This window comes from Tibeticola sediminis, assembly GCF_003843835.1.
In the GTDB taxonomy this organism is placed as follows: domain Bacteria; phylum Pseudomonadota; class Gammaproteobacteria; order Burkholderiales; family Burkholderiaceae_C; genus Tibeticola; species Tibeticola sediminis.
The window spans coordinates 1-55685 of the sequence record NZ_RKQL01000003.1 but is presented as its reverse complement, the minus strand read 5'-3'; the positions used below and the strand labels follow the sequence as shown (position 1 = coordinate 55685).

At 65.8% G+C, this 55685-nt stretch carries 57 protein-coding genes (1 of these 57 running past the window's edge); 46 read left to right on the top strand and 11 right to left on the bottom strand.

What is annotated here, in order from left to right; translation table 11 throughout:
- Positions 1-541: the 3' portion of an archaetidylserine decarboxylase gene (gene asd, locus EDC62_RS07180; protein ID WP_124222151.1), read on the top strand. It extends 314 nt beyond the left edge of the window; the window shows 541 of its 855 coding nt (coding positions 315-855); its start codon lies beyond the left edge, outside the window; the stop codon is at positions 539-541.
- A gap of 231 nt (positions 542-772) precedes the next feature.
- Here asd and EDC62_RS07175 read toward each other — a convergent pair whose 3' ends face one another.
- The 5 genes from EDC62_RS07175 to EDC62_RS07155 form a co-directional block, all read right to left on the bottom strand.
- Positions 773-1981 carry an ABC transporter permease gene (locus EDC62_RS07175; protein ID WP_124222149.1) on the bottom strand — a complete coding sequence of 403 codons (1209 nt, stop codon included), beginning with the start codon at positions 1979-1981 and terminating at the stop codon, positions 773-775.
- Entirely contained in the window at positions 1981-2736 is a 756-nt protein-coding gene (locus EDC62_RS07170; RefSeq protein ID WP_124222147.1) for an ABC transporter ATP-binding protein, read from the bottom strand. Before EDC62_RS07170 ends, EDC62_RS07175 begins: the two co-directional genes overlap by 1 nt.
- The gene (locus tag EDC62_RS07165; protein ID WP_124222145.1) at positions 2733-4064 is read right to left on the bottom strand and encodes an efflux RND transporter periplasmic adaptor subunit; all 1332 of its coding nucleotides are present in this window, start codon (positions 4062-4064) and stop codon (positions 2733-2735) included. The genes EDC62_RS07170 and EDC62_RS07165 overlap by 4 nt, the downstream gene beginning before the upstream one ends.
- Complete coding sequence (locus EDC62_RS07160) at positions 4061-5596, bottom strand: efflux transporter outer membrane subunit (RefSeq protein ID WP_124222143.1); 1536 nt, start codon at positions 5594-5596, stop codon at positions 4061-4063. Before EDC62_RS07160 ends, EDC62_RS07165 begins: the two co-directional genes overlap by 4 nt.
- Positions 5597-5680: 84 nt before the next feature.
- A complete protein-coding gene (locus EDC62_RS07155; RefSeq protein ID WP_484421896.1) occupies positions 5681-7183 on the bottom strand; it encodes an AMP nucleosidase in 1503 nt (500 codons plus the stop codon).
- Between the two features lie 80 nt (positions 7184-7263).
- Between EDC62_RS07155 and EDC62_RS07150 the strand changes: the two genes are divergently transcribed.
- Complete coding sequence (locus tag EDC62_RS07150; RefSeq protein WP_124222139.1) at positions 7264-8565, top strand: DUF4010 domain-containing protein; 1302 nt, start codon at positions 7264-7266, stop codon at positions 8563-8565.
- Positions 8566-8850: 285 nt separating this feature from the next.
- Here the strand turns inward: EDC62_RS07150 and lysA are convergent, their stop codons facing one another.
- Entirely contained in the window at positions 8851-10134 is a 1284-nt protein-coding gene (lysA, locus tag EDC62_RS07145; RefSeq protein WP_124222137.1) for a diaminopimelate decarboxylase, read from the bottom strand.
- Positions 10131-10268, bottom strand: coding sequence for an LPS translocon maturation chaperone LptM (lptM, locus tag EDC62_RS13295; protein ID WP_211330948.1), 138 nt, complete (start codon positions 10266-10268; stop codon positions 10131-10133). The genes lysA and lptM overlap by 4 nt, the downstream gene beginning before the upstream one ends.
- A 12-nt stretch (positions 10269-10280) precedes the next feature.
- Between lptM and cyaY the strand changes: the two genes are divergently transcribed.
- Positions 10281-10613, top strand: coding sequence for an iron donor protein CyaY (gene cyaY / locus EDC62_RS07135; protein WP_124222135.1), 333 nt, complete (start codon positions 10281-10283; stop codon positions 10611-10613).
- Positions 10614-10649: 36 nt separating this feature from the next.
- Here cyaY and EDC62_RS07130 read toward each other — a convergent pair whose 3' ends face one another.
- Positions 10650-13061, bottom strand: a complete 2412-nt coding sequence (locus EDC62_RS07130; protein WP_124222133.1) for a penicillin-binding protein 1A — start codon at positions 13059-13061, stop codon at positions 10650-10652.
- Positions 13062-13585: 524 nt separating this feature from the next.
- On the opposite strand from EDC62_RS07130, the gene EDC62_RS07125 reads away from it, so the two are divergent.
- The 11 genes from EDC62_RS07125 to EDC62_RS07075 all read left to right on the top strand — a co-directional run bounded on the left by EDC62_RS07125 (position 13586) and on the right by EDC62_RS07075 (position 24450).
- The gene (locus tag EDC62_RS07125) at positions 13586-14671 is read left to right on the top strand and encodes a pilus assembly protein PilM (protein WP_425469993.1); all 1086 of its coding nucleotides are present in this window, start codon (positions 13586-13588) and stop codon (positions 14669-14671) included.
- Complete coding sequence (locus tag EDC62_RS07120) at positions 14668-15270, top strand: PilN domain-containing protein (RefSeq protein ID WP_124222131.1); 603 nt, start codon at positions 14668-14670, stop codon at positions 15268-15270. The genes EDC62_RS07125 and EDC62_RS07120 overlap by 4 nt, the downstream gene beginning before the upstream one ends.
- 15 nt (positions 15271-15285) lie before the next feature.
- The gene (locus tag EDC62_RS07115; RefSeq protein ID WP_124222129.1) at positions 15286-15960 is read left to right on the top strand and encodes a type IV pilus inner membrane component PilO; all 675 of its coding nucleotides are present in this window, start codon (positions 15286-15288) and stop codon (positions 15958-15960) included.
- On the top strand, positions 15960-16517 hold the full coding sequence (locus EDC62_RS07110) for a pilus assembly protein PilP (RefSeq protein WP_124222648.1): 558 nt from the start codon (positions 15960-15962) through the stop codon (positions 16515-16517). Before EDC62_RS07115 ends, EDC62_RS07110 begins: the two co-directional genes overlap by 1 nt.
- A 173-nt stretch (positions 16518-16690) precedes the next feature.
- The gene (locus tag EDC62_RS07105) at positions 16691-18817 is read left to right on the top strand and encodes a type IV pilus secretin PilQ (RefSeq protein ID WP_425469992.1); all 2127 of its coding nucleotides are present in this window, start codon (positions 16691-16693) and stop codon (positions 18815-18817) included.
- Between the two features lie 35 nt (positions 18818-18852).
- Entirely contained in the window at positions 18853-19950 is a 1098-nt protein-coding gene (locus EDC62_RS07100) for a hypothetical protein (RefSeq protein ID WP_124222125.1), read from the top strand.
- Positions 19947-20510, top strand: a complete 564-nt coding sequence (locus EDC62_RS07095; RefSeq protein ID WP_281273843.1) for a shikimate kinase — start codon at positions 19947-19949, stop codon at positions 20508-20510. Before EDC62_RS07100 ends, EDC62_RS07095 begins: the two co-directional genes overlap by 4 nt.
- Before the next feature lie 9 nt (positions 20511-20519).
- Entirely contained in the window at positions 20520-21644 is a 1125-nt protein-coding gene (aroB, locus tag EDC62_RS07090) for a 3-dehydroquinate synthase (RefSeq protein ID WP_124222123.1), read from the top strand.
- 85 nt (positions 21645-21729) lie between these two features.
- On the top strand, positions 21730-22917 hold the full coding sequence (locus EDC62_RS07085; RefSeq protein WP_124222121.1) for a deoxyguanosinetriphosphate triphosphohydrolase: 1188 nt from the start codon (positions 21730-21732) through the stop codon (positions 22915-22917).
- A 25-nt stretch (positions 22918-22942) separates the two neighbouring features.
- The gene (locus EDC62_RS07080; RefSeq protein ID WP_124222119.1) at positions 22943-23560 is read left to right on the top strand and encodes a DUF1415 domain-containing protein; all 618 of its coding nucleotides are present in this window, start codon (positions 22943-22945) and stop codon (positions 23558-23560) included.
- Positions 23557-24450, top strand: a complete 894-nt coding sequence (locus EDC62_RS07075; RefSeq protein ID WP_124222117.1) for a class I SAM-dependent methyltransferase — start codon at positions 23557-23559, stop codon at positions 24448-24450. The genes EDC62_RS07080 and EDC62_RS07075 overlap by 4 nt, the downstream gene beginning before the upstream one ends.
- Here the strand turns inward: EDC62_RS07075 and EDC62_RS07070 are convergent.
- Positions 24444-24830 (bottom strand): BON domain-containing protein, encoded by a 387-nt coding sequence (locus EDC62_RS07070; protein WP_124222115.1) that lies wholly within the window; start codon positions 24828-24830, stop codon positions 24444-24446. The two genes, EDC62_RS07075 and EDC62_RS07070, sit on opposite strands and share 7 nt — an antisense overlap.
- 89 nt (positions 24831-24919) lie before the next feature.
- Here EDC62_RS07070 and EDC62_RS07065 point away from each other — a divergent pair, with 89 nt between their 5' ends.
- The 27 genes from EDC62_RS07065 to tatC all read left to right on the top strand — a co-directional run bounded on the left by EDC62_RS07065 (position 24920) and on the right by tatC (position 48951).
- Positions 24920-25633: a transposase gene (locus EDC62_RS07065; RefSeq protein ID WP_124222113.1), complete on the top strand. Its 714-nt coding sequence runs from the start codon at positions 24920-24922 to the stop codon at positions 25631-25633.
- Positions 25634-25808: 175 nt separating this feature from the next.
- Positions 25809-30566: a glutamate synthase-related protein gene (locus EDC62_RS07060; protein WP_124222111.1), complete on the top strand. Its 4758-nt coding sequence runs from the start codon at positions 25809-25811 to the stop codon at positions 30564-30566.
- A 32-nt stretch (positions 30567-30598) separates the two neighbouring features.
- On the top strand, positions 30599-32065 hold the full coding sequence (locus EDC62_RS07055; protein ID WP_124222108.1) for a glutamate synthase subunit beta: 1467 nt from the start codon (positions 30599-30601) through the stop codon (positions 32063-32065).
- Between the two features lie 94 nt (positions 32066-32159).
- Positions 32160-32996 carry an ABC transporter ATP-binding protein gene (locus EDC62_RS07050; RefSeq protein WP_124222106.1) on the top strand — a complete coding sequence of 279 codons (837 nt, stop codon included), beginning with the start codon at positions 32160-32162 and terminating at the stop codon, positions 32994-32996.
- Positions 32993-33775 (top strand): lipid asymmetry maintenance ABC transporter permease subunit MlaE, encoded by a 783-nt coding sequence (gene mlaE / locus EDC62_RS07045; protein WP_124222104.1) that lies wholly within the window; start codon positions 32993-32995, stop codon positions 33773-33775. The genes EDC62_RS07050 and mlaE overlap by 4 nt, the downstream gene beginning before the upstream one ends.
- Positions 33776-33784: 9 nt before the next feature.
- Positions 33785-34273, top strand: a complete 489-nt coding sequence (gene mlaD / locus EDC62_RS07040) for an outer membrane lipid asymmetry maintenance protein MlaD (protein WP_124222102.1) — start codon at positions 33785-33787, stop codon at positions 34271-34273.
- Positions 34270-35019, top strand: coding sequence for an MlaA family lipoprotein (locus EDC62_RS07035; protein WP_124222099.1), 750 nt, complete (start codon positions 34270-34272; stop codon positions 35017-35019). The genes mlaD and EDC62_RS07035 overlap by 4 nt, the downstream gene beginning before the upstream one ends.
- 62 nt (positions 35020-35081) lie before the next feature.
- Positions 35082-35735 carry an MlaC/ttg2D family ABC transporter substrate-binding protein gene (locus tag EDC62_RS07030; RefSeq protein ID WP_124222644.1) on the top strand — a complete coding sequence of 218 codons (654 nt, stop codon included), beginning with the start codon at positions 35082-35084 and terminating at the stop codon, positions 35733-35735.
- A complete protein-coding gene (locus EDC62_RS07025; protein ID WP_245968796.1) occupies positions 35716-36024 on the top strand; it encodes an STAS domain-containing protein in 309 nt (102 codons plus the stop codon). Before EDC62_RS07030 ends, EDC62_RS07025 begins: the two co-directional genes overlap by 20 nt.
- A 79-nt stretch (positions 36025-36103) precedes the next feature.
- Positions 36104-37039 (top strand): ABC transporter ATP-binding protein, encoded by a 936-nt coding sequence (locus tag EDC62_RS07020; RefSeq protein WP_124222095.1) that lies wholly within the window; start codon positions 36104-36106, stop codon positions 37037-37039.
- A gap of 2 nt (positions 37040-37041) precedes the next feature.
- Entirely contained in the window at positions 37042-37797 is a 756-nt protein-coding gene (locus tag EDC62_RS07015) for an ABC transporter permease (RefSeq protein ID WP_124222642.1), read from the top strand.
- A gap of 1 nt (position 37798) precedes the next feature.
- Positions 37799-38044: a BolA family protein gene (locus tag EDC62_RS07010; RefSeq protein WP_124222092.1), complete on the top strand. Its 246-nt coding sequence runs from the start codon at positions 37799-37801 to the stop codon at positions 38042-38044.
- A 2-nt stretch (positions 38045-38046) separates the two neighbouring features.
- Complete coding sequence (gene murA, locus EDC62_RS07005) at positions 38047-39312, top strand: UDP-N-acetylglucosamine 1-carboxyvinyltransferase (RefSeq protein ID WP_124222090.1); 1266 nt, start codon at positions 38047-38049, stop codon at positions 39310-39312.
- Positions 39309-39986 carry an ATP phosphoribosyltransferase gene (gene hisG / locus EDC62_RS07000; RefSeq protein ID WP_124222088.1) on the top strand — a complete coding sequence of 226 codons (678 nt, stop codon included), beginning with the start codon at positions 39309-39311 and terminating at the stop codon, positions 39984-39986. Before murA ends, hisG begins: the two co-directional genes overlap by 4 nt.
- Positions 39983-41344, top strand: coding sequence for a histidinol dehydrogenase (gene hisD, locus EDC62_RS06995; RefSeq protein ID WP_245968795.1), 1362 nt, complete (start codon positions 39983-39985; stop codon positions 41342-41344). The genes hisG and hisD overlap by 4 nt, the downstream gene beginning before the upstream one ends.
- Positions 41344-42507 (top strand): histidinol-phosphate transaminase, encoded by a 1164-nt coding sequence (hisC, locus tag EDC62_RS06990; RefSeq protein WP_124222086.1) that lies wholly within the window; start codon positions 41344-41346, stop codon positions 42505-42507. Before hisD ends, hisC begins: the two co-directional genes overlap by 1 nt.
- Positions 42508-42552: 45 nt before the next feature.
- The gene (gene hisB, locus EDC62_RS06985) at positions 42553-43143 is read left to right on the top strand and encodes an imidazoleglycerol-phosphate dehydratase HisB (RefSeq protein WP_124222084.1); all 591 of its coding nucleotides are present in this window, start codon (positions 42553-42555) and stop codon (positions 43141-43143) included.
- Between the two features lie 54 nt (positions 43144-43197).
- Complete coding sequence (gene hisH / locus EDC62_RS06980; RefSeq protein ID WP_124222082.1) at positions 43198-43869, top strand: imidazole glycerol phosphate synthase subunit HisH; 672 nt, start codon at positions 43198-43200, stop codon at positions 43867-43869.
- A 57-nt stretch (positions 43870-43926) separates the two neighbouring features.
- Positions 43927-44673 (top strand): 1-(5-phosphoribosyl)-5-[(5-phosphoribosylamino)methylideneamino]imidazole-4-carboxamide isomerase, encoded by a 747-nt coding sequence (gene hisA, locus EDC62_RS06975; RefSeq protein ID WP_124222080.1) that lies wholly within the window; start codon positions 43927-43929, stop codon positions 44671-44673.
- Positions 44674-44712: 39 nt separating this feature from the next.
- Positions 44713-45492: an imidazole glycerol phosphate synthase subunit HisF gene (hisF, locus tag EDC62_RS06970; protein WP_124222078.1), complete on the top strand. Its 780-nt coding sequence runs from the start codon at positions 44713-44715 to the stop codon at positions 45490-45492.
- A 269-nt stretch (positions 45493-45761) separates the two neighbouring features.
- Positions 45762-46151 carry a phosphoribosyl-AMP cyclohydrolase gene (hisI, locus tag EDC62_RS06965; RefSeq protein ID WP_124222076.1) on the top strand — a complete coding sequence of 130 codons (390 nt, stop codon included), beginning with the start codon at positions 45762-45764 and terminating at the stop codon, positions 46149-46151.
- Complete coding sequence (locus tag EDC62_RS06960; protein WP_124222074.1) at positions 46148-46528, top strand: phosphoribosyl-ATP diphosphatase; 381 nt, start codon at positions 46148-46150, stop codon at positions 46526-46528. Before hisI ends, EDC62_RS06960 begins: the two co-directional genes overlap by 4 nt.
- Complete coding sequence (locus EDC62_RS06955; protein ID WP_124222071.1) at positions 46525-46899, top strand: DUF4870 family protein; 375 nt, start codon at positions 46525-46527, stop codon at positions 46897-46899. The genes EDC62_RS06960 and EDC62_RS06955 overlap by 4 nt, the downstream gene beginning before the upstream one ends.
- A gap of 20 nt (positions 46900-46919) precedes the next feature.
- Positions 46920-47282, top strand: coding sequence for a histidine triad nucleotide-binding protein (locus tag EDC62_RS06950; protein WP_124222637.1), 363 nt, complete (start codon positions 46920-46922; stop codon positions 47280-47282).
- Between the two features lie 70 nt (positions 47283-47352).
- On the top strand, positions 47353-47592 hold the full coding sequence (gene tatA, locus EDC62_RS06945; RefSeq protein ID WP_124222069.1) for a Sec-independent protein translocase subunit TatA: 240 nt from the start codon (positions 47353-47355) through the stop codon (positions 47590-47592).
- 24 nt (positions 47593-47616) lie between these two features.
- Positions 47617-48105 carry a Sec-independent protein translocase protein TatB gene (gene tatB / locus EDC62_RS06940; protein WP_124222067.1) on the top strand — a complete coding sequence of 163 codons (489 nt, stop codon included), beginning with the start codon at positions 47617-47619 and terminating at the stop codon, positions 48103-48105.
- A gap of 66 nt (positions 48106-48171) precedes the next feature.
- Complete coding sequence (tatC, locus tag EDC62_RS06935) at positions 48172-48951, top strand: twin-arginine translocase subunit TatC (RefSeq protein WP_124222065.1); 780 nt, start codon at positions 48172-48174, stop codon at positions 48949-48951.
- A 1-nt stretch (position 48952) separates the two neighbouring features.
- On the opposite strand, the gene EDC62_RS06930 is transcribed toward tatC, so the two are convergent.
- Positions 48953-50092 carry a trypsin-like peptidase domain-containing protein gene (locus EDC62_RS06930; protein WP_124222062.1) on the bottom strand — a complete coding sequence of 380 codons (1140 nt, stop codon included), beginning with the start codon at positions 50090-50092 and terminating at the stop codon, positions 48953-48955.
- 113 nt (positions 50093-50205) lie between these two features.
- Here EDC62_RS06930 and EDC62_RS06925 point away from each other — a divergent pair, with 113 nt between their 5' ends.
- Entirely contained in the window at positions 50206-51009 is an 804-nt protein-coding gene (locus EDC62_RS06925) for a Nif3-like dinuclear metal center hexameric protein (RefSeq protein WP_124222059.1), read from the top strand.
- Between the two features lie 12 nt (positions 51010-51021).
- A complete protein-coding gene (pdxA, locus tag EDC62_RS06920; RefSeq protein WP_124222057.1) occupies positions 51022-52059 on the top strand; it encodes a 4-hydroxythreonine-4-phosphate dehydrogenase PdxA in 1038 nt (345 codons plus the stop codon).
- 31 nt (positions 52060-52090) lie between these two features.
- Here pdxA and mscL read toward each other — a convergent pair whose 3' ends face one another.
- Positions 52091-52522, bottom strand: coding sequence for a large conductance mechanosensitive channel protein MscL (mscL, locus tag EDC62_RS06915; RefSeq protein ID WP_124222055.1), 432 nt, complete (start codon positions 52520-52522; stop codon positions 52091-52093).
- 150 nt (positions 52523-52672) lie between these two features.
- Between mscL and petA the strand changes: the two genes are divergently transcribed.
- The 3 genes from petA to EDC62_RS06900 are packed head-to-tail and all read left to right on the top strand — an operon-like array spanning position 52673 to position 55476.
- The gene (gene petA / locus EDC62_RS06910; protein ID WP_124222053.1) at positions 52673-53263 is read left to right on the top strand and encodes a ubiquinol-cytochrome c reductase iron-sulfur subunit; all 591 of its coding nucleotides are present in this window, start codon (positions 52673-52675) and stop codon (positions 53261-53263) included.
- A gap of 11 nt (positions 53264-53274) precedes the next feature.
- On the top strand, positions 53275-54690 hold the full coding sequence (locus tag EDC62_RS06905) for a cytochrome b (protein WP_124222051.1): 1416 nt from the start codon (positions 53275-53277) through the stop codon (positions 54688-54690).
- An 18-nt stretch (positions 54691-54708) separates the two neighbouring features.
- On the top strand, positions 54709-55476 hold the full coding sequence (locus tag EDC62_RS06900) for a cytochrome c1 (RefSeq protein WP_124222049.1): 768 nt from the start codon (positions 54709-54711) through the stop codon (positions 55474-55476).
- Positions 55477-55685: the final 209 nt, after the last annotated feature.

Sequence of the window (55685 nt, the reverse complement as noted above, 5' to 3'; positions counted from 1 at the left end):
CAAAGGCCACCACTACCGCACGACGGCGCTGCTCGGCGGCGATGCGGCGCTGGCGGCGACCTTTGCCGACGGAAGTTTTGCCACGCTCTACCTCAGTCCACGCGACTATCACCGCATCCACATGCCGTGCGCGGGTCGGCTGCTGCGCATGATCCATGTGCCCGGGGCGCTGTTTTCCGTGAACCCGACCACCGCCCGCGGCGTGCCAGGGCTGTTTGCGCGTAATGAGCGCGTGGTTTGCCTGTTCGAGACCGACGACGGGCCGCTCGCGCTGGTGCTGGTGGGTGCCACCATCGTCGGCAGCATCGCCACCGCCTGGCACGGCGTGGTGACGCCGCCGCGCAGCGGGCAACTGCGCGAATGGCGCTACGAGGGGCAGGACATCCGGCTCGCGCAGGGCGAGGAGATGGGGCGCTTTCTGCTGGGCTCGACGGTGATCGTGCTTTGGCCTCGGGCCACCGCCGCACTCACCCCCGACTGGCGCCCGGGCCGACCCGTGCGGCTCGGGGACGTGATGGCGACCCGCTGCGTTTCCCGCTGAAAGCCGGCGATTGCCGGCGTCAAACGGTCGTTCTTTGCTCTTAGGGCAACGCTGAACAAGTCCCTCGCGCGCCGCGCATCCCGGCTGCGGGCGGTCTGCGTCGTTGCAAATCCTCGCCATAGCTGCGGCTATGGCTGCGGTTTGCGCCTCGCGTCCCATCCCGCGGCCGGGCGCGCGCCATCGCGGGAACTTATTCAGCGTTGCCTTAAAAACGAAGCTTCTGGCCGTGGCTTACTCGTGGCGCAGCGCGTCGATCGGGTCGAGCCGTGCGGCGCGCCGCGCGGGAAAATAGCCAAACAACACGCCGATTGCCGCCGAGAAGGCGAAGGCCAGCAGGTTGACGCCCGGGTTGAACAGATACGGGATGTCCATCGCCGAGGCAATCGCCAGCGACGCCACGGTCGCAAGCACGATGCCGACCACGCCGCCGAGCGAGGACAGCACCACGGCCTCGATCAGGAACTGCAGCAGGACCTCGCGCTCGAGCGCGCCGATGGCCAGCCGCAGGCCAATCTCCCGCGTGCGCTCGGTCACGCTCACCAGCATGATGTTCATGATGCCGATGCCGCCCACCAGCAGGCTCACCGCCGCCACCGCTCCCAGCAGCAGCGTCATGATGCGGGTGGTGCCCGACATGGTGTCGGCGAGCTGCTTGGTGTCGAGGATGTTGAAGTTGTTTTCCTCGCCCTCGGCGAGCTTGCGCCGCTCGCGCAGCAGCTGGGTCAGGGCCTGCTTGACGCGTTCGGCGTCGGCGTCGTCGCGCATCGAGACGAGCAGCGTATTGACCCGCGTGTTGCCGGTCACGCGGCGCTGCAGCGCGCGGATCGGCAGCACCACCACGTCGTCCTGGTCGTTGCCGAAGGCGCCTTGGCCTTTGCTGCCGAGCACGCCGACGATTTCGCACGACATACGGCGGATGCGCAGTTGCTGTCCGAGCACGTCGCCGCCCCCGAAAAGCTCACGGCGGATGGTCTCACCGATCCAGCACACCGCAGCACCCGCGCGGGTCTCGCTGTCGGAAAACGGCCGGCCCGCCGAGAGCTTCCAGTTGCCCACGTCGAGCCAAGCATCGGTGGTGCCGATGATGCTCGTGGTCCAGTTGCGGCCGTTGGCGACCACCGTCGCGCCGGTGCGCGCTTCGGGGGCGACGGCCGCCACGCCGCTGATTTGGGTGGCAATGGCATCGGCATCTTCCTCTTTGAACGCCGGCGCACCGCTGAAGCCCGAGCCGGGCCCGAGCCGCTGCCCCGGCCGGATCTGCAGCAAATTGGTGCCCAGGCTCGCGATCTGGCTTTGAACCGCGAGGGTTGCGCCGTTACCCAGCGTGACCATGGTGATGACGGCGCTCACGCCGATCACGATGCCCAGCACCGTCAGGAACGAACGCAGCAGGTTGCGCCGGATCGAGCGCAAGGCCAGCAGCAACGTGCTGAGCCACATCAGCCGGCCTCCGTCGCGAGGGCGGGCATCTCGGGCGCGCGGGTCGGGTGCGGGTTGACCTCGTCGCTTTGGATACGCCCGTCGCGGAAATGCACCACGCGCTGCGCCCAGGCCGCCATGTCCGGCTCGTGCGTGACCATCAGGATGGTGATGCCGCGCTCGAGGTTGAGCCGGGCGAGCAGCGCCATGATCTCCACGCTGCGCGCGGTGTCGAGGTTGCCGGTCGGCTCGTCGGCCAGCAGCACCGCAGGCTGGGTGACGATGGCGCGCGCAATGGCCACGCGCTGCTGCTGCCCGCCCGAGAGTTCGCCCGGCGTGTGGTGCTCCCAGCCCGCCAGCCCCACGTCGGCCAGCGCCGCCGCAGCAGCCGCATGGCGCTCGCGCGCGGGCATGCCGCGGTAGATCAGCGGCAGCTCCACGTTTTCCAGGGCCGAGGTGCGCGCAAGCAGGTTGAAGCCCTGGAACACGAAGCCCAGGAAATGCCGCCGCAGCAGCGCGCGCTGATCGCGGTCGAGCCGTTCGACATGCACGCCCCGGAAGCGATACGCGCCGCTGCTCGGGCGGTCCAGACAGCCCAGCACGTTGAGCGCGGTCGACTTACCCGATCCGCTCGGCCCCATGATGGCGACGAACTCCCCGGCGCGCACCCGTAGATCGACGCCCTTGAGCGCGGCAAAGGCGGTCGATCCGCTGCCGTAGACCTTGGTGACCTGCTGCAGTTCGATCAGCGGTTCGATGGGGGGCGCGTCGCTCATTTCGACGCCCCGCTGCGCTGGTCGACGATCACGGCCATGCCTTCTTTGAGCTCTGGCGCACTCACCTCGGTCAGGCGGCCGTCGCTGATGCCGACCGTGACCGTGATCGGCACCGGCTGGCCTTGGTCCAGCACCCAGATGCGCCGCTCGGCATTGGGGCCGCGGCGGTTTTCCGTGCCGGGTTTCTTCGGCCCGGTCGAGGGCATGCGGGGCATCAGCATGGACGTGAGGCCGCCGCTGCTGCCCGCTTTGGCATTGGCCGCAGCGCTCTCGGGATTGAAGCGCAGCGCCGTGTTGGGAACCACCAGCACGCCGTCGTGCTCGTTGGCCACGATGGTCGCCGCGGCGGTCATGCCGGGGCGCAGGCTCAGGTCATCGTTACGCACCTCGAGGTAAGTCGTATAGGTGATGACGTTGTCGGTTTTGGTGGAGCCAAAGGCCACCCGCGTGACGCTCGCCGGGTATCGGCGTGTGGGGTAGGACGAAACGGTGAAAGACGCCTTTTGGCCCGGCCGGACGTTGCCCACATCGGCTTCGTCGACCGCAAGTTCCACCCGGACCTGCGCGAGGTCTTCGGCCAGCGACAGCAGCGTCACCGCCTGCAGCGAGGCCGCCACCGCATTGCCGGGCTCCACCGTGCGCGAGAGCACCACGCCATCGATCGGGGAGACGATGGAGGCCTTGGACAGGTTGGTCCGGTCGGTCGAGAGCTGCGCCTCGGCCTGCGCCACGGCAGCGGCGGCACTCTCGAGCGCAGCGGCTGCGCGGGTGACATTCGCGCGCGCAGTGTCGAGTTCAGCCGCCGAGGGCACCTGACCGCTCGAGAGCCGCGCCACTTCCTCGAGCCGCGCCAGGTTGGCTTGCGCCTCGGCCAGCGTGGCTTTGGCTTGCTCGCGCGCGGCCCGCGCCGAGAGCAGCGCCGCTTCCGAGCGCTTCACCTGGTCGCTGAGCTTCGCGGTGTCGAGCATCACCAACACCTGTCCCTTCTTGACCCGGTCGTTGACGTCCACGTACACCTGTTTGACCGTGCCCGACAGTTCGCTGCCGATGTTCACCGTGCGCGTGGGCACCACCGTACCGTTGGCAGCAACCGTCTGCGTGATCTTGCCGCGCTTGAGCGGCTCGGTGATGTAGCGCGGCGCGGCTTGCGCCGCCGTGCGCTGGCTCCACCAATAGGCCGCGCCGCCGAGGGCGATGACGGCCACCACGGCGATCCACACGCCCGGGCGTTGCCACCAGCGGCGACGCGCCGCGGGGTCGAGCAAGGCCTGCAGATCGAGCGCGCCGCGGTCGTTCGCAGCGGAGGGGGCGGAGGGCGTGGAGCTCATGGTGTGGACGGGACAAGGGGGGCGATGACGGCCGAGGAAACAGGGGATGCTTGGGGCGGATCGGCAAGGACGCCACCACCGAGCGCTTGCGCCAGCCGCACGCCATCCGCCGCGAGCGTGGCCTGCTGCACCTGCACCGCGTCTTCGGTCCGCAGGCGGGCACGCTGGGCGTCGAGCACGGTGCGGAAGTCCACCAGGCCGCTGCGGTAGCGCTGCTGCGCGATGAGCTCGGCATCGCGCGCGGCCGTCGCGGCGGCTTGCAGATGCTGCAGCCGCTCGCCATCTTGGCGCAGTGCAAGCAGGGCGTTTTCGACGTCCTTGAGGGCAGCGAGCACCGTGCCCAGCCATTGCGCGCGGGCCTGCTCCAGCGCAGCCGCCTGGGCGCGCTGCTGCGCCGCGAGCGCACCGCCGTCGAACAAGGGCACGCTCAGGCTCGCGAGCAAGGTGTTGGCGACCGAGCCGTCGAGCAGCCCGCCCAGCGTGAGGGCGCGCAGCCCCAGCGTGGCGCTGAGCGAGAAGCTGGGCCAGCGCGCCGCAGCGGCCTGGTCCAGCCGCGCGAGCGCCGCCTGCACCCGCGACTCGGCCGCGCGCACGTCGGGCCGCTGGCGCAGCACCTCGGCCGGTAGCGCAAGGGTTTGCGCCGTCGGCCACTGCGGCAGCGGCGCGGCCACGCCCAGGCGCTCGCGCAGCGCCGCGGGTGGCTCACCGCAGAGCACGGCCAGCGCATGCAGATCCTGGCCGATCGCCGTGCCCAGGCTGGCGACCGTTGCGGCCGTCTGCGCCACGTTTTGCGTCGCTTGCGCGAGGTCGAGCGACGAGGCCAGACCCGCCTGCACCCGCCATGCGGTGATGCGCTGGGTGTCTTGTTGGGCTTGCAGGTTGCGTTCGGCAATTGCCAGCCGCGCCTGCTGGCTGCGCAGGTCGAGGTAGTTGAGCGCGACGCTCGTGCTGATGGCCAGCCGCGTGCCGGCCAGACTGGCCCAGGCCGCCTGCGCGTCGGCCGCCGCCGCGCGCGCCGCGGCCGCGTTGCCGCCGAACAGGTCGGGGTTGAAGCCGCCGTTCAAGCTCACGCCGTAGCTGTTGGCTGCGCTCGCGCTGCCGTTTTTGCTGCGCTGCGCCGAGCCGGAAAGCGACAGGTTCGGCCCCAATGCGGCCTCACGTGCGTCGGCGAGCGCTTCGGCCTGCGCGAGCGCGGCGCGGGCGGCGGCCAGATCGGTGTTGCGCGCAAGCGCTTGCGTCATCAGCGCATCGAGCCTTGCATCGGCGAGCGTCTGCCACCAGCCGGGCGATAGGCTCGCCGCCGCTTGCGTACGTACACCGGGCGCGCCTTGCGCCCAGCTCGCCGGCACTTCGGCCGAGAGCGGCGCAGCCGGCGCTTGCACGACCGCGGCACAGCCCCCCAGAGCCAGGGTGATGAAGCCCACGAGGCCCAGCGGCACGGCGTGGTCCGAAGCCAGCGTGCAGCCGGGTGCGACGGAGAAGCTGCGGCGTCGCTTCAGCGGTGCGCGGGAAAGCAGGGCGGTCAACGGCATGGGGCGCAAGGATACGACCGATGTATGAAGCGCACGTAAACGCAGCGCAGATGCCCGAGGGTATGTGGGGCCACACCTTGTGGGCTATTGAAACGCCACCTCGTTGAAGCTGCGCAGCTTGCGGCTGTGCAGCCGCTCGGGGCCGGCGGCGCGCAAGCGCTCGACGGCGGCGAGGCCGATGCGCAGATGCTGGCCCACGCGCTCGCGGTAGAAGGCGTTGGCCATGCCCGGCAGCTTGATTTCGCCGTGCAGCGGCTTGTCGGAGACGCACAGCAGCGTGCCGTAGGGCACCCGGAAGCGAAAACCGTTGGCTGCCAGCGTCGCGCTTTCCATGTCGAGCGCGATCGCCCGGCTCTGGCTGAAGCGCCGCTCGGGCGTGGTGAGCGCATCGCGTGAGGGCAACAACTCCCAGTTGCGGTTGTCGGTGCTGGCCACGGTGCCGGTGCGCAGCACGCGCTTGAGCTCGGCGCCTTCGAGTCCGGTGACGGCTTCGACTGCGGTCTCGAGCGCGACCTGCACCTCGGCCAGCGCCGGAATCGGCACCCACAGCGGCAGTTCCTCGTCGAGCACATGGTCCTCGCGCACATAGGCGTGGGCCAGCACATAGTCACCCAGCCGCTGGCTGTTGCGCAGCCCCGCGCAGTGGCCCAGCATGATCCACGCATGCGGGCGCAGCACGGCGATGTGGTCGGTGATGGTTTTGGCGTTGGATGGGCCGACGCCGATGTTGACCATGCTGATGCCGCTGCGGTCGGCGCGCAGCAGGTGCCAGGCGGGCATTTGCGGCAGCCGGGCCGGCGCCACCCCTTGCGGTGCCGCGAGCCAGGCCGCGCGCTCGGCCTCCGGCAGGCCGCGTCGCCAGGTGACGACGTTGCCGGGTGCGACGAAGGCGAGATAGTCGCTGTCGGGCCGATCCATTTCGGCTTCGGCAAGTGCGACGAACTCGTCGATGTAGAACTGGTAATTGGTGAACAACACGAAGTTCTGGAACCACTCCGGCGCCGTGCCGGTGTAGTGGCGCAGGCGGTGCAGCGAGTAGTCCACACGCGGCGCGGTAAAGAGCGCGAGCGGCTGCGCTTCGCCCGGCTGCAGGATGGCCGTGCCGTTGGCGATGCCGTCGTCCATCGCGCTGAGGTCGGGCAGGTCGAAGACTTCGCGCAGGCGCTGGCGGCGCGCTTCGGGCAGGTCGGCTTCGACCGAGTCTTCGGCGACGCCCGCGAAAGGCAAGGGGATGGGCTGGTGGCTCGTGCCCACTTCGATCGCCACGCCGTGGTTGGCGCGCAGCGCGGTGAATTGGGCCAGCAGATAGGGGCCAAAGAGGTCGGGCCGCGTCACCGTCGTCTCGAAGCGGCCGGGACCGGCGACGAAACCCCAGGCCAGGCCGGGATCGACCGGCGTGCGCTCGCTCACCTCGATGCGCACGAACGGGTAGTGCGCGCGTACGCGTGGCCAGGGGGCGTCGGCGTCCAGGCCGGCATAGGCCTCTCCAGCGGCATAGCGGCGCAGGTGGTCGCGCAGGTGCGCCAGCGCGTCGGCGTAGATGCGTTGCACCTGGGCCAGCGCGGCTTGCGGGTCGTCGAAGCGCATGGGCGCGATGAAGGGCGGGAGGGCGATGGGTGTGGCGTTGTTCATGGGGATCGATTGTCCGCGCAGGGTAGCATCGCTGCATGAACGGCATCGGCTCCCCGGATTTCCTCCACGCGGTGGCGCTGCTGGCGGCCGCGCTCGGTTGCGGGCTGCTCGTTGGCGTCGAGCGGGAGCGGCGCAAAGGCGATGGCGCGAGCCGGCGACCCGCGGGTCTGCGCACGTTTGCGATCACCTCGGTCATGGGCGCGGCGGGCATGCTTGCCGGTGGCGTTTTCCTGGCGTTGGTCGGGGCGCTGTTGGTCGCGGCCTTGGTGGTCGTCGCGTATGGGCGCGACCGCGGCCAGGACCCGGGCATCACGACCGAACTCGCCTTGATGCTGACCTATTTCATCGGCGTGCTGTGCACGGTGGACCCGGCTTTGGCCTCGGCGCTGGCGGTGGCGCTGACGGCGCTGCTGGCTGCCCGCGAGCCGCTGCATCGCTTTGCGCGCCAGTGGCTCACCGAGGGCGAGGTGCGCGACGGCATCATCCTCGCCGCGCTGTTGCTGGTCGCGCTGCCGGTCGTGCCCGATCGGCCGCTCTGGGGGCCGGTGCTCAATCCGCATGTGCTGCTCAAGCTTCTGGCTTTGATGCTGGCTGTGCAGGCGCTCGGCCACCTGGCGCGGCGCTTGTTGCGTGCGCGCCAAGCGCTGGTGCTCTCGGCCGTTTCCGCCGGTTTCGTCAGCAGCACGGCCACCATCGCCCAGGCCGGTCTGGTCGCTCGCGCTCAGGCGCAGGAGCCCGCCGTCGTTCGAACGCAAGCCGCCGTCGGCGTTCTCAGTTGTGTGGCGACCATGGTGCAGCTGCTGCTGGTTGCGGGCACGGTGCAACCCTCCTGGGTGCGGCTGTTGGCCCTGCCGGCACTGGCGGGCGCCGGCTTCGCGGCGTTTTGGGGCATGTGGCTGCTGCGTGGCACGCACACGCAGGATCTGTCGGGCGTCGAGTCGGGGCCGCTGCCTCCCAGTGAGCGCATGTTCAGCCTGCCGCAGGCCGCGGGCGTGGCGGTCGCGCTCACAGGCGTCACGGCCCTGACCCAGGCGGCGCGCGCAGGGCTGGGCGATGCGGGCCTTTGGGCGACGACCCTGCTGGCGGCGCTGTTCGAACTGCACTCGGCCGTGGCGGCCGTGCTGGCCCAGGGTCCTGCGCCCGTCAGCGCTCAGGATGCCCATTTCCCCTTGCTGTGGGCGGTGCTGGGGGCACTGACCGTGCACGGCTTGGCGAAGTCGGTCGTCGCGGCCGTCAGCGGCGGCTGGGTGTATGCGCGCGCCGCACTCGGCGGGCTGCTCGGTCATACCGCCGTGTTCGTGGGCTTGCTGGCTTGGCTGGGCGGCGTGTTTGGCTGAGAGGCTGAGAGGGAATTGGTCATGCCCGCTTTGACGCCCCAAAACACGCCCGAGGGCGTTGCAAATGCGCGCCGTAGCCCGAGCTACGGCTGTGCTTTGCGCCTACTCGGGCGCGTTTTGGGGCGCCCCTTCGGGCACGCCCAATTCCCTCTCAGCCTCTGAGGCTACGCTGAACCCGTCCTTGGTATTGCGCCGGTCCGGCGCTCGGGGGCCAAAAGCGGGGGTTCGGGCTTTGTCTTGAGGCTTTTGGGCCGGATGCCGGCGTGAAACGGCGCTCAGGTGCTCTCAATCCAGGAGCATTTCGTGTTTCCACAAATCCGGCAAGCGCTCACGCTGCCGGATGAGATGCACGGCGGCGCCGTCCACCAGCACCTCGGCCGCGCGGGGGCGGGTGTTGTAGTTGCTCGCCATGCTCATGCAGTAGGCCCCGGCCGAGAGCACGGCGAGTCGGTCACCCACCGCCGGATCGAGGGCGCGGTCACGCCCGAGCCAGTCGCCACTTTCACAGACCGGGCCGACGACATCCCACAGCGGCGCATCCGACCGCGCTGCACCAGGCCGCAGCGGCACGATCTCGTGGTAAGCCTCGTACATCGCGGGCCGCGGCAGATCGTTCATGGCGGCGTCGACGATGCAGAAGTTTTTCTCGTCGCCGGGCTTGAGGTACAGCACCTCGGTCAGGCACACGCCGGCGTTGCCCACGAGCGAACGCCCGGGCTCGACCAGCAGACGTCGATTTCCATAGCCGCGTGCATCGAGCCGCTCGAGCAGCAAGCGCCACAGGGCGTCGGCTGCGGGGGGCGTTTCGCCGTGGTAGTCGATGCCCAGGCCACCGCCGAAATCGAGGTGCTCGAGCCGCAGGCCCTCGGCCTCGATCGCGTCGACCAGGTCCAGCACGCGTTCGAGCGCGTCGAGATACGGGGTGCTGTCGGTGATTTGCGAGCCGATGTGGCAGTCGATGCCGATCACCCGCAGCCCGGGTAGGCCAGCGGCATGCCGATAGACCCGCACCGCGCGCTCGTGCGCGATGCCGAATTTGTTGCTTTTGAGGCCGGTGGAAATATAGGGATGCGTCTTGGCATCGACGTTTGGGTTCACGCGCAGGCTCACGGGCGCGCGCTGGCCGCGGGCGAGCGCCACGGCCGAGAGCACTTCGAGTTCGGCTTCGCTTTCGACGTTGAAGCAGCCGATGCCCGCGTCGAGGGCGGCGTTCATTTCGGCGCGGGTCTTGCCCACCCCTGAGAAAATGATTTTTGCGGGGTCTGCGCCCGCTGCCAGCGCTCGTTGGAGCTCGCCGCCCGAGACGATGTCAAAGCCACAGCCCGCACGCGCGAACAGCTGCAGCACGGCGAGCGTGGAGTTGGCTTTCATCGCATAGCAGATGAGGCCATCACGGCCTTCGAGCCCGCGTTGGTACGCCGAGAGCGCCTCGAGCATGGCCGCCTTCGAATAGACGAACAAGGGCGTCCCAAAGCGTTCGGCGAGCGTGTCGAGCGCGACCGCCTCGAGCCAGAGCCGTCCATCGCGGTAGGCCAGATGCGGATGGCCGGGCAGTCGGGGTGCCGTCATCGCGCGGCTCCCGGCGCCGACGCGGGCACTGCAGCGGGGGGCAGCACGAGCGGGCCTTTTTGTCCACAGCCGGAGGTGGCCGCAACGGCAACGAGGGCAATGCCGCCCCCTAGAATCAAGCGCTTCAGGAACATCCGCGGATTGTAATGACCGACCTCGAATACCTCGAACACGCCGAAACCCTGCTGCGGCAGGTCGAACAAGCGTGTGACCGCATCAACGAAGAGAGCGACGCCGACATCGACAACCAGCGCGTCGGCGGCATGGTGACTTTGATCTTTCCGGACCGCAGTCAGATCGTCATCAACCTGCAAAAGCCCTTGCACGAAGTCTGGATGGCCAGCCGTTTTGGCGGCTACCACTACCGCTTCGACGGCACACACTGGCGCGACACCAAAGATCAGAGCGAGTTCTTCGACCGGCTGAGCCGAGACGCCAGCGCCCAAGCAGGCCGAAGCCTCGACTTCTCACCGCGGTAAGCGCGCGCGAGGCCGCTGCGTCACGCACGCGGCGCCTCAATCCTTGAAGAGGTCGAGGATGCGTCGCCGTTCCTCGGACGGCGCGGGCGGCGCAGCCGGCGCCGCTGGGCGGGGTGCATCGCCCGACTCCGGCATGCTGGGCATGCGATCCTCGAGGCCCAGGTTGCTCACCCCCGAGCCCGGCGCATATTCGGCGTAATACCACTCCCCCCCCACGTTCACGACGCCCTCGGGTGGTTCGAGTTCGGTGACCGGGACGCCATTGAGCGCCGTTTGCATATAGCGGATCCAGACGGGCAAGCTCAGCCCGCCGCCGGTTTCGCGGTCGCCCAGAGAGCGGGGCTGGTCGTAACCCATCCAGATGACCGCGGCAAGAGTTGGCTGGTAGCCGGCAAACCAGGTGTCGATCGAGTCGTTGGTGGTGCCGGTTTTCCCGGCGATGTCCGGGCGCTTGAGCGTGGCATACGCCTTGGCCGCCGTGCCCGATCGCGCCACTTCCTGCAGCAGCCGGTTCATGATGAAGGCGTTGCGCGGCTCGATCGCCTGCGGGGTCGCATCCGGCGCGGGCGGCTGCGTCTGCAGCAACACCTTGCCACGTTGATCCGTGATGCGGGTCACCAGCCACGGGCTCACGCGCCGGCCGCCGTTGGCAAACACCGAATACGCCGTGACCATCTGCATCGGCGTCACCGATCCGGCGCCGAGCGCCATCGTCAGATACGGCGGGTGCTTGTCCGGGTCGAAGCCAAAGCGGGTAATCCACTCCTGGGCATAGCGCGGCCCGATGGCTTGCAGCACGCGGATCGAGACCATGTTTTTCGATTTCGCCAGTGCCGTGTGCAACGGCATGGGCCCTTCGAACTTGCCGTCGTAATTCTTCGGCTCCCAGGGCTGCCCGCCGGTGACGCCGGCATCGAAAAACAGGGGTGCGTCGTTGACGACGGTCGTCGGCGTGAAGCCTTTTTCGAGCGCGGCCGAGTAGATGAAGGGCTTGAAGCTCGACCCCGGCTGCCTCCAGGCTTGCGTGACGTGGTTGAACTTGTTCTTGTTGAAGTCAAAACCCCCGACGAGCGCGCGGATGGCGCCGCTGCGCGGATCCATCGAGACGAAAGCCGCTTCGACTTCGGGCAGTTGCGTGATTTCCCAGCGGTTTTGAGCGGTGCGCATGACGCGGATGACCGCGCCGGGGCGAATGCGAATCTTCGGAGTGGCCTTGTCCGATAGCCCCGATTGCGCCGGCCGCAAGCCTTCGCCCGTGATCTCGATGCGTTCACCATTGGCGCGCACGGCCACGACCTTCTTCGGCTGGGCTTCGAGCACCACGGCCGCGAGCACGTCGCCGTTGTCGGGATGCTCGGCGAGCGCGTCGTCGATCGCGTCATCCCATGCACGCGGGTCGCTCGGCAGCTCGATGAAGGTTTCCGGACCGCGATACACCTGGCGCCGCTCGTAGTCCATGATGCCCTGGCGGACGGCCTCGTACGCCGCCCGTTGGTCGCGCGATGAGACGGTCGTGTACACGTTGAAGCCCCGCGTGTAGGTCTCTTCACCGTATTGGGCAAAAATCAGTTGTCGCGCCGTTTCCGCCACGTACTCGGCATGCAGACGGCTGCTATCGCTGGGCGTGCGGATGTGCAGCGGCTCTTTCTTCGCGGCTTCGGCTTGCTCGCGGGTGATGAAGCCGTTTTCGAGCATGCGGTCGATGATGTAGAGCTGACGCGCCCGGGCCCGTGCGGGGTTGGCAATCGGGTTGTAGGCCGAAGGCGCCTTGGGCAGTCCCGCGAGCATGGCCGCCTCGGCGATCGTGATGTCCTTGAGCGGCTTGCCGAAATAGGTCTCTGCCGCAGCGGCGAATCCGTAGGCCCGGTTGCCCAGATAGATCTGGTTCATGTAGATCTCGAGGATCTGGTCTTTCGTCAGCAGATGCTCCAGCTTGAAGGTCAGCAGGATTTCGTAAATCTTGCGCGTGTACGTCTTCTCGGCCGACAGGTAGACGTTGCGTGCGACCTGCATCGTGATGGTCGACGCGCCCTGGCTCTTGAGTTTTCCGAGGTTGGCCAAGCCCGCGCGGATCACACCGAGATAGTCGACACCACCGTGCTGATAAAAGCGGGCGTCTTCGACGGCGAGCACCGCGTCCTTCATGACCTTCGGAATTTCCGAGATCGGCGTCAGCTGTCGCCGCTCTTCGCCGAACTCACCCATCAGCACGCCGTCTTCCGTGTACACCCGCAGCGGCAGCTTGGGCCGGTAGTCGGTCAGGTTCGAGACGTCCGGCAGATTCGGATAGGCTACGGCCAGCGCCACCCCCACGAGGAGGGCCACGGTGACGGCACCCGCGGCGAATAGGCCGAGGCTCCACAACAAGAGCCGCAGCCACCAAGGCCGCTGTGCCGCGCGGGGCTGCGGCGATGCACCGGGCGTTCCGGTCGGTTCGGACGAGGGCATGGAGTTCCGAGGGATGGATCGGTTGAGATGGGCGGGCGGCTGGGCGAAGTTGGGTTCGCCCGTGCAGGCAAGGTTCGGCGGTGGATTATCTTAGCTCCAGCGGTCTGGCTTTCCGGAGGGTGGCACCCTTCTCCTCTCCTGCGGCGGGTCTGAAGCGGCCACGGTGGGTTTCGCTCCGAAATTCAGGGGCGAAACGGGCTGCGAAGGAGAAGGCCGGGTTGCCGAAGCGTCGGCTTTTGGCAACGCTTGCCAGGAGTCCGGTGCGATTTTCCCCCGTGCAGCAAGAGGCTTACTGCTAGGATTGAAGTGAAATGCAAGGCAACGCTGAATCAGTTCCCGTGATGGCGCGCGCCCGGCCGCGGGATGGGGTGCGAGGCGCAAACCACAGCCATAGCCGCAGCTATGGCGAGGATTTGCAACGAAGCAGACCGCCCGCAGCCGGGATGCGCGGCACGCGAGGGACTGGTTCAGCGTTGCCCTAAAGATCGTTCGAGCGGTGCGGCTTTTTTCAGGGGACTGACTTGATCTCTCTCGATGCCTTGGCGTCTTTTTTTCGCCGGAAGCAATCCGCGCTCGTGGGCGTGGACATCAGCTCGTCGAGCGTCAAGCTGGTCGAGCTCGGTCGCAACGCCGACGGGCAGTGGGTGCTCGAGCATTGCGGCATCGAGCGGCTCGAGCCCGGCTGGGTCAGCGATGGCAACATCGAGAAGTTTGACGAGGTTGCCGAGGCTCTGCGGCGCCTGGTCAAGAAAACCGGCACCAAAACCAAGAACGCTGCGCTCGCGCTGCCCGCCTCGTCGGTCATCACCCGCAGAATCGTGCTTCCCGCAGGCTTGAGCGAGCAGGAACTCGAGGTGCAGGTCGAGTCCGAGGCCAATCAATACATCCCGTTCTCGCTCGACGAAGTCAGTCTCGACTTTTGCGTTATCGGCCCCAACCCGCAGTCGCCGGGCGACGTCGATGTCCTGATCGCCGCTTCGCGCAAAGACAAGGTGCAAGACCGGCAGGGCCTGGCCGAGGCCGCTGGCCTCAAGCCGGTCATCATGGACATCGAGTCTTATGCCTCGCGGCGCGCGGCGGAGCGGCTGATCCAGGAACTCCCCGACGGTGGGCGCAACCTGATCGTTGCGCTCTTCGAGATCGGGGCATACACGACCAGCATGCAGGTCATCCGCAACGACGACGTGTTGTATGAGCGGGACCAGGCCTTCGGGGGCGCGCAACTCACGCAGCAACTGGTGCGCCAGTATGGCTTCACCCCCGAAGAGGCTGAAAACAAGAAGCGCAACGGCGATCTGCCCGAAGACTACGCGACCACGGTGCTGCGGCCCTTCGTCGATACGCTCGCGCAGGAAATCAGCCGCGCGCTGCAGTTCTTTTTCACCAGCACGCCTCACAACCGCGTGGACTATGTGATGTTGGGGGGCGGTTCGGCGGCGCTGGCGGGCCTGGCCGACGCGGTCACGCAGCAGACTTCTTTTGCCACCACCGTGATCGACCCGTTCCAGGATATGGAGCTCGGGTCGGGCGTCAGCGAAGGCAAGCTGCGGCGTGAGGCGCCGTCCTATCTGACGGCCTGCGGCTTGGCCATGCGGAGGTTCCTGTCGTGATTCTGATCAACCTCCTTCCCCATCGCGAAGAAGCGCGCAAGCGCCGCCGCGAGGAGTTTTACGCCGGCCTCGGGGCCGCTGCCGTCGCGGGCCTGCTCGTCGGCGGCCTGATTTATTTTTGGTACGACATCCAAATCAGCGACCAGCAGGGGCGCAACGCCTTTCTGGTGGCAGAAAATCGCCGGCTCGATGCGCAGATCAAGGACGTCGCCACCCTCCAGGACGAGATCAACGCGCTGCGTGCACGCCAGGAAGCGGTGGAGAGCCTTCAGGCCGACCGCAATCTGCCGGTTCATCTGCTCAATGAGCTTGTGCGGCTCCTGCCCGAAGGCGCTTACTTGACCGCGGTGCGCCAAGAGGATAGCCGGATCACGCTCAGTGGCGTGGCCCAGTCGAACGACCGCGTTTCGGAATTGCTGCGCAATCTCGCCAACGATAGCCCCTGGCTCGCGCGCCCCGAACTGGTCGAGATCGTCGCCGGTTCGGTGGCGCTGTCGCCGCGGGACCAGCGCCGTGTCTCCAATTTCACGATCCGGGTCTCTCTGCAGCGGACGGCTGCTGCGGCTGCGAACGCGGCTTCGGCATCCGTCAAGCGTTAAGGAAGCGCATCCATCATGGCGAACGTCCCTACCGCCGGCGGCCTCGAGAAACCGAACCTGCTCGAGACTCTGCAGCGACAGTTCCAAGGGCTGGATCCGAAAGATCCGGCCGCGTGGCCGATTCTGCCCAAGCTGGCCTTGGGCGTGCTTCTGGCCGTAGCCATCGTCATCGTTCTTTGGTTTGCCTGGCTGCAGGAGTATCAGGCGACGCTCGAGGCCGAGCAGGCCAAGGAACAGCAGCTGCGCGAGGAATACAAGAAGAAGCTGGCCAAGGCCATCAACCTCGATGCACTCAAGAAGCAGCGCGAGCAGGTTCAGCAATTCGTGACGCAGCTCGAGAAGCAGTTGCCCAGTAAGGCCGAGATGGATGCGCTGCTCAGCGACATCAACCAAGCGGGGCTCGGTCGCAGCCTTCAGTTCGAGTTGTTCCGGCCGGGCAACGTCGTGGTCCGCGAGTATTACGCCGAACTGCCCATTGCCTTGCGCGTGACCGGCCGCTTTCACGACATCGGGGCCTTTACCGCCGATATCGCGGCCCTCTCACGCATCGTGACGCTCAACAATCTCTCGATTGCACCGCGGCAGGACGGCGCGCTGGTGCTCGACACGACGGCGAAGACCTTCCGCTATCTGGATCCGGAAGAAATCGCGGCGCAACGCAAGGCCGCCGGTGCGGGAGCCAAGAAATGATGCGACGTCCATGCCATGACCGCTGGCTTGCCAGCCTGGGGCTTGCGCTGGTTTGGGGCCTTTCTGGTTGCTCCGACGGCGGACCCGAGGATCTGCAGCAATGGATGCGCGAGCAGCGCGCCCAAGTCAAAGCCACCGTGCCGCCGCTGCCCGAACCCAAGAAGTTCAGCCCGCAGGCTTACCTGGGTGCGGGCGCGCTCGACCCCTTCAGCCGCGAGCGCCTGGCACAGGCCTTGCGAGCGCAGGGTGGCAACGCGGCGTCGAACGCAGCGCTCGTGGCGCCGGAACTCAACCGGCGCAAGGAGCCGCTCGAGTCGGTTCCGCTCGATGCGATGAAGATGGTGGGCAGTCTCAACCGCAACGGCCAGCCGGTGGCGCTGATCAAGGTCGATAACCTGATTTACCAGGTCCGCCCGGGCAACTACCTGGGCCTGAACTACGGCAAGATCGTCAAGATCACGGAAACCGAAGTGGTGTTGCGCGAAATCGTGCAGGACGCGGCGGGCGAATGGATCGAACGCCAGGCCACGCTGCAATTGCAAGAGGGAATGAAATGAACAGAATCTCGGCTTCCTATTTGAAGGCAACGCTGAACAAGTCCTTCGCGCGCCGCGCATCCCAGCCGCGGGCGGTCTGCGTCGTTGCAAATCCTCGCCATAGCTGCGGCTATGGCTGCGGTTTGCGCCTCGCATCCCATCCCGCGGCCGGGCGCGCGCCATCGCGGGAACTTATTCAGCGTTGCCTGAATGCGCTGCGCAGCGCGGGCGTCTGGGCCGCGCTGGCGCTGCTGGGCACGCTGGCCCAGGCGCAGAACGCCATCAAGGCGCTGGATGCCTCGATCCAAGGAGGCTCGGAGGTCATCCGCGTCGAGCTTGCCGAGTCCCTGGCTGCGCCGCCCAGCAGTTTTTCGATTCAGCAGCCAGCCCGCATCGCGCTGGATTTTCCGGGCGTGAGCAATGCGCTCGGGCGCTCGGTGGTCGAGGTGAACCAAGGCAATTTGAAGTCGGTCGCCGTGGTTCAAGCCGGCGAGCGCACCCGCATGGTGCTCAACCTCAAACAGGCCACCGCCTACCGCACCGACGTCCAAGGCAAGGTCGTTCTGGTCACGCTGGACCCGGCGGTTGCGGTCACGCCCGCCGTGCAGACGACCCAGGTCTTTGCGGAAAGCCGCAATGTGGAGGTTTTACCCATCCGTGATCTGGATTTCCGTCGGGGAACCGATGGCTCGGGCCGCGTGGTGGTCGAGTTGCCCAATCCTCAGGTTGGCGTGGATATCAAACAGCAGGGCTCGACCCTCGTCGTCGAATTCATGAAGTCTTCGCTGCCGCAGGGGCTGCGGCGGCGCCTCGACGTGACGGACTTTGGCACTCCGATCCAGACGGTCACAAGCTTCGAGAGCGGTGACCGAGTGCGCATGGTCATCGAACCGAAGGGCGCATGGGAACATTCCGCCTACCAGACCGATGCGCAGTTCGTCGTCGAAGTGCGGCCGCAGAAGTTCGACCCGAACAAACTCACCCAGGGGCAGGGCTTCAATGGCGAGAAGCTCTCGCTCAACTTCCAGAACATCGAGGTTCGGTCGCTGCTGCAGGTCATTGCGGACTTCACGAATTTCAACATCGTGACGTCGGACACCGTGACGGGTTCGGTCACGCTGCGGCTCAAAGACGTGCCGTGGGATCAGGCACTCGACATCATTTTGCGCGCCAAGGGGCTGGGTATGCGCAAGGCAGGCAACGTGCTGTGGATTGCGCCCAAGGATGAACTCGCCGCCAAGGAAAAAGCCGAACTCGAAGCGGCGGCGGCGATTCAGGGGCTGGAGCCGCTGCAGACCCAGTCGTTCCAACTCAACTACACCAAGGCGGAGGAAATCGCTGCGAAGTTGACAGCCAACAGCGGAAGCTCCAGCAGCGGCAGCGCGCGCATCCTGAGTCCGCGCGGCAGCGTCATCGCCGAGCCGCGCACGAACCAGATCTTCGTCTCGGACATCCCGAGCAAGCTCGCGCAGGTTCAGGAGATGATCAACAAGCTCGACGTCGCGGTCCGCCAGGTGTTGATCGAGGCGCGCATCGTCGAGGCGTCGGATACGTTTGGGCGCTCGCTGGGGGTGAAACTCGGAGGTAGCGACTTGCGGGGCGTGCGCGGCGGGGATCCGGGTTATTCGGTGGGGAACAACAACCGAATTGCACTGGGCGGTACGTATGGTGCGATCTACGGCACGACGGGGCAAACTGGCACCGCGCTCGATGCCGCCAACACGACCTTCGTGAATTTGCCGGCGATTGGGCAAAACGGCTACAACCCCTCCACGTTTGCCATCTCCTTGTTCAGCGCGGCGGCGAACCGTTTCCTGAACTTGGAAATTTCCGCGCTGGAGGCGGACGGCAAAGGCAAGGTGGTCTCCAGCCCGCGCGTGGTCACAGCCGATCAAACCAAAGCCTTGATCGAACAGGGGACGGAACTTCCCTACCAGGTCGCCACTTCGAGCGGGGCGACGGCAATCGCCTTCCGCAAGGCGAATTTGAAGCTGGAAGTCACGCCGCAAATCACGCCTGAAGGCAATATCATTCTCGACCTCGACGTCAACAAGGACTCGGTCGGGCAGGCGACGGCGTCGGGGTTTGCAATCAACACCAAGCACATCAAAACGCAGGTGCTGGTCGAAAATGGCGGCACGGTCGTGATTGGCGGTATCTTCGAGCTCAACGAGACCGAAAGCGAAACCAAGGTGCCTCTGCTGGGCGACATTCCGGCGGTGGGCAATTTGTTCAAGAGCCGCTCGCGCAGCGCGAACAAGCAGGAAATGCTGGTGTTCATCACCCCGAAAATGATTTCCGATCGCGCAGCCGTGCGCTGAACATCGATTCGATTTATTTTGAGGAAGACCCGCTCATGAGACTCATGCACTGGATGGTGGCCCTGTTGGCCGCAGTATTGGTATCGGCCTGCGGCGGAGGCGGCGGCTCCTCGGGTTCAGACCCGAAAACCCCTACGGTTCAAACGACGGCTCCCGCGACACTTTCCATGCCCTTGGGTGTGGTTCAGTCTTACAGTGTTTTCGGCGGCGTCGCACCCTACAGCGTGAGCAGCAGCGATGTCCGGGTGCTCAACGCCAGCGTCAGCGACCAAACTTTGATTCTGAATTCCGTCGGCCAAGGCAATGCCACCGTGACCATCCGAGACCGCAACGGCGGTTCGGCTGCGGTCGCGATCACGGTCGGCGACCCGCTCACGCTCTCGCTGAGTTCCGTTCAAACTTACGTGGGCGACAGAGTCAAAGTCTTGATCTCCGGCGGCACGCCGCCGTATCGGGTTTCCACGCTCGAAATCGCGCTCAAAGGCACGATCGTCGGCAATGAATTGACACTCGAAATGCTGTCGGTCGGTGGCCCGTTCGATGTGGTCGTGCTCGACGCACGGAATCAACAGGTCAAGATGACCGTTGAGAAGATCCTGGCAGGGTCGCCGCAATTCAACCTCGTCCCGGCCAGTCTTTCGATTCCGGAGACATCGACGGAAAGTTTTACGCTCCAGGCTTTGGGCGGGGTCGCTCCGCTCACTGCGCGCAGCTTGCGCCCCGATCTGCTTGCTGTGAGTGTGTCGGGGAACATCGTCACGGTGCAAACTGGCACGCAGGGTAATCGTTGTGTGTCCGCAAATACGCCCGTGGACATTGAAGTGAACGATGCCCGTGGTGGCTACGCGAAAGCCACCATCACAATCATCAACGATCCGAATGTCTGTGGATTGAGCGTTTCGAGCTCCAGTGTGACGGTGCCCGTGGGTGGTTCGGTGAAGGTGCTCCTGAAGGGCGTTTCGCCGACCGGAACCGTGGCGACGACTTCTTCGAGTAACACTGTGGCCACCGCGTCGTATGCGGCTGGCTTCGTCACGATCACGGGGGTGGCGGTTGGAAGTGCGACCATTTCTGTGACCGATAGCGGGCCGCCGCCGCAGCTGGCGACGATTGCGGTCACCGTGGTGCCGTGACCGCAGGGGATACGCTGCTTGCCCTCATCGGCCTGCCCGGCAGTGGCAAGACCACGGTCGGGCGGATGCTGGCGCGGCGGCTGCAGCTGCCGTTTCTGGACTCGGACCAGGAGATCGAGCGGCGCATGGGGTGCTCGATTCGGCAGTTCTTCGAGGAGCAGGGCGAGGCGCGTTTCCGCGATATCGAGGCGGAAGTCATCGATGCCCTGACACGCTCGGGGCCTGGGGTGTTGTCCACCGGGGGCGGTGCGGTTTTGCGGCCCGAAAACCGGGCGCGTTTGCACGAGCGTTGCCGGGTCATTTACCTGCACGCGCGGCCCGAGGACCTGGCCCGCCGTTTGCGGCGCGACAGCCAGCGCCCGCTGTTGCAGGTGGACGATCCGCTCAAGCGGCTGCGTGAACTGCATGCCGCGCGCGACCCGCTGTATCGCGAGACGGCGCACGACGTTCTGGAAACTGGCCGGCCTTCGGTGGCGATGCTGGTCAACATGATCCTGATGCAACTCGAGCTGGCGCCGCAGCCGGCGGCAGGCGGAACAGGGCCAGCGTTGGGGCGATAAACTCAGCCCATGCTGACCGCGACACCCTCCCACCACCCGCTGGAGCGGGTCGAGATTTCCCTCGGCGACCGCAGTTATCCCATCCTCATCGGGCGTGGCCTGATCGACGAGGCCGGCACTTTTGAAGACGTGCCCTCGTCCAGCGACGCGATGATCGTGACGAATACGACGGTGGGCCCGATCTATGCCGAGCGGCTGGCCCGAAGCTTGGCGCCGCGACACCGGCGCGTGCACACGGTGGCGCTGCCGGACGGCGAGGGCTACAAGACCTGGGAAACGCTGAACCAAATCTTTGACGCCTTGCTCGCCCAAGGCTGCGACCGCAAGACGGTGCTCTATGCCTTGGGCGGCGGGGTGGTGGGCGACATGACCGGGTTTGCCGCGGCGTCTTACATGCGCGGTGTGCCGTTCGTGCAGGTGCCGACGACCTTGCTCGCCCAGGTGGATTCTTCGGTGGGCGGCAAGACCGGGATCAATCATCCTGCGGGCAAGAACATGATCGGTGCGTTCTACCAGCCGCGCCTGGTCGTCTGTGATCTCGACACCTTGGCCACCTTGCCCGAGCGCGAGCTCAGCGCCGGGCTCGCCGAAGTCATCAAATACGGGCCGATCGCCGATGTCGGTTTCTTGGACTGGCTCGACGCGCGCATCGAGGGGCTGCGGCAGCGTGACCCCGAAGCCTTGGCGCACGCAGTGCGCCGCAGTTGTGAAATCAAGGCCGAGGTGGTCGGCCGGGACGAGCGCGAGTCGGGCCTGCGCGCGACCCTCAATTTCGGTCACACCTTTGGCCACGCGATCGAGGCGGGGCTGGGCTACGGGACGTGGCTGCACGGCGAGGCGGTGGGTTGCGGCATGGTGTTGGCCGCGCATCTCTCGGCGCGCCTCGGCTTGGTCGATGCCGCCTTTGTGGCGCGGCTCACGAACCTCATCGAACGCGCGGGTTTGCCGGTGCGCGCGCCGCAGCTCGACGCGACGGACAATTCCGGCCGCTATCTGGCCTTGATGCGGGTCGACAAGAAGGCCGAAGCGGGCGAGATTCGCTTCGTCCTCATCGATGGGGCCGGGCGGGCAGTCGTTCGTTCAGCGCCGGACGCGCTGGTGCGGGAAGTCATCGATGCCTGTAGCTGCGCTTGAGGGCGGCTGGATGCGGCACCTGAAATCGCTCTCACAATAAGAGCAGAAAAGTACCGTATTACGCAGGCAAATCCCGATTTTTGTGATGAATCTGGCCCCTTACGCCGCGCATCCGGACCGCACCCGCGGCCGTCGTGTGCCGGAGCCGCCTGCGCCCACGCGCAGCGCGTTCCAGCGCGACCGCGATCGCATCGTGCATTCGTCGGCGTTCCGGCGTCTGGTCTACAAAACCCAGGTCTTCCTCAACCATGAAGGCGACCTGTTTCGCACGCGGCTGACGCATTCACTCGAGGTGGCGCAGCTCGGTCGGTCGGTGGCGCGCACGCTGGCGCTCAACGAAGACCTGGTCGAGGCGATCGCCCTCGCGCACGATCTGGGCCACACGCCCTTCGGTCATGCCGGGCAGGATGCGCTGCATGCCTGCATGAGCGGGCCCGGGCGCGATTGGGGCGGCTTCGAGCACAACCTGCAAAGCCTGCGCGTGGTGGACGAGCTGGAACACCGCTATCCCAGTTGGGATGGGCTCAATCTGTGCTTCGAGACCCGGGAGGGCATCCTCAAGCACTGCTCGCGCCGCAATGCCGAGCGGCTCGAGCGCGAAGAGCCGGGCGGTGTCGGCCGCCGCTTTCTCGACGGCACGCAGCCCAGCCTCGAAGCGCAGCTGTGCAACCTGGCCGATGAGATTGCCTACAACGCGCACGACATCGACGACGGCGTGCGCTCTGGCCTCATCCGCCTCGACGACCTGGCCGACGTGCCGCTGTTGGCGCGTTTTCAGGCCGAGGTCTTGGCCGAACACCCCGCTCTCGACGGGCGGCGGCAGCTCTACGAGACGATCCGCCGCATGCTCAGTGCCCAGGTCTATGATCTGATCGACCACACCCGGGCTGCGATCGACGCGGCCCGGGTCGCGAGCATCGACGATGTGCGCCGTGCGCCCCCGCTGGTGCGCTTCGGTGCGGCGATGCGCGAGGACACGGCCGTGCTCAAGCGCTTTTTGCTGCAGCGGCTCTACCGCCACCCGCGCGTCGTCGACACCACCGACCGCGCCCGGCGCGTCGTGCGCGAGCTGTTCGATGCCTATCTGCAAGACCCGGCGCAGATGGCGCCGCACTTTGCCGAGCGCGCGGCCCGCGCGTATGGGCCCGATGCCGACGCCGTGCGCGCCCGGGCGGTTGCCGACTACATCGCCGGCATGACCGACCGTTATGCGGCGCGTGAACACGAGCGCCTCACCGGCGAGCGGCTGTTCGCGCTGGCTGCCACGCAGTGAGCGGCTTTGCTTCAAGAGGAACGCCATGGATGCCCTCGTTGAAACGGATCGAGAACAGGCGATTGCCGACACCCGGCGCTGGCTCGAGCGCGCGGTGATCGGGCTCAACCTCTGTCCGTTTGCCAAGGCGGTGCATGTCAAGGGGCAGATTCACTATGCGGTCACGGCCGCGCGGGGCGGCGCGGACTTGCTCGACGTGCTCGAGGCCGAGTTGCAGGCCCTGGCCGCGGCGGACCCGGCCGTGCGGGACACGACGCTGGTGATTGCGCCCTGGGCGTATCCGGATTTTTTCGCGTTCAATGATTTTCTCGACGACGCAGATCGGCTGCTCGCGCGGCTCGGTTTGGAGGGCGTACTGCAAATCGCGCCGTTTCATCCGCAGTTTCAGTTCGCCGGCACCGATGCGGACGACATCACCAATGCGACCAATCGCGCCCCGTATCCGACCCTGCACCTGATCCGCGAAGCCAGCATCGACCGTGCGGTCGAGGCGTTTCCCGACGCCGAGGCCATCTATCAGGTCAACATCGACACGCTCGAGCAGCTCGGGCCGCAGGGCTGGGCCGCGCTCGATGTCGGGCCGCGCTTGCCACCTGCGCGCCCTGACGCCGGGCCGAGCGCCTGTGGCAAGCTCGGGCCATGAAGAAAACCAAGACTTCCAACGCTGCCTCAGGCGCAGGCGATGTGGCCGCACAGTTGGGCTTGCGTCCCGGCCAGTCCCTCGAACTGCTCAAGGAATTGCACATCCTCACGCGCGAGGGGCGCATCAATCAGGACTCGCGCCGCAAGCTCAAGCAGGTTTATCACCTGGTGCAGTTCATCGAGAAGCTGCTCGATGAGTTGCCGCCATCCGAGGGGGGCCTTCGTCTCGCCGATCATGGCGCGGGCAAGTCTTACCTCGGCTTCATTCTCTACGACCTCTACTTCAAGCACCGAGCGGAGGGCCGTGTCTATGGCATCGAAACCCGCACCGAGCTCGTCGAGCGTTCGCGCGCCCTGGCCGAGCGGCTGGGTTTTGCGCGCATGGAGTTCCTGAACCTCTCCGTGGCCGAGGCGACGCAGTCGCCGTCCTTGCCCGCGCATTTCGATGTGGTCACGGCGCTGCACGCCTGCGACACCGCGACCGACGACGCCATCGCCTTTGGCCTGCGGCGGCAGGCGCGCGCCATGGTGCTGGTGCCGTGCTGCCAGGCCGAAGTCGCCCGGCATCTCAACGCCCACAAGGCGCTGAACCTCGCGCGCACGCCGCTCGCTGAGCTTTGGCGGCATCCCCTGCACACGCGCGAACTCGGCAGCCAGCTCACCAACGTGCTGCGTTGCCTTTACCTCGAGGCTTGCGGATACCAGGTCACGGTCACGGAACTCGTCGGCTGGGAGCACAGCCTCAAAAACGAGCTGATCCTGGCGAAATACACCGGCCAGCGCAAACGCAGCGCCGCCGAGCGCCTGCACGCCATCCTCGCGGAATTCGGCCTGCAGGCCCTGGCCACCACCCGCTTTGCCCTGCCGGGTGTGCGGTCAGATCGTCAATAAACGTTCATCGTGCTGATCACCTTGCGCACGCCCTGCACCCGCTCGGCCATGGCTACGGCCAGGCGGGCGGCCTCGGGGCTCTTAGCGTTGCCGCTCAGGTAGACCACCTGGTTCTCCACGTTGACCACCAGCGTCTCCACGCCCACCCGCGGGTCGGAGCCGAGGTAGCGGCGCACCCGCTCGGCAATGTCCTGGTCGTAGGCGACGGCGGGGGTGTAAGGCTTGATGTCCACGGGGGGTTGCTTGGGCGGCTCGGGGTAGTAAGCTGGGCGGTGGTAGCCCCCGCCGCCGCAGGCGGTGAGGCCCACAGTGGCAAGCAGAAGCGCGCCGCCGACGAGGCGCGTGCGCAGGCGCGAGGAGAAAGGGGAGGGCGTCTTCATGGCGTGGCTCCTGGGTTGCGGGACGACGAAAGCGCCGCTGCCGCGGCTGGGTACAGTATGCCCCACCGCTGTTCCGAACGAACCCTTCGATGGCCCGCTTGCCCCGACTCTCTGTGCCGAATTGCCCGCACCATGTGCTGCATCGTGGCAACAACGGCCAAGCCGTGTTCCTGAGCGATGCCGATCGCCAGCTGTTCCTGCGCCTGCTCGCGGATGCGGCGCTCGAAACCCGCGTGGTCCTGCATGCCTACGTCTTGCTGGACGATTCGTTTCGCCTGCTGCTCACCCCGGGGGACGGGGGGGCGCTGGCGCGCTTGATGCAGTCGCTGGGGCGGCGCTATGTGCGGGTGTTCAACCAGGCGCATGGCCGCAGCGGCACCTTGTGGGAAGGGCGCTTTCGTTCGACGGTTGTGGAGCCAGCGGAAGTTTTGCTCGACTGCATGGTCCATATGGACCTCGCGCCGGTGCGCGCCGGCCTCGCGTCCGAGCCCGCTGCCTGGCCCTGGTCGAGTCACGGCGTCTACGCCGGGCAGCGGACGCAGCCGATCCTCACGCCGCCGGCGGTCTATTGGTCGCTCGGGAATACACCGTTTGCTCGCGAGGCCGCCTATGCGCGGCGGGTGTCGGCTGGTTTGTCGCTCGCGGAGCAGGCGAGGCTCGATCGGACGCTGCGATCCGGTTGGGCACTGGGCACAGAGGATTTCCTGGCTCGCTTGCAGACACAGGCCGATCGGCGCGTGCTGCCGGGAAAGCCAGGACGACCGCGGAAACTCCCCGAGGCCAAAAAACAGGATCAAAAATAGTCGAACGCCGGTGTGAATCGGGGGTCTCTTGCTATTTATGTTGATATGTCCCCAAATTCGACCGCGGGCCAGTCATTGGGAACTTTATTTCACTCTGACCCCGTTTTATTTTTCACGGAAAACTGCTGCGCTGCACTAAACTCGGGGCCCTGCTTTTTTCTCCAAGGAGTGCGCCATGACCACGGCAGCCGAGCGTGAAGATTTTGAACAACAGGGCCTGTATCAGGCGTCGCAAGAACATGATGCCTGTGGCGTCGGTTTCGTGGCGCACATCAAAGGGCAGAAATCGCACGCCATCATCGAGCAGGCGCTCAAGATCCTCGAAAACCTCGACCACCGGGGTGCGGTCGGGGCTGACAAGCTCATGGGCGACGGGGCCGGCATCCTGCTGCAGATCCCCGACCAGCTCTACCGCGAGGAAATGGCCGCCAAAGGCATCGCGCCGGACGGCAGCATCGGGGTGACGCTGCCGCCGCCCGGTGAGTACGGCGTCGGCATGATCTTCCTGCCCAAGGAGCACGCCTCCCGCCTGGCCTGCGAGCAAGAACTCGAGCGCGCCATCCGCGCCGAGGGCCAGGTCTTGCTCGGTTGGCGCGACGTGCCGGTCAACCGCGAGATGCCGATGTCGCCCACCGTGCGTGAGAAGGAGCCGGTGCTGCGCCAGGTGTTCATCGGCCGCGGCGACGATGTCATCGTCCAGGACGCGCTCGAGCGCAAGCTCTACGTCATCCGCAAGACCGCGAGCGCCGCCATTCAGCGCCTCGGGCTCAAGCACAGCAAAGAGTATTACGTGCCCAGCATGAGCAGCCGCACGGTCATCTACAAGGGCCTGCTGCTGGCTGACCAGGTGGGCACCTATTACGAAGACCTGCGCGACCCGCGCTGCGTTTCGGCCCTGGGTCTCGTGCACCAGCGTTTCTCGACCAACACCTTCCCCGAGTGGCCGCTGGCGCACCCGTACCGCTATGTGGCGCACAACGGCGAAATCAACACCGTGCGCGGCAACTACAACTGGATGAAGGCGCGCGAAGGCGTGATGTCCTCGCCGGTGTTGGGCGCGGACCTGAAGAAGCTCTACCCGATCAGCTTCCCGGATCAGTCCGATACCGCCACCTTCGACAACTGCCTCGAACTGCTCACCATGGCCGGCTACCCGATCAGCCAGGCCGTGATGATGATGATTCCCGAGCCGTGGGAGCAGCACACGATGATGGACGAGCGCCGCCGCGCGTTCTATGAGTACCACGCGGCCATGATGGAGCCCTGGGACGGCCCAGCCGCCATCGTGTTCACCGACGGCCGCCAGATCGGCGCCACGCTCGACCGCAACGGCTTGCGCCCGGCACGCTATTGCGTCACCGACGACGACATGGTCATCATGGCTTCCGAGGCGGGCGTGCTGCCCGTGCCCGAGAGCAAGATCGTGCGCAAGTGGCGCCTGCAGCCCGGCAAGATGTTCCTGATCGACCTCGAACAGGGTCGCATGATCGACGATGACGAGCTCAAGGCCAACCTCGCCAACGCCAAGCCCTATAAGCAGTGGATCGAAAACCTGCGCATCCGCCTCGATGATCTGCCTGCGGAAGTGCCCGGCAGCGTCGCGCCGCCGTCGGACATTGCGCTGATCGACCGCCAGCAGGCCTTCGGCACCACCCAGGAAGACCTGAAGTTCTTGCTCGCCCCCATGGCCCAAGCCGGCGAAGAAGCCATCGGCTCCATGGGCAACGACAGCCCGCTGGCTGTGCTGAGTGACCGCAACAAGCCGCTCTACAACTATTTCAAGCAGCTGTTTGCGCAGGTGACCAACCCGCCGATCGACCCGATTCGCGAGGCGATCGTGATGTCGCTGGTGTCCTTCATCGGCCCCAAGCCCAACCTGCTCGACATCAACCAGGTCAACCCGCCGATGCGCCTTGAGGTGAGCCAGCCCGTGCTCGACTTCGCCGACATGGCGAAGCTGCGCGACATCGCGCGGCACACGCACGGCAAATTCCGCTCGGAGGTGCTCGACATCACCTACCCGCTCGCCTGGGGGCATGAGGGCGTCGAGGCCAAGCTCGCCTCGCTGTGCGCAGCCGCGGTCGATGCCATCCGGGGTGGCAAGAACATCCTGATTCTCAGCGATCGCAGCGTCGCGCCGGGGCAGGTCGCGATTCCAGCGCTGCTGGCACTCTCGGCCGTGCACCAGCATCTGGTGCGCGAGGGCCTGCGCACCAGCACTGGTCTGGTCGTCGAGACGGGTAGCGCGCGGGAGGTGCATCACTTCGCCGTGCTCGCCGGCTACGGCGCTGAAGCCGTCCACCCGTATCTCGCGCTCGAGACCATCGCCGCCATCCACCAGGATCTGCCGGGCGAGCTCTCGGCCGAAAAGGCGATCGCCAACTACATCAAGGCGGTGGGCAAGGGTCTGTCGAAGATCATGTCGAAGATGGGCGTGTCCACCTACATGAGCTACTGCGGCGCCCAGCTGTTTGAGGCCATCGGCATCAACAGCGCGACCATCGACAAGTACTTCACCGGGACGGCCAGCCGCGTCGAAGGCATCGGCGTGTTCGAGATCGCAGAGGAAGCGATCCGCATGCACCGCGATGCTTTTGGCGACAACCCCTTGCTGGCCCACGCGCTCGATGTCGGCGGCGAATATGCCTGGCGTGCGCGCGGCGAAGAACACATGTGGACGCCGGACGCGATCGCCCGGCTGCAGCACGCGACGCGCGCGAACTCCTGGCAGACCTACAAGGAATACGCGCAACTCATCAACGACCAAAACCGTCGGCACATGACGCTGCGCGGGCTGTTCGATTTCAAAGTCGATCCGAGCAAGGCGATCCCGATCGACGAGGTCGAGCCGGCCAAGGAAATCGTCAAGCGCTTCGCGACCGGGGCGATGTCGCTCGGGTCGATCTCCACCGAAGCGCATGCGACCTTGGCCATCGCCATGAACCGCATCGGCGGCAAGAGCAACACGGGCGAGGGCGGCGAGGACCCGGCACGCTACCGCAACGAGCTCAAGGGCATCCCGATCCGCAAGGGCGAGACGCTCAAGAGCATTCTGGGCGCCGATGTGGTCGAGGTCGACATTCCACTCGAAGACGGCGATTCGCTGCGTTCGCGCATCAAGCAGGTGGCTTCGGGGCGCTTTGGCGTCACGGTCGAATACCTGGTCAGCGCCGATCAAATCCAGATCAAGATGGCCCAGGGCGCCAAGCCGGGCGAGGGCGGCCAACTGCCCGGCGGCAAGGTGTCCGAATACATCGGTCGCCTGCGTCACTCGGTGCCGGGTGTGGGTTTGATCTCGCCGCCGCCGCACCATGACATTTACTCGATCGAAGACCTGGCCCAGCTCATCCACGACCTGAAAAACGTCGCACCGCACGCGAGCATCAGCGTCAAGCTGGTGTCGGAAACCGGCGTCGGCACCATCGCCGCGGGGGTGGCCAAGTGCAAGGCCGACCACGTGGTGATCGCCGGGCATGACGGCGGCACCGGCGCCTCGCCCTGGTCGTCGATCAAGCACGCGGGCAGCCCCTGGGAAATCGGCCTTGCCGAAACCCAGCAGACCCTGGTGCTCAACGGATTGCGCTCGCGCATCCGCGTGCAGACCGACGGGCAGATGAAGACCGGCCGCGATGTCGTCGTCGCCGCGCTGCTGGGTGCCGATGAGTTCGGCTTTGCCACGGCGCCGCTGGTGGTGGAGGGCTGCATCATGATGCGCAAATGCCACCTCAACACCTGTCCGGTGGGCGTGGCGACGCAGGACCCGGTGCTACGGCGCAAATTCCAGGGCAAGCCCGAGCATGTCGTCAACTATTTCTTCTTCGTCGCCGAAGAGGCGCGGCAGATCATGGCGCAGCTCGGTATCCGCACCTTCGACGAACTCGTCGGCCGCAGCGACTTGCTCGACACGCGCCGCGCCGTCGAGCACTGGAAGGCGCGTGGGCTCGACTTCAGCCGCCTGCTCGCGCGTCCGGCCCTCAAGGTCGAGGCGCCGCGCTACCACACGGACGAGCAAGAGCACGGCCTCGAGAAGTCGTTTGACAACATCCTGATCGCCAAGGCGCGCGCCGCCATCGACCACGGCGAAAAGGTGCAGTTCATGGAAGTGGTGCGCAACGTCCACCGCTCGGTCGGTGCCATGCTTTCCGGCGCTTTGACCAAGGTGCGGCCCGAGGGCCTGCCCGACGACACGATCCGCATCCAGCTCGAAGGCACTGGCGGCCAGTCGTTTGGTGCGTTCCTGGCTCCGGGCATCACGCTCTACCTGATCGGTGAGGCCAACGATTACACCGGCAAAGGCCTCTCGGGCGGCCGCGTCGTCGTGCGACCCAGCCTGGATTTCCGCGGCGAGGCAACCGGCAACATCATCGTCGGCAACACGGTGATGTATGGCGCGACCTCGGGCGAAGCCTATTTCTGTGGTGTGGCCGGCGAGCGCTTCGCCGTGCGTCTGTCCGGCGCGACGGCCGTCGTCGAAGGCACGGGCGACCATGGCTGCGAATACATGACCGGCGGCACGGTGGCGGTGCTGGGAAAGACCGGCCGCAACTTCGCGGCGGGGATGAGTGGCGGTGTGGCCTATGTCTATGACGAAGATGGCTGGTTCGCCAAGCGCTGCAACACGGCGATGGTGAGTCTCGAGAAGGTCCTGCCCGCTGCCGAGCAGGAAGCCCGCGTCGACCGCGCCATCTGGCACCGTGGCCAGACCGACGAGGCGCAGCTGCGCAAACTGCTCGAGGAACACCACCGCTGGACCGGCAGCCGGCGCGCGCGCGAACTGCTCGACAACTGGGCGCAGTCCCGCGAGAAGTTCGTCAAGGTGTTCCCGAACGAATACAAGCGGGCCTTGGCTGAGCTTCATGCCAAAAAGAGCCAGCAAGCCGGCACCAAATCGGCTCCGGCTGCTCCTGAAAAAGAAGTGGCTGGCAGTCGCTAAGCCCGTGCATCGTTCGAGGAAGGTTCACCATCATGGGAAAAGTCACCGGTTTCATGGAATACCACCGGCTCGAAGAGGGCTACCAGCCCGTGCCGGAGCGGCTCAAGAACTACCGCGAGTTCGTCATCGGGCTCGATGAGCAGCAAGCCAAGATCCAGGCTGCGCGTTGCATGGACTGCGGCACGCCGTTTTGCAACAACGGCTGCCCGGTCAACAACATCATTCCGGACTTCAACGATCTGGTTTATCAGGGCGACTGGCATCGGGCGATCGAGGTGCTGCACAGCACCAACAATTTCCCGGAATTCACCGGGCGGGTCTGCCCGGCGCCCTGCGAGGCTGCCTGCACCCTCAACATCAACGACGATCCGGTGGGCATCAAGTCCATCGAGCACGCCATCATCGACCGCGCCTGGGCCGAGGGCTGGGTGCAGCCCGAGCCTGCGGCGCACAAGACCGGTAAGAAAGTGGCCATCGTCGGCTCCGGGCCTGCGGGCCTGGCGGCCGCCCAGCAGCTCGCGCGCGCGGGTCATGCGGTGACCGTGTTCGAAAAGAGCGACCGGGTGGGTGGGCTGCTGCGCTATGGCATCCCCGACTTCAAGCTCGAAAAATCGCACATCGACCGGCGCGTCCAGCAGATGCAGGCCGAAGGTGTCGAGTTTCGCACCGGCGTGGTCGTCGGCTCGTTGCCGGAAGATGCCAAGGTGCCCAACGATGCCAAGGAACGCGTGGTGCCCGAGGACATCCGCAGCGCGTACGATGCCGTGCTGCTCGCCGGCGGCTCCGAGCAGCCTCGGGACCTGCCGGTCCCGGGCCGTGAACTCGCCGGCATCCATTTCGCGATGGAATTCCTGCCGCAGCAGAACAAGGCGAATGCCGGCGACAAGCTCAAGGGGCAGATTTCGGCCAAGGGCAAGCACGTCATCGTCATCGGCGGCGGCGACACCGGCAGCGACTGCGTGGGAACGAGCCGCCGGCAAGGCGCCTTGAGCGTCACCCAGTTCGAAGTGATGCCGCGTCCGCCGGAAAAAGAGAACAAGCCGCTGGTCTGGCCCTACTGGCCGATCAAGCTGCGCACGAGTTCGAGCCACGAAGAGGGTTGCGAGCGGGAATTTGCGATCCTCACCAAGGCCTTCCTGGGCGAAAAGGGCAAAGTCACCGGCGTGCAGACCGTGCGGGTCGAGATGAAGGACGGCAAGCTCGTCGAGATTCCCGGCACCGAGCAGGTTTGGAAGGCCGACCTCGTGCTGCTGGCCATGGGTTTCGTGCACCCGCTCGCGAGCGTGCTCGAGGCCTTCGGGGTCGAGCGGGACGCCCGCGGCAACGCCAAGGCCACGACCGATGAAGAACACGGCTACGCGACCAACGTGCCCGGCGTCTTCGCGGCGGGCGACATGCGCCGCGGTCAGTCGTTGGTGGTCTGGGCGATCCGCGAAGGCCGGCAGGCCGCCCACGCGATCGACAAGCACCTCATGGGCCACAGCGTCTTGCCGCGCTGAACCGTGAATCCCGGGGATGGCTGGCGCACCCCCGGGGTTTCCCGGATTGCCTTATCATCGAAAGGCCGGCGACCGCCCGGCCTTTTTGTTGTTTATGTCCACCCCTGCTTCCCCCCCGCTCGTCGAGTTGCGCCACCTGAGCTTCGGCTACGGGGAACGCACCGTGCTCAACGACATTTCCTTGACGATTCCGCGGGGCAAAGTGACGTCCTTGCTCGGCGTGACTGGGGGTGGAAAGACGACCACGCTGCGGCTCATCGGGGGGCAGTATCGGGCGCAAAAGGGCGAGCTGCTGTTCGACGGTGAGGACGTCACCCGCATGGATGCGCAGCGCCTCTACGCCGCGCGTCGGCGCATCGGCATGCTGTTCCAGTTCGGTGCGCTCTTCACCGATCTCAACGTGTTCGACAACGTGGCCTTCCCGCTGCGCGAGCACACCGATCTGCCCGAGGCATTGATTCGCGACATCGTCTTGATGAAGCTCGACGCGGTCGGGCTGCGCGGGGCGCGCCATCTGATGCCCTCGGAAATCTCGGGCGGTATGAACCGGCGCGTGGCGCTGGCGCGCGCGATTGCGCTCGACCCCGACCTCGTCATGTACGACGAGCCGTTTTCCGGCCTCGATCCGATCGCGCTGGGCACCGCGGCGCGGCTGATCCGCCAGCTCAACGACACGCTGGGCATGACGAGTCTGCTGGTGTCGCATGAAATTCCCGAAACCTTCCGCATTTCGGACCACGTCATCATCCTTGCCAACGGGCAGGTGATCGCGCAAGGCGCGCCCGACGAAGTGCGCGAGTCTTCCGATCCTCTGGTGGTCCAGTTCGTCAAGGGGCTTCCCGACGGGCCGGTCCGCTTCCACTACCCCGCCGTCAGCATTGCCGAAGACTTTGATCGTTCGGCGATGCGCCTCGAGGAGCTCGACCGATGAGTTGGTATCGCCCCGCCGATGTCGGCTATGCGACCCGCCGCGTGCTCGCGGGCTGGGGCGACGGCACGCGGCTGCTGTTGCGCTTGACCCTGATGTTCGGGGCGGCGATGCGGCGCTTTGGACTGGTGCGCGACCAGATTTTTTTCCTCGGCAACCAGTCGCTGGCGATCATCTCGGTCTCCGGCTTGTTCGTCGGCTTCGTGCTTGGGCTGCAGGGCTACAACACCCTGCAGCGCTATGGCTCGGCCGAGGCGGTGGGGCTGCTGGTCACCTTGTCGCTGGTGCGCGAGCTCGGGCCAGTGCTGACGGCACTCTTGTATGCCGGTCGGGCCGGGGCGTCGCTGACGGCCGAAATCGGCCTCATGCGTTCGGGCGAGCAGCTCTCGGCCATGGAAATGATGGCGGTCGACCCCGAGCGGCGCATTCTGGCGCCCAGGTTTTGGGCGGGCATCATCGCCATGCCGCTGCTCGCGGCGGTTTTCAGTGCCGTCGGTGTGATCGGGGGCTGGCTCGTGGCCGTGCCCATGATCGGAATCGATGCCGGTGCTTTTTGGAGTCAGATGCAGGGCGGCGTCGATGTCTGGAGCGATGTGGGCAACGGCGTCATCAAGAGTTTCGTCTTTGGCATCGCGGTGACCTTCATCGCGCTGCTGCAGGGCTACGAGGCCCTGCCGACGCCCGAAGGCGTGTCACAGGCGACCACCCGCACGGTGGTCGTGGCTTCTCTGTCGGTGCTGGGGTTGGACGTCATTCTCACCCTGCTGATGTTCAGTCTTTGAGGAAATCGCATGGAGCGTTCGAAAAACGATGTCTGGGTGGGCCTGTTCGTGATGCTGGGTCTGGCTGCCGTGCTGTTCCTGGCGCTCAAGGCTGCCAATCTGCTCAATCTCAATTTCGAGGCGAACTACCGCGTCCAAGCCAAGTTCGACAACATCGGCGGCCTCAAGCCCAAAGCAGCGGTCAAGAGCGCCGGTGTCGTCGTCGGCCGGGTCGAGGACATCGGCTTCGACGACCAGACCTACCAAGCGCGTGTGACCTTGTCGATGCAAAAGCGCTACGCGTTTCCCAAAGACAGCTCGCTGAAAATCCTCACCAGCGGCCTTTTGGGCGAGCAGTATGTGGGGATCGAGCCCGGGGCTTCCGATCAGGTTTTGGCCGACGGCGACACGGTCAGCTCGACCCAGTCGGCGCTCGTGCTCGAAAACCTCATCGGTCAAGTGCTGTTCAACAAGGCAGCCGAAGCCGGCGACGGCGGCACGAGTGGGGCGAAGAAATGAGCATGCCGGTCCTCCGTCACCCGGCGCGTTTGCTCATCCTTGCGGCCGCGCTGGTGCTGGCGGGCTGTGCGCATGGGCCCGGCGCCGACCCGCGCGACCCGCTGGAGCCACTCAACCGCAGCGTTTTTGCCTTCAACGACGCGGTCGACCGCACGGTGCTGCAACCGGTGGCCACGGCCTACACGGACATCACGCCCCGGCCCGTGCGTACCGGGGTGCGCAACTTCTTCAACAACCTCGCCGACGGCTGGTCGTTCGTGAACCAGTTGCTGCAAGGCAAGCCGGCGGAGGCGATGGACAGTTTCTTCCGCTTCAACATCAATACGCTGTGGGGCGTCTTCGGGCTGATCGACATCGCCAGCGAGATGCGCATCGAGTCGCGGCACGAGGATTTCGGTCAAACCCTGGGCCGCTGGGGCGTGCCGAGCGGGCCTTATTTGGTGCTGCCGCTCATGGGCCCCTCGACGGTGCGCGACGCCGCGGCGCGCTTGACGGTCGACGTGAAAGCAGATCCGGTTCGCCAGGCCGACCATGTGCCGACCCGCAACAGCTTGATTGCGCTCGATGTGGTGCAAACCCGGGCGCAGTTGCTGCAAGCCACGCGCATGCTGGACGAGGCCGCACTCGACCGCTACAGCTTTACGCGTGACATTTATCTGCAAAAACGCCAAAACGATGTGTTCGATGGCGCGCCACCACCACCGGATGCGCCGACCGAGGAGCCGGCCGAGGCCACCCAACCCTAAACCGGGATGACCGCTTGGGACCGCCCCGGCCGCCTGTGCAACCTGAAGGAGCTGCCATGTTCATGAATCGCCGTGATTTCGTTCGCCGCTGCGGCGGCATCGCTCTGGGCGTCGCGGGAGCCGCGGGGGCGCTGGCGGCGCACGCAGCCGAAGAGGCGCCGGATCAATTCATCTTGCGCGTGTCGAACGAGGTGCTCGACACGATCCGCGCGGACAAGTCACTGCAGAGCGGGGATATTGCGAAGATCATCGCTTTGGTCGACAGCAAAATCATGCCGTATGTGGACTTTCAGCGCATGACGGCCTCGGCCGTCGGGCCCGCCTGGCGCAAGGCCACGCCTGAGCAGCGCCAGCGGCTGCAGCAAGAGTTCAAGACGCTGCTGGTGCGGACCTACGCGGGTGCGCTGACGCAGGTCAGTGATCAACAAATCGTGCTCAAGCCCATGCGTGCCTCTGCGCAGGACAAAGAGGTGGTGGTTCGCAGCGAAATCCGGGGCGGCAAGGGCGACCCGGTGCAGCTCGACTATCGCCTCGAGAAGGCGCCCGGCGAAGGCCCAGGCTGGAAGATTTACGACCTCAACGTCATGGGGGTCTGGCTGGTCGACACCTACCGGGGGCAGTTTTCCCAGGAGATCAATGCCAAAGGGATCGACGGCCTGATCGCTTCTTTGGCGGAACGCAACAAAGCCAATGCCGGTGGATCGCGTAAAGGTTGACCTGGGCTTGCGGCTGCCCCAAGCCCTGACCCATCAGAACGCGCGCAGCGTCTTGCGTTCGCTCGTGTCGTCCGTGCGCGCGACGCCCGAGGCAACCGTGGTGGTCGACGCGCGCGATCTCGGTCAGTTCGACTCGTCTGCGCTCGCCGTGCTGCTGGAGTTGCGGCGGCAGGCGCGGGCGCTGAACAAGGGCTTTGCGGTCGCGCATCTGCCCGCCAAGGCCCGCCTGCTCGCGCAGGTCTACGGCGTCGCGGAGCTGCTGCCGGAGCACGCGTCCGTCGGCGGGTGAACCCTCTGCGCCGACGTCGCTTCGGTATGCGCGCAGGCGTGCGGCGCCGAGCGCCCTAGAATTTTGAGTTTTTGATCCCATGCCCGCCGCGGTCTCGTTCGATTCGGTCACCAAAGTGTTTCCCGCTGCACGCGGGTCGGGCGCGGCATTGCGCGCGCTCGACGGCGTGAGCTTCGACATCAAGGCGGGCGAATTCTTCGGCCTGCTCGGCCCCAATGGGGCGGGCAAGACGACGCTGATCAGCATTCTCGCGGGCTTGGCGCGGGCGAGTTCGGGCAGCGTGCGCGTGCTCGGGTACGACGTGCAGCGCGATTACGCCCAGGCGCGCAAGCTGCTCGGCGTGGTGCCGCAGGAACTGGTGTTCGACCCGTTCTTCAACGTCATCGAGACGCTGCGCTTTCAGTCCGGGTACTTTGGCGTGCGCGACAACGAGGCCTGGATCGAGGAGTTGCTCGTCGGCCTCGGTCTGGCCGACAAGGCGAACGCCAATATGCGCCAGCTCTCGGGCGGCATGAAGCGGCGGGTGCTGGTCGCTCAGGCATTGGTGCACAAGCCGCCGGTGATCGTGCTCGACGAGCCCACCGCGGGGGTCGACGTCGAACTGCGGCAGACGCTGTGGCAGTTCGTCTCGCGGCTCAACCGCGAGGGGCATACCGTGCTCTTGACGACCCACTATCTGGACGAGGCCGAGGCCTTGTGCGGCCGTATCGCCATGCTCAAGGACGGTCGTGTCGTGGCGCTCGAGCGCACGTCCGATCTGTTGCGGTCGGCCTCGAGCCATGTGCTGCGGTTCACGATCGATGGCAGCCTGCCGCCCGAGCTGGCCCGACGGGCGCGAGTCACGGGCCGCGTGGTGCAGTTTCCCGCGCAGGATGCGCTCGAAATCGAGCGGTATCTGGCGGCCGTGCGCGAGGCGGGCCTGCATGCGCAGGATGTGGAGATCCGTAAGGCCGATCTGGAAGAAGTGTTTTTGCAAATCATGGGCCAGCACCGCTTGGCCGCAGAGGTTTCATGAAGATGACCGGTTGGCGAGCCCTGCTCTACAAGGAGGTGTTGCGTTTCTGGAAGGTTGGCTTCCAGACCATCGCCGCGCCCGTGCTCACGGCCCTGCTCTACATGCTGATCTTTGCGCATGTGCTCGAAGACCATGTGCGTGTCTACGGCAGCCTGGCCTATGGTGCGTTTCTCGTGCCCGGACTGGTGATGATGAGCATTCTGCAAAATGCCTTCGCGAACAGTTCGTCGAGCCTGATCCAGAGCAAGATCATGGGGAACCTCGTGTTTCTGTTGCTCACGCCCCTGTCGCATTGGGAATGGTTCGTCGCTTATGTCGGCTCCTCGGTGCTGCGGGGTCTGGTGGTGGGCTTGGGCGTGTTTGCGGCGACCTCGGTGTTCGCGATGCCAAGTTTCGTGGCGCCGGGCTGGATCGTGGTGTTTGCCGTGCTGGGCTCGGCTTTGCTCGGGAGCTTGGGCTTGATTGCGGGGCTGTGGGCCGAGAAATTCGACCAGATGGCCGCATTTCAGAACTTCGTCATCATGCCCATGACCTTTTTGTCGGGCGTGTTCTACTCGGTGCACACGCTGCCGCCGTTTTGGCAATCGGTGAGCCACCTCAATCCGTTTTTCTACATGATCGATGGCTTCCGCTATGGGTTTTTTGGCATCAGCGATGTCTCGCCCTGGCGCAGCCTTGCCGTCGTCGTGCTCGCGCTGATCCTGGTCGCCGGCTGGTCGCTGCGGCTGCTGCGCGTGGGGTACAAAATTCGTTACTGAAATGACCGCATCCGAAATCGAACGCCTCATCCGCGCGGGCCTGTCCTGCGATTTTGTCCATGTCGAAGGGGACGGACGACACTGGAGCGCCATCGTCGTCTCGTCGGCCTTCGAAGGGCTGCGCAGCATCGCGCGCCATCAGCGGGTGTATGCGGCGCTGGGCGACCGGATCGCCAAGGACGAAGTCCATGCGCTGTCGCTCAAAACCTGGACGCCCGCCGAGTGGGCAGCAAGGCAGGGTGGCTGAGGATGCAGCGATTGCTCATACGTGGAGGGCGTCGGCTCGAAGGCGAGGTGTCGATCGCGGGCGCGAAGAACGCGGCCCTGCCCGAACTCTGCGCGGCCCTGTTGACCGACGAGCCGGTGCGGCTGCACAACGTGCCGCAATTGCAGGACGTCGCAACCATGCTGCGGCTGATTGCCAACATGGGGGTGCAGGCCGAGCGTGTCGGCGGAACGACGGTGCAGATCGACGCGGCAGCGCTGACCACGCCCGAGGCGCCCTACGAACTCGTGAAAACCATGCGGGCCTCGGTGCTGGCTTTGGGGCCGCTGTTGGCGCGCTTTGGGGAGGCGACCGTCTCGCTGCCCGGTGGCTGCGCGATCGGGTCGAGGCCGGTGGATCAGCACATCAAGGGTTTGCAGGCCATGGGCGCGCAGATCGATGTCGAGCACGGCTACATGCTGGCCCGGCTGCCGCGCGGCCGCTCGCGGCTGCACGGCGCGCGCATTGTGACCGATATGGTCACGGTGACGGGCACCGAAAACCTGATGATGGCGGCCACTTTGGCCGAGGGTGAAACCCTGCTCGAAAACGCCGCCCAGGAGCCTGAGGTCGTCGACCTGGCGGAGATGTTAATCGCCATGGGTGCGCGGATCGAGGGCCATGGAACGAGCCGTATCCGCATCCAGGGCGTCGACCGGCTGCACGGTTGCGTGCACACGGTCGTTCCCGATCGCATCGAGGCCGGTACCTTCTTGTGCGCGGCAGCGGCGACGGGTGGCGACATTCGACTGCGCGACGCGCGCGGGGAGCATCTCGACGCGGTCATCGAAAAGCTGCGCGACGCTGGCGCCGAGGTGGCGTGCGGGCCAGGGTGGATCCACCTGCGCTCGCAGGGCCGCATGCGGGCGCAGAGCTTTCGCACCACGGAATACCCGGGCTTTCCGACCGACATGCAGGCGCAGTTCATGGCGCTCAACTGCATTGCCGAAGGCGCGGCCAAGGTGACCGAGACCATCTTCGAGAACCGCTTCATGCACGTCAATGAACTCGTGAGGCTGGGGGCGCGCATCCAGATCGACGGCAAGGTCGCTTTGATCGAAGGCGTTCCGCGGCTTTCGGGTGCGACCGTGATGGCCACCGACCTGCGGGCCTCGGCGAGCCTGGTGATTGCCGGCCTCGTCGCCGATGGCGAGACGCTCGTCGAGCGCATCTACCATCTGGATCGCGGCTACGACCGCATGGAAGTCAAACTGCGTGCCCTTGGGGCCGACATCGAGCGCATTTCATGATCACACTCGCTCTCTCCAAAGGTCGAATCTTCGACGAGACGCTGCCGCTGCTCGCGCGCGCGGGCATCGAGGTTGCCGAAGATCCCAATACCTCCCGCAAGCTCATCCTGGCGACGAATCAGCCCGATGTGCGCGTCGTCCTCGTGCGGGCCACCGACGTGCCGACCTATGTGGAATATGGCGGCGCCGACCTCGGCGTGGCGGGGCTGGACACTTTGATCGAGCACACCGCCCAGTGGGGCCTGGGGTTGACCGGTGGCGGGCTCTACCGGCCTTTGGATCTGGGCATCGCGCGCTGCCGGGTCAGCGTGGCCGTGCCCGAAGGCTTCGATTACCGCGCCGCGGTACGCCAGGGCTCGCGCTTGCGCGTGGCCACCAAATACACCGCGATTGCGCGCGACTTCTTCGCCGAAAAGGGCGTGCATGTCGACCTCATCAAGCTCTACGGCAGCATGGAACTCGCCCCCCTGACCGGACTGGCCGACGCGATCGTCGATCTGGTCTCCACCGGCAACACGCTCAAAGCCAATCACTTGGTCGAGGTCGAGCGCATCATGGACATTTCCTCGCGGCTCGTCGTCAACCCCGCGGCGCTCAAGCTCAAGCGGGAACGCATCCGCTTGCTCATCGACGCGATGGCCGCGGCCATATCCGAACGGGAGTGCCAGGCATGAGTACCGCAACGAACCCGATGCCGACCGCGCGGCCGCTGCGTCTGTCCACGAGCGATGCCGGTTTCGAGGCGGCCTTCGCCGCGCGCCTGCATTGGTCGGCCGAGACTGATGCGGCCATCGAGCAGCGCGTGGCGGACATCCTGGCCGACGTGCGCTTGCGCGGCGATGCAGCGGTGCTCGATTACACGCGCCGCTTCGACGCCCTCGATGCGGCCGAGATGGCGGCGCTCGAACTGAGTCCAGACGAGCTGCGCGCCGCGTTCGAGTCCTTGCCCGAGGTGCAGCGCAGCGCTTTGCGGGCTGCGGCCGATCGGGTGCGCCGCTACCACGAGGCGCAGCGCCGGGCGGCGGGCGAGAGCTGGTCGTACCGCGACGAGGACGGCACGCTGCTGGGCCAGAAGGTCACGCCGCTGGACCGCGTGGGCATCTACGTGCCCGGCGGCAAGGCCGCCTACCCGAGCAGTGTGCTGATGAACGCCATCCCCGCGCACGTCGCCGGTGTGGGCGAAATCATCATGGTGGTGCCGACGCCGCGCGGCGAGAAAAATCCGCTGGTGCTGGCCGCGGCCTATGTGGCGGGGGTGACGCGGGGCTTCACGATCGGCGGTGCGCAGGCGGTGGCGGCGCTGGCCTACGGCACTGCCACGGTACCGAAGGTGGACAAAATCACGGGCCCCGGAAACGCCTATGTGGCGAGTGCGAAGAAGCGCGTGTTCGGCGTGGTCGGCATCGACATGATTGCGGGGCCGAGCGAGATCCTGGTGCTGGCCGATGGCAGCACGCCGCCGGAATGGGTAGCGATGGATTTGTTCAGCCAGGCCGAGCACGACGAACTGGCGCAGAGCATCCTGCTGTGCCCCGATGCGGCCTACATCGACGCGGTGCAGGCCGCGATCGACCGGCTGCTGCCTTTGATGCCGCGCGCGGCCATCATCGCCAAGAGCCTCAACGACCGGGGGGCGCTGATTCAGACGCGCAGCATGGAAGAGGCCTGCGCCATCAGCAACCGCATCGCGCCCGAGCATCTCGAAGTCTCGAGCCGCGAGCCGCATCGCTGGGAGCCGCTGCTGCGGCACGCCGGCGCGATCTTCCTCGGGGCCTACACCAGCGAAAGCCTGGGCGACTATTGCGCCGGCCCGAACCATGTGTTGCCCACCAGCGGCACGGCGCGGTTCAGCTCGCCATTGGGGGTGTACGACTTTCAAAAGCGCAGCAGCTTGATCGAGGTGAGCGAAGCCGGCGCGCAGGCGCTCGGCACCCTTGCGGCCGAACTCGCCTACGGCGAAGGACTGCAGGCCCATGCGCGCGCGGCCGAACTGCGCCTGCGCGAGGTGCCCCCGATGCGGAAGCCGCGGTGATGCAGACGCCTTGGACTGCCCCAGACCACCCGGCGGCGAGCGGCGTGCCGCTGCAGCCCGAGGACTACGCGCAACGTGTGCTGCGCGCCGACGTGCAGGGGATGCACGCCTACGCGGTGCAGGATGCGCGCGGCCTCATCAAGCTCGACGCGATGGAGAACCCCTACCGGCTCAGTCCCGCCTTGCAGGCGGAACTCGGCGCGCGGCTCGGTGCGGTCGAGATCAACCGATACCCGGGCCCTCGGATCGAGGTGCTGCGCGAGGCGCTGGCGGTGTATGCGGGTATGCCGCGGCACGGCTATGCGCTGATGTTGGGCAACGGCTCGGACGAGCTGATTTCGCTCTTGGCGATGGCTTGCGACCGGCCCGGGGCGAGCATCCTCGCGCCCGAGCCCGGCTTCGTGATGTACGCGATGAGCGCCAAGCTCCAGGGGCTGGCCTACCACGGCGTGCCACTGACGCCGGACTTCGCGCTCGACGAGGCGGCGATGGCCGAAGCGATCGAGGCGCACCGGCCCGCCATCGTTTATCTGGCTTACCCCAACAACCCCACCGCGAACCTGTGGGACGAGGCCGTGATGGAGCGGCTCATCGCGTTGCAGGCACGGCTGGGCGGGCTGGTGGTGATCGACGAGGCTTATCAGCCGTTTTCCAGCCGTAGTTGGATCGACCGCCTGCGCGTGCAGCCGCACCACCACCCGAACCTGCTGCTCATGCGCACGCTGTCGAAGTTTGGGCTTGCCGGCGTGCGGCTGGGCTACCTGATCGGCCCCACGGCGCTGGTGCAGCAGATCGACAAGGTGCGCCCGCCGTACAACGTCAGCGTGCTCAATGCCGAGTGCGCGTTGTTTGCGCTCGACCATGCCGACGTGTTTGCGGTGCAGGCGGCCGAACTGCGCGCGCAGCGCGCGATGCTGCTCGAGCGGCTCGCGGGCCTGCCCGGCGTGCAGGTCTGGCCGAGCGAAGCCAACATGATCCTCATCCGCGTGCCCGACGCCCATGCGGTATTCGCGGGCATGAAGGCGCGCGGCGTGCTGGTGAAGAATGTCTCGGCGCTGCACCCGCTGCTGGCGAACTGCCTGCGGCTGACGGTGGGCACGCCGGAGGAAAATGCGCAGATGCTGCAGGCGCTGCAAGCCGCGCTGACCGACCTGCAGGCCTGAGCCCCCTCACCACGACTGATTTCAGATCCACCGGGAACCCCCGCCATGAACCGCACCGCCGAAGTCACCCGCCGCACCGCGGAAACCGACATCACCGTCCGCATCGATCTCGATGGCAGCGGCCGCGCGCGGCTCGCCACGGGCATCGGTTTCTTCGACCACATGCTCGACCAGATCGCGCGGCATGGACTCATCGACCTCGACATCGAGGCCAAGGGTGATCTGCACATCGACGGCCACCACACCGTCGAGGATGTGGGCATCACGCTCGGGCAGGCGGTCGCGCAGGCCGTGGGCGACAAGCGGGGCATCCGGCGCTATGGCCATGCCTATGTGCCGCTGGACGAGGCGCTCTCGCGTGTGGTGATCGACTTTTCCGGCCGGCCCGGCCTCGTGGCCCATGTACCGTTCACCAGCGGCATGATCGGCAGCTTCGACACCCAGCTGATGCATGAGTTTTTCCAGGGCTTCGTGAACCACGCCTTCGTCACCCTGCACATCGACAACCTGCGCGGTGCCAATGCGCACCATCAGGCCGAGACCGTCTTCAAGGCCTTCGGTCGGGCCTTGCGGGCCGCGGTCGAGCTTGACCCGCGCGCGCCGCAGGCCGTGCCGTCCACCAAAGGGTCTTTGTAGCCAATTTTTGAACAAAATTGGCCTGACGCCGGCGTGATTCGGTCCTCTTATGCTATGAAAAAAATAGTCAACACGGTTGCGGTCGTCGATTACGGCATGGGCAATCTGCGCTCGGTGGCGCAGGCCGTGCTGCATGCGGCGGCCGACAGCGGCGTCAACGTCATCATCACCGCCGAGCCCGCGCAGGTGCGCGCGGCCAGCCGCGTGGTGCTGCCGGGGCAGGGCGCCATGCCCGACTGCATGCGCGAGCTGCGCGCGTCGGGGCTGCTCGAGCCCGTGCTGGAGGCCGCGGCGAGCAAGCCGCTGTTCGGCGTCTGCGTGGGCATGCAAATGCTGCTCGACCACAGCGCCGAGGGGCCGGCCGGCGTGGGCACGCCGGGGCTGGGCGTGATTGGCGGCGAGGTGGTGCGCTTCGACCTCGCCGGCCGTACCCAGGCCGACGGCAGCCGCTACAAAGTGCCGCAAATGGGCTGGAACCAGGTCTTTGCGACGCAGCCACGCCACGCGCTCTGGAGCGGTGTGCCCGATGGCAGCTGGTTTTATTTCGTCCACAGTTTTTACGCGCGGCCGTCGGATGCGCGCCACACGGCGGGCGAGGCCGACTACGGCGGCCGCTTTACCGCTGCGGTGGCCCGGGATAATATTTTTGCGACCCAGTTCCACCCCGAGAAAAGCGCCGCCCAGGGGCTCGCCCTCTACCGCAACTTCCTGCACTGGAATCCTTGACGCCGTTTCCGCTCCGACGCAGGCCGCCCGGCGCTGCGTGGTCTGTTTGAACCCATCATGCAACTCATTCCCGCGATCGATCTCAAAGACGGCCACTGCGTGCGCCTCAAACAAGGCGACATGGACCAGGCCACCACCTTCGGCGAAGACCCGGCCGCCATGGCGCGCAAATGGGTCGACGAAGGCGCGCGCCGCCTTCATCTGGTCGACCTCAACGGCGCCTTTGCCGGCAAGCCCAAGAACCACGCGGCGGTCAAGGCCATCCTGGCCGAGGTGGGCGAAGACATCCCGGTGCAACTCGGCGGCGGCATCCGCGATCTCGACACCATCGAGCAGTACATCGACGCCGGCCTGCGCTGGGTCATCATCGGCACCGCCGCGGTGAAAAACCCGGGCTTTCTGAAGGAAGCCTGCATCGCGTTCGGCGGCCACATCATCGTCGGCCTCGACGCCAAGGACGGCAAGGTCGCCACCGACGGCTGGAGCAAGCTCACCGGCCACGAGGTTCTGGACCTCGCCAAGAAGTTCGAGGACTGGGGCGTCGAGTCCATCATTTACACCGACATCGGCCGCGACGGCATGCTCACCGGCATCAACATCGACGCGACGGTGCGGCTCGCGCAGGGGCTCACGATACCCGTGATCGCCTCGGGCGGCCTCTCGAGCATGGCCGACGTCGAAGCGCTCTGTGCGGTCGAAAAAGAGGGCATCGAGGGCGTCATCTGCGGCCGCGCCATCTACACCGGCGCGCTCGACTTCGCCGCCGCGCAGGCCCGCGCCGACGCCTTGAGCGGCCGCGCCTGAATCGGCAGCGTCAGAAGCCGCAATTCACCGGAGCCTCTCATGCTCGCCAAACGCATCATCCCCTGCCTCGACGTGACCGGCGGGCGCGTCGTCAAAGGCGTGAACTTCGTCGAGCTGCGCGACGCTGGCGACCCGGTGGAGATCGCCGCGCGCTACAACGACCAGGGTGCCGACGAACTCACCTTCCTCGACATCACCGCCACGAGCGACGACCGCGACCTCATCCTGCCCATCATCGAAGCCGTGGCGTCGCAGGTGTTCATTCCGCTGACCGTCGGCGGCGGGGTGCGCACCGTCGAAGACGTGCGGCGGCTGCTCAACGCGGGGGCGGACAAGACCAGCTTCAACTCGGCCGCCATTGCGAACCCACAGGTCATCCGCGACGCTTCCGCGCGCTATGGCTCGCAGTGCATCGTCGTCGCCATCGACGCCAAGCGCCGCTTTGGGGCCGACCTGCTCGACCGTGGCGAGGGCTGGGACGTCTACAGCCACGGCGGTCGCAAAAACACCGGCCTCGACGCGGTGGCCTGGGCGCGGCAAATGGCCGAATTCGGCGCCGGCGAAATCCTGCTCACCAGCATGGACCGCGACGGCACCAAGGCCGGCTTCGACCTCGAACTCACCCGCGCGGTCAGTGACGCGGTCGACGTGCCCGTCATCGCCTCGGGCGGCGTGGGCACACTCGACGACCTGGCCGACGGCATCCAGCAGGGCCACGCCGACGCGGTGCTGGCCGCCAGCATCTTCCACTACGGTGAATACACCGTAGCCCAAGCCAAAGCGCGCATGGCCGAGCGCGGCATTACGGTGCGGATCTGAGAGGCTGAGAGGGAATCGGTCATGCCCGCTTTGACGTCCCAAAACACGCCCGAGGGCGTTGCAAATGCGCGCCGTAGCCCGAGCTACGGCTGTGCTTTGCGCCTACTCGGGCGCGCTTTGTGGCGCCTCTTCGGGCACGCCCAATTCCCTATCAGCCTCTGAGGCCGAGGGGATCGGTTTTTTTTGGGTTTTTTGGCGGTATCCCAGCGTCAAACGGTCGTTTCGTGCTCGCAAAATGGGAGCGAATCCAGATGCCCGACAATCCACCCATGAACTGGCTCGACGAAGTGAAATGGGATGCGCAAGGCTTGGTGCCCGTCATCGCGCAGGAGGCGGCGACGGGTGACGTGCTCATGTTCGCCTGGATGAACCGTGAGGCGCTGCAGAAGACCGCCGAACTCGGCCGCGCGGTGTACTTCAGCCGCTCGCGCGACAAGCTCTGGTTCAAGGGCGAGGAATCGGGCCATGTGCAAACCGTGCATGAAATCCGCCTCGACTGCGATCACGACGTGATCCTGCTCAAGGTGACGCAAACCGGCCACGAGCCCGGCATCGCCTGCCACACCGGCCGCCACAGCTGCTTTTTCAACCGCTACGAGGACGGCGCCTGGAAGGTGGTCGAACCCGTGCTCAAAGACCCGGAGTCGATTTACCGATGAGCCCCACGCCCACCACCGCCGACGTGCTCGAGCGCCTGGCCGATGTGATCGAAAGCCGCCTGCCCGCGCGCGGCGGCGACCCGCAGGCGAGCTATGTCGCGCGGCTGCTGGCCAAGGGACCGGATGCGTTTTTGAAAAAGGTCGGGGAAGAGGCCACCGAGGTCGTCATGGCCGCCAAAGACGCCGAGCATGGCGGCGACGCGGGGCAAATCGTCTACGAAGTGGCCGATCTGTGGTTTCACTGCATGATCGCGCTGGCGCATTTCGGCCTGCGTCCCGCCGACGTGGTCGCCGAACTGCAACGCCGCGAAGGCACGAGCGGCATCGAGGAAAAAGCCTTGCGCAAGGCACTCAATCGCGAAGGAGCAGGCGAATGACCGACCCCCGAACCGACGACCTCGAACTCGATTCGCTGCGCACCGTCAGCTGGATCAGCTACATCTTGCACCTCATCGTGGCCGTGGCCGCGGTGCTGCCGGGCGGGCACGTCGGAGTGGGCCTGCTGCTGATTGCGCTCATCCTCGACCTGGTCAAGCAGAGCGACGCCGAGGGTACTTGGCTTGCCTCGCACTTTCGCTGGCGCATCCGCACGGTGTTCTGGGTCGGCGCGCTCTATGTGCTGACCTTCCCGCTGTTTTTTCTGTTCGTGTTTCCCGGCATGATCGCCTGGGGCTTGATCTCGATTTGGTTCCTCTACCGCATCGTGCTTGGCATGGTGCGCATGAACAAGGAATTGCCCGTCGAATGACCGTCGATCCACAGACCGCCATGAACGACCACGACCCGAACTGCATCTTCTGCAAAATCATTGCCGGCCAGATCCCCTCCCGCAAGGTCTACGAGGACGACGAACTCCTCGCCTTCCACGACATTGCGCCCTGGGCGCCGGTGCATTTTCTGATGGTGCCCAAGCGGCACATCGCCTCCATGGCCCAGCTCACCGAGGCCGACCAGGCGCTCATGGGCCGCATGATGGTGCTCGCGCCCCGGCTCGCGCTCGAACAGGGCTGCCGCCCCTATCCCGAAGGCGGCTTTCGCATCGTGGTCAACACCGGCGCCGAGGGCGGGCAAGAGGTGCACCACCTGCATCTCCATGTCATGGGTGGGCCGAGACCCTGGCTCAAAGGGTGATTGCACCGTGCGGCGTCGTGTGTCGGCGCGCGCTCGGACTAGAATCCCGCTTCTTCGTTAGGAGGTTTCCATGGGTTCGTTTTCCATCTGGCACTGGCTGATCGTGCTGTTGATCGTCGTGATGGTGTTTGGCACGAAGAAGCTCAAGAACATCGGCTCCGACCTCGGTAGCGCGGTCAAGGGCTTCAAGGACGGCATGCGTGAGGGTGGGTCTTCGGAAGACAAGCCCGCTGCCCCCGCAGGCCAGGTCACGAACGCGGCCGCGTCCGAGAAGACCACCATCGACGTCGACGCCAAAAGCAAGTCCTGACACGCCCCGACCCTCGCGCGTCCCGTGATCGATCTCGGCATCTCCAAGCTCGCGCTCATCGGCGCCGTGGCCCTCATCGTCATCGGGCCCGAAAAGCTGCCGCGGGTGGCCCGCACCGTGGGCACGCTCATCGGCAAGGCCCAGCGCTACGTCGCAGACGTCAAGGCCGAGGTCAACCGCTCGATGGAACTCGAAGAGCTCAAGAAGCTCAAGGAGACCGTCGAAACCTCGGCCCGTGACATCGAACAGACGGTGCACAGCACCGCGACCGAGTTCGAGCAGCAGTGGAGCGAGGCGACGGCTGGCCTCACGTCGGACACCGTCGTGCCCTCCACCGAGGGCAGCTCCTGGTCCAGCGGCTCGAGCAACACCTCGAGCTCCCGCCCGAAGAAAAACTGGCGACTCAAGCGGGGTGCCGTGCCGCAGTGGTACAAAGCTCGCGCGGGCGTGCGCACGCATGTCCAATCGGGGGCTGCGCGGGTCGCCCGTTACCGCCCGCGTCCATTCAACTGAGCCTCGTTCTTGGGCCGCTGCCGCGTTCGGCCATGCCCATGCCTTCCCTGAGGCCTCCACGTCCCGATGTCTGATCCCAAACAAGAGCCCGAAGACGAACTCGCCGGCACGGAGCAGCCTTTCGTTGCGCACCTGATGGAACTGCGCGACCGGCTGATCAAAGCCATGCTGGCCATTGCCGTCGCAGTCGGCATCCTCGCGATTTATCCTGGCCCCGGCCCGCTCTATGACATGCTGGCGGCGCCGCTCGTGGCGCACCTGCCCAAAGGCACGACGCTGATCGCCACTTCGGTGATTTCGCCGTTCATGGTGCCGCTGAAGATCCTGCTAATGACGGGCTTTCTGCTGGCGTTGCCGTTCGTGCTCTATCAGATCTGGGCCTTCGTTGCGCCGGGCCTCTACACGCACGAAAAAAAGCTGGTGCTGCCGCTCGTGATCTCGAGCACCATACTGTTTCTGATCGGCGTGGCGTTTTGCTACTTTTTCGTCTTCGGACAGGTCTTCAAGTTCATCCAAAGCTTCGCGCCCAAGTCGATTACGGCAGCGCCCGACATCGAGGCCTACCTGAGCTTCGTGCTCACCATGTTCCTCGCTTTTGGCGTTGCCTTCGAGGTTCCCGTAGCGGTCGTGGTTCTCGCGCGCCTGGGCATCGTCGAAATCGAAAAGCTCAAAGCGTTTCGCTCGTACTTCGTGGTTCTGGCGTTCATCATTGCGGCCATCGTGACGCCGCCGGACGTCGTGTCACAGCTGGCGCTGGCCATTCCGATGATCCTGCTCTATGAGTTGGGCATCTGGGCCGCGAAGGTGTTCATCAAGCACACGCAGCCGCCCTCCGAGGAGGCTTGACTCACTCCGCGGGCCGCGGTGGCCGGGTTCCGGGGGTGAGGGACATCTCCAGCGTTTGCCCGCGCCGCCACAGGCTCAGGCGCGCCGGCTGGCCCGGCCGCAGGGCCGACACCGCGCTCAGCAGCTCCGCCACTTGCCGGACCGGCTTGCCCTCCACCCGCAGAATCACATCGCCGGGCTGTATGCCTGCGCGCGCGGCAGGGCCGTCTTGCAGCACCCCGGTGACCAGCACGCCGCTGCCCGGCTCGAGGCCCAGGCCTTGCGCGAGCTCGGCACTCAGCTCGCTCGGCTCCACGCCGATCCAGCCGCGCGTCACATGGCCCTCGCGCACGATGGCTTCCATGACCTCACGCGCGGTGGAGACGGGAATGGCAAACCCGATGCCGAGGTTTCCGCCGCTGCGCGAGTAGATCGCGGTGTTGATTCCCATCAGGCGGCCATGCACATCGACCAGCGCACCGCCCGAGTTGCCGGGGTTGATCGCCGCGTCGGTCTGAATGAAGTTCTCAAACGTATTGAGCCCGAGCTGGCTGCGCCCCAGCGCGCTCACGATACCGGCAGTCACCGTTTGCCCGACGCCAAAAGGATTGCCGATGGCCAGCACGATGTCGCCGACGGCCAGCGACTCGGACTGCCCCAGCGTGATGGCTGGCAGACGATCGAGCGTGATTTTCAGCACGGCCAGATCGGTATCCGGATCGGTCCCGATCACGCGGGCGGGCGCGCGCCGGCCATCGGCGAGCGCGACTTCGATCTCGTCCGCCCCTTCGATCACATGGTTGTTCGTCAGCAGATAGCCCGCGTCGCTCACGATGACGCCGCTGCCTAGGCCCACTTGCGGCTGGGATTCACGCTCGCCAAAGAAAAATCGGAACCAGGGGTCGCCACGGTGGGGGCTGGGCTTCGGCGCCTTGCTGGTGCTGATGCTCACGACCGCCGGCGACGCGGCTCGGGCGGCGCCGCGCAGGCTGCCGGGCGGCGCTTCGGTCGCGGGTGTAGGGGGCGCTTCGACCACCGAAATCGACCCTCCTGATGCGCGCAGCGGCCACTGCATCCATTGCGGCTTGAGCGTCGAGACGACAAACGCCAGCGCCAGCGCCACCGTCACCGTTTGCGAAAACACCAGCCACAGTCGTTTCATTTCCAGGGAAGATCCATCAAAGCATGCGACACCCACATGGGTGCGGGCCCATTGTAGGCGTGCAGTTCTCGGCGCCCGCGCTTCGGCCGACGCGCTTGGCCGACAATGTGCGCATGACGGATTCCACAGCCCATACCCCCGGTTCCACCGCGGCCGGTTCCATCGACCGCGACCGCCTCGCGCTCGAGTTCGACCGCCTGCTCGAGCCAGCGCGCTTTCGCGACTACGGCCCGAACGGACTGCAGGTCGAAGGGCGGCCCATCGTGCGACGCATCGTGTCGGGCGTCACCGCAAGCCGCGCGCTGATCGAAGCCGCCATCGAAGCCGATGCCGATGCCATCTTCGTGCATCATGGCTTGTTCTGGCGCGGACAGGACGGGCGTGTGACCGGTTGGCTGCGACAACGCTTGGCGCTCTTGTTGCGGCATGAAATCAATCTCTACGCCTACCATCTGCCGCTCGATGCGCATCCCGATCTCGGCAACAACGCGCAGCTCGCCCGGCGGCTCGGTTGGACGATCACGGGCCGGTTCGGCGAGCAGGATCTGGGCTGCATCGGTCGATGGTCCACCGCAGCGCGGTCTTGGCGCGCGCAAGACCTGGCGCAACACCTCGAGCGAACGCTGGCTCGCCGCGTGACGGCCGTGTTGCCGCACGATGAGCCGATCGAGCGCGTGGCCTGGTGCACCGGTGGGGCCCAGGCGTACTTCGAAGCGGCCATCGCGGCCGGCGCCCAGGTTTTCGTCACCGGGGAAATCTCCGAGCCGCAGGCCCATCTGGCGCGCGAAACGGGCGTCGCCTACCTGGCTTGCGGTCATCATGCGACCGAGCGCTACGGGGCGCCGGCGGTGGCTGCAGCCGTCGCCGCGCTGCATGGCCTGGAGCACCGGTTCATCGACATCGACAACCCCGCTTGAGGAGCACCCTCGATGCCTACTCCGAACGCAGCGCAGCGGCCACTGGCGATCACGGCCGGAGATCCCGCGGGCATAGGCCCGGAAATCATCGTCAAGGCCTATCTGCAGGCACCTGAAGATCTCGCCAACAGCTTCGTCGTTGGCGACGTGGGCGTGATGCGCCGGGCCGCCCGGGTCATCGCGGGGCCGGCGGGAATCGCGCCACCCGTTCTGGTGCTCGATTCGGCAGCGGAAGCGGCATCGGTGCCGCCACGCTGCATCCCGGTGTTGCAAGTGGGCCCGCGAGCGCCCGAATTGGCCTACGGTCAGGTTCAGGCGGAAGCTGAGCGCCTCGCGGCGAGCTGGATCGTGTGGGCGGCCCGGGCCGCTTTGCGCGGCGAAGTCGCGGGCATCGTCACGGCGCCCGTGCACAAGGAAGCCTTGGCAGCGGCCGGGGTGCCGTACCCGGGGCACACCGAGATGCTTCAGGCCGAGGCCGCAGCCTGGGCCGGATGCCCCCTGGCCGAAATGCCTGTGCGCATGATGCTCGCCAACGACGAACTGAGGGTGGTGTTGCTGAGCATCCACGTCAGCCTGCGCGAGGCCATTGCACGGGTGACAGGCCCGAACATCGAGCAGACGCTGCAGATTGCCGATACCGCCTTGCGGGCGATGCTCGGTCGCAGCCCGCGCCTCGCGGTCGCGGGGCTCAATCCACATGCCGGCGAGGGCGGGCAGTTCGGCCGCGAGGAGTTGGACATCATCGCCCCGGCAGTCGCGGCGGCTCGGGCGCGCGGACTCGATGTGCATGGCCCGTACGCGCCCGACACCGTCTTCATGCGCGCACGCCAGGGCGCCTTCGATGCCGTGATCGCGATGTACCACGACCAGGGTCTGATTCCGGTGAAGTACCTCGGGCTCGACCAGGGGGTCAACGTGACCTTGGGTCTGCCGCTCGTGCGCACCAGCCCCGACCACGGCACCGCGTTTGATCTCGCCGGATCGGGTCAGGCAGACCCGCGCAGCCTCATCGCGGCGGTTCGCCAGGCGCGAGTTCTTGGGCAACGCTGAACCTGTCCCTCGCGCCATAAAAAAGCGTGAACTATTTCTTCAGTGCGTCGCGAATTTCCCGCAGCAGCAACACGTCTTCGGGCGTGGGCGCGGGTGCCGCGGGTGGGGCCGGGGGCGCTGCGCGTTTGAGCCGGTTGACCTGTTTGATCATGAGGAAGATCACGAACGCAAGGATCAGGAAATTGACGGCGACGGTGATGAAATTGCCATAAGCCAGCACCGGGACGCCCGCCTTTTTGAGCGCATCGAGCGTCATGGGTGTTCCCGCTGGCACTTGGCCCAACACGATGAAAAGATTGGAAAAATCGATCTTCCCAACGACGGCGCTGACGAGCGGCATGATGACGTCACCCACCAGCGAATCGACGATCTTGCCGAACGCGCCTCCGATGATGACCCCGACCGCAAGATCCATCACGTTGCCTTTGAGTGCGAACTCTTTGAACTCTGAAACCATCGACATGAAAACCTCCTCGGTTGTTGCTGGAGGGCTCAGCATACGCAATTGCTGACCTGAGTCAAAGGCTTAGGAAGCGTGGGTGCAGGGCCGAAAAGGGGCTCAGATACAATCCGAGACGGACCATGTATCGACCACATCCCACAGAGGATTCCTATGAGTGACACCCCCGTTGACAGCAGCAAGCGGACGTGGCTCATCGCTACGGGCTGCGCCAGTGCCGTCGGTGGCGTTGCGGTTGCCGTACCGTTCGTGAGCAGTTTCCAGCCCTCCGAACGGGCCAAGGCAGCCGGTGCCGCCGTCGAAGCCGACATTTCCAACCTCAAGCCCGGCGAGCGCATGACCGTCGAGTGGCGGGGGAAACCGGTCTGGATTTTGCGGCGCACGCCGGAGATGCTCGCCGAATTGCCCAAGCTCGACAGTCAGCTCGCCGACCCTCAATCGAAGCGCCCCATGCAGCCCGCTTACTGCCAGAACCCTGTGCGGGCGATCAAGCCCGAAGTGTTCGTGGCGGTCGGGATCTGCACCCATCTGGGCTGCTCGCCGGTCGATAAGTTTCAAACGGGGCCTCAGCCATCTCTGCCCGATGACTGGAAGGGCGGCTTTCTCTGCCCGTGCCACGGTTCGACCTTCGACCTCGCTGGGCGGGTGTTCAAGAACAAGCCAGCGCCCGACAACCTCGAGATTCCGCCCCACATGTACATCTCCGACAGCAAGCTGCTGATCGGTGAAGACAAGAAAGCTTGAGGAGCGAGGATATGGCTGCTGAATTCAAGGAAATTTCGCCGAACGCCTCCGCAGGGGCCAAGCTCGGGAATTGGCTCGAAAACCGCTTCCCCACACTTTTCGAGGCCTACCGGTTCCACATGTCGGAGTACTACGCTCCGAAAAACTTCAACGTCTGGTACATCTTCGGCTCGCTGTCGCTGCTGGTGCTGGTGATCCAGATCGTCACGGGCATTTTCCTCGTGATGCATTACAAGCCCGACGCGGCTTTGGCCTTTGGCTCGGTCGAGTACATCATGCGTGATGTGCCCTGGGGATGGCTGATCCGCTACATGCACTCCACCGGGGCATCGGCTTTCTTCATCGTGGTCTATCTCCACATGTTCCGCGGGCTCATGTACGGGAGCTATCGAAAGCCGCGCGAGCTGGTTTGGCTCTTCGGGTGCATGATCTTCCTCGCGCTCATGGCCGAGGCTTTCATGGGCTACCTCCTGCCTTGGGGGCAGATGTCCTACTGGGGCGCCCAGGTGATCGTGAACCTGTTCTCGGCGATCCCCTTCATCGGCCCCGATCTCGCGCTGCTCATCCGTGGTGACTATGTGGTCGGGGATGCCACCCTGAACCGCTTCTTCAGCTTCCACGTCATCGCGGTTCCGCTGGTGCTGTTGGGTCTGGTCGTGGCGCACCTGTTGGCGCTGCATGATGTGGGCTCCAACAACCCCGACGGCATCGAAATCAAAGGCCCTGATGCGCCCAAAGACGAGAAGGGCCACCCGCTCGATGGCATTCCTTTCCATCCGTACTACACGGTGCATGACATCTTTGGCGTCAGCGTGTTCTTGATGGTATTTTCCGCCGTGATCGTTTTCGCTCCGGAGATGGGGGGCTACTTCCTCGAGTACAACAACTTCATCCCGGCCGACCCGTTCCAGACGCCGCCGCACATCGCACCGGTTTGGTATTTCACGCCGTTCTATTCGATGCTCCGCGCCGTCACGACCGAGATGGTCTACGTCTTGATCGCGTGCGTCGTCGGGGCAGCCGGTTTCGCAGTGCTCAAAGGCAAGATGTCGTCGCTGTTCAAGGCCGTCATGGTTGCCGGTGCGGCCGTTTTGGTGGCCTTGTTGCTGGCGATCGACGCCAAATTCTGGGGTGTCGTCGCCATGGGTGGCGGTGTGGTGATTCTGTTCTTCCTGCCTTGGCTGGACAACAGCCCGGTGAAGTCCATTCGCTATCGCCCGACCTGGCACAAGTATCTCTACGCTGTGTTCGTGGTGAATTTCCTCGTGCTGTCTTACCTCGGCACCTTGCCGCCGTCCGTCATTGGGGGGCGAATTTCTCAGATTGGCACCTTGTTCTATTTTGGCTTCTTCTTGTTGATGCCCTGGTGGAGTCGGTTGGGAACGCCGAAGCCCGTGCCCAGCCGCGTGGTCTTTCATCCGCATTGAGCCGAGGAGTCAACGAACATGAAGCAATTTTTGAAGCATTGGCTGTTGCCCGTCTTCCTGGCCTGTTCTTCGATCGGCGTTGCACAGGCTTCCGAGGGGGGCATTCCTTGGGATAAAGCGCCCATCAACACGACCGATCTCGGTTCGCTGCAAAACGGCGCCAAGTTGTTCGTCAATTACTGCCTCAATTGCCACTCGGCGGCGTTCATGCGCTACAACCGCTTGCGCGACATTGGCCTGACCGAGCAGCAGATCAAGGACAACCTGATGTTCACCACCGAAAAAGTGGGGGACACGATGAAGGCGAACATCGACCCGAAGATGGCCAAGGAATGGTTCGGAGCCGTGCCGCCGGATCTGACGGTGATTGCACGGTCGCGTGCTGGCCATCAAGGGACGGGCGCCGACTATCTGTATACCTACATGCGCACCTTCTATGTCGACGAAAGCCGTCCGACGGGTTGGAACAACCTGGCTTTCCCGAACGTGGGCATGCCGCATGTCTTGTGGGAATTGCAGGGCATGCGCAAACCCGTGTTCCAAAAGGTCGAGCAGCATGGCCATGAAGCGGAGGTCTTCAAGGGCTGGGAACAACTGACGCCCGGAACGTTGACCCCGGCGCAATATGACCGGGAAGTGGCCGATCTGGTGAACTACCTCCAGTGGATGGGTGAGCCGGCGCAAAACCAGCGCGTGCGCCTAGGCGTTTGGGTTTTGCTGTTCCTGGCGGTGTACACCGTGATCACCTGGCGATTGAATGCGGCTTACTGGAAGGATGTACGCTGATTCCGTTTTTGGGATTCACTGTTTTTAGGTGACGGACGCCGACGGTGCCCGTCTTGGAGTGGCCCTTGCTGAGGGGGTCAGTGAGGTCGCCACTCTCAAGGGCAACGCTGAACAAGTCCCTCGCGCGTCGCGCATCCCGGCTGCGGGCGGTCTGCGTCGTTGCAAATCCTCGCCATAGCTTCGGCTATGGCTGCGGTTTGCGCCTCGCA

Bases quoted from the DNA above. Each gene is read 5' to 3' on its own strand.
- EDC62_RS06955 (WP_124222071.1), top strand. From the start codon at position 46,525: ATGACCGACCCCCGAACCGACGACCTCGAACTCGATTCGCTGCGCACC.
- tatC (WP_124222065.1), top strand. From the start codon at position 48,172: ATGTCTGATCCCAAACAAGAGCCCGAAGACGAACTCGCCGGCACGGAG.
- hisC (WP_124222086.1), top strand. From the start codon at position 41,344: ATGCAGACGCCTTGGACTGCCCCAGACCACCCGGCGGCGAGCGGCGTG.
- EDC62_RS07165 (WP_124222145.1), bottom strand. From the start codon at position 4,064: ATGAGCTCCACGCCCTCCGCCCCCTCCGCTGCGAACGACCGCGGCGCG.
- EDC62_RS07150 (WP_124222139.1), top strand. From the start codon at position 7,264: ATGAACGGCATCGGCTCCCCGGATTTCCTCCACGCGGTGGCGCTGCTG.
- hisA (WP_124222080.1), top strand. From the start codon at position 43,927: ATGCAACTCATTCCCGCGATCGATCTCAAAGACGGCCACTGCGTGCGC.
- EDC62_RS07020 (WP_124222095.1), top strand. From the start codon at position 36,104: ATGCCCGCCGCGGTCTCGTTCGATTCGGTCACCAAAGTGTTTCCCGCT.
- EDC62_RS07085 (WP_124222121.1), top strand. From the start codon at position 21,730: ATGAATCTGGCCCCTTACGCCGCGCATCCGGACCGCACCCGCGGCCGT.
- hisD (WP_245968795.1), top strand. From the start codon at position 39,983: ATGAGTACCGCAACGAACCCGATGCCGACCGCGCGGCCGCTGCGTCTG.
- EDC62_RS07155 (WP_484421896.1), bottom strand. From the start codon at position 7,183: ATGCGCTTCGACGACCCGCAAGCCGCGCTGGCCCAGGTGCAACGCATC.
- EDC62_RS06900 (WP_124222049.1), top strand. From the start codon at position 54,709: ATGAAGCAATTTTTGAAGCATTGGCTGTTGCCCGTCTTCCTGGCCTGT.
- EDC62_RS06930 (WP_124222062.1), bottom strand. From the start codon at position 50,092: ATGAAACGACTGTGGCTGGTGTTTTCGCAAACGGTGACGGTGGCGCTG.
- EDC62_RS07115 (WP_124222129.1), top strand. From the start codon at position 15,286: ATGGCGAACGTCCCTACCGCCGGCGGCCTCGAGAAACCGAACCTGCTC.
- EDC62_RS07035 (WP_124222099.1), top strand. From the start codon at position 34,270: ATGAGCATGCCGGTCCTCCGTCACCCGGCGCGTTTGCTCATCCTTGCG.
- murA (WP_124222090.1), top strand. From the start codon at position 38,047: ATGCAGCGATTGCTCATACGTGGAGGGCGTCGGCTCGAAGGCGAGGTG.
- mlaE (WP_124222104.1), top strand. From the start codon at position 32,993: ATGAGTTGGTATCGCCCCGCCGATGTCGGCTATGCGACCCGCCGCGTG.
- lysA (WP_124222137.1), bottom strand. From the start codon at position 10,134: ATGACGGCACCCCGACTGCCCGGCCATCCGCATCTGGCCTACCGCGAT.
- hisG (WP_124222088.1), top strand. From the start codon at position 39,309: ATGATCACACTCGCTCTCTCCAAAGGTCGAATCTTCGACGAGACGCTG.
- EDC62_RS06925 (WP_124222059.1), top strand. From the start codon at position 50,206: ATGACGGATTCCACAGCCCATACCCCCGGTTCCACCGCGGCCGGTTCC.
- hisF (WP_124222078.1), top strand. From the start codon at position 44,713: ATGCTCGCCAAACGCATCATCCCCTGCCTCGACGTGACCGGCGGGCGC.
- EDC62_RS07110 (WP_124222648.1), top strand. From the start codon at position 15,960: ATGCGACGTCCATGCCATGACCGCTGGCTTGCCAGCCTGGGGCTTGCG.
- hisH (WP_124222082.1), top strand. From the start codon at position 43,198: ATGAAAAAAATAGTCAACACGGTTGCGGTCGTCGATTACGGCATGGGC.
- petA (WP_124222053.1), top strand. From the start codon at position 52,673: ATGAGTGACACCCCCGTTGACAGCAGCAAGCGGACGTGGCTCATCGCT.
- EDC62_RS07075 (WP_124222117.1), top strand. From the start codon at position 23,557: ATGAAGAAAACCAAGACTTCCAACGCTGCCTCAGGCGCAGGCGATGTG.
- EDC62_RS07060 (WP_124222111.1), top strand. From the start codon at position 25,809: ATGACCACGGCAGCCGAGCGTGAAGATTTTGAACAACAGGGCCTGTAT.
- EDC62_RS07050 (WP_124222106.1), top strand. From the start codon at position 32,160: ATGTCCACCCCTGCTTCCCCCCCGCTCGTCGAGTTGCGCCACCTGAGC.
- EDC62_RS07070 (WP_124222115.1), bottom strand. From the start codon at position 24,830: ATGAAGACGCCCTCCCCTTTCTCCTCGCGCCTGCGCACGCGCCTCGTC.
- mscL (WP_124222055.1), bottom strand. From the start codon at position 52,522: ATGTCGATGGTTTCAGAGTTCAAAGAGTTCGCACTCAAAGGCAACGTG.
- aroB (WP_124222123.1), top strand. From the start codon at position 20,520: ATGCTGACCGCGACACCCTCCCACCACCCGCTGGAGCGGGTCGAGATT.
- pdxA (WP_124222057.1), top strand. From the start codon at position 51,022: ATGCCTACTCCGAACGCAGCGCAGCGGCCACTGGCGATCACGGCCGGA.
- EDC62_RS07100 (WP_124222125.1), top strand. From the start codon at position 18,853: ATGAGACTCATGCACTGGATGGTGGCCCTGTTGGCCGCAGTATTGGTA.
- EDC62_RS07160 (WP_124222143.1), bottom strand. From the start codon at position 5,596: ATGCCGTTGACCGCCCTGCTTTCCCGCGCACCGCTGAAGCGACGCCGC.
- tatA (WP_124222069.1), top strand. From the start codon at position 47,353: ATGGGTTCGTTTTCCATCTGGCACTGGCTGATCGTGCTGTTGATCGTC.
- EDC62_RS06960 (WP_124222074.1), top strand. From the start codon at position 46,148: ATGAGCCCCACGCCCACCACCGCCGACGTGCTCGAGCGCCTGGCCGAT.
- mlaD (WP_124222102.1), top strand. From the start codon at position 33,785: ATGGAGCGTTCGAAAAACGATGTCTGGGTGGGCCTGTTCGTGATGCTG.
- EDC62_RS07175 (WP_124222149.1), bottom strand. From the start codon at position 1,981: ATGTGGCTCAGCACGTTGCTGCTGGCCTTGCGCTCGATCCGGCGCAAC.
- EDC62_RS07130 (WP_124222133.1), bottom strand. From the start codon at position 13,061: ATGCCCTCGTCCGAACCGACCGGAACGCCCGGTGCATCGCCGCAGCCC.
- EDC62_RS07170 (WP_124222147.1), bottom strand. From the start codon at position 2,736: ATGAGCGACGCGCCCCCCATCGAACCGCTGATCGAACTGCAGCAGGTC.
- hisI (WP_124222076.1), top strand. From the start codon at position 45,762: ATGAACTGGCTCGACGAAGTGAAATGGGATGCGCAAGGCTTGGTGCCC.
- EDC62_RS06905 (WP_124222051.1), top strand. From the start codon at position 53,275: ATGGCTGCTGAATTCAAGGAAATTTCGCCGAACGCCTCCGCAGGGGCC.
- EDC62_RS07065 (WP_124222113.1), top strand. From the start codon at position 24,920: ATGGCCCGCTTGCCCCGACTCTCTGTGCCGAATTGCCCGCACCATGTG.
- hisB (WP_124222084.1), top strand. From the start codon at position 42,553: ATGAACCGCACCGCCGAAGTCACCCGCCGCACCGCGGAAACCGACATC.
- EDC62_RS07055 (WP_124222108.1), top strand. From the start codon at position 30,599: ATGGGAAAAGTCACCGGTTTCATGGAATACCACCGGCTCGAAGAGGGC.
- EDC62_RS06950 (WP_124222637.1), top strand. From the start codon at position 46,920: ATGAACGACCACGACCCGAACTGCATCTTCTGCAAAATCATTGCCGGC.
- lptM (WP_211330948.1), bottom strand. From the start codon at position 10,268: ATGTTCCTGAAGCGCTTGATTCTAGGGGGCGGCATTGCCCTCGTTGCC.
- cyaY (WP_124222135.1), top strand. From the start codon at position 10,281: ATGACCGACCTCGAATACCTCGAACACGCCGAAACCCTGCTGCGGCAG.
- EDC62_RS07030 (WP_124222644.1), top strand. From the start codon at position 35,082: ATGAATCGCCGTGATTTCGTTCGCCGCTGCGGCGGCATCGCTCTGGGC.
- EDC62_RS07010 (WP_124222092.1), top strand. From the start codon at position 37,799: ATGACCGCATCCGAAATCGAACGCCTCATCCGCGCGGGCCTGTCCTGC.
- EDC62_RS07080 (WP_124222119.1), top strand. From the start codon at position 22,943: ATGGATGCCCTCGTTGAAACGGATCGAGAACAGGCGATTGCCGACACC.
- EDC62_RS07015 (WP_124222642.1), top strand. From the start codon at position 37,042: ATGACCGGTTGGCGAGCCCTGCTCTACAAGGAGGTGTTGCGTTTCTGG.